We start from the raw sequence: 57671 nt of genomic DNA, 5'->3' as shown, positions 1-57671 counted from the left end.
ATCCACTGGCTTGTTGCCAAAGAGTGGATCTTCAACGGTTAAATGACGCGCTTCAGTCGCTTCACCCAATACTGCAAACGGACAACGTTCACGCGCACAGATCGATTCAAACAGCGCTAGAGATTCTGGACGGATTGCCAGCACATAACGTTCTTGTGCTTCGTTCGACCAGATTTCCATTGGCGACATGCCTGGCTCAAGCGATGGAATCTTACGTAAATCCAGTACCGCACCGAGCTCATGATCGTTGACCAGTTCTGGCATTGCGTTTGAAATACCGCCCGCACCAACGTCATGCACCGATACGATTGGGTTTTCATCTTCCATGCGCCAGCAGGTATCAATTACTTCCTGGCAACGGCGTTCCATTTCCGGGTTTTCACGTTGTACAGAAGCGAAGTCCAGGCTCTCACCCATGGTACCGCTGTCTACAGAAGACGCTGCACCACCACCTAAACCGATCAGCATGGCTGGACCACCAAGCACGATCAGAAGATCACCCGGTTGAATTGCATCTTTTTCGACATGATCCGGACGGATGTTACCGTAACCACCGGCAATCATAATTGGCTTATGGAAGCCTTTGACTTCGCCATTGACGTTTTGTTCAAAGGTACGGAAGTAACCATTTAAGGCAGGACGACCGAATTCGTTGTTAAACGCCGCACCACCGAGTGGACCTTCAATCATGATTTGCAGCGGAGAGGCCATACGTGATGGTTTGCCGTAGTTATCTTCCCATGGCTGTTCAAAGCCTGGAATGTTCAGGTTCGATGTGGTGAAACCAGTTAAACCTGCTTTAGGCTTACCACCACGACCGGTTGCACCTTCATCACGGATTTCACCGCCTGAACCGGTTGCCGCACCAGCAAATGGAGCAATTGCGGTTGGGTGGTTATGGGTTTCCACCTTCATCAGGATGTGAGCCGCCTGGCTCTTGTATTTATAAACGTATTGACCGTTTTCTTCTTGCGTTGGGTAGAAACGCTGGGTATCAAAACCTACAATCACCGAGGCGTTGTCTTTATATGCTGACAATACATCGGTTGGTGATTCTTTATAGGTGTTCTTGATCATCTGGAACAAAGACAACGGCTGAACTTCGCCATCAATGGTCCATTCTGAACCGAAGATTTTATGACGGCAGTGCTCAGAGTTGGCTTGCGCGAACATCATCAGTTCGATGTCGTTCGGGTTACGGCCCAGTTTGGTGAAAGCTTCAGTCAGATAATCAATTTCATCTTCAGACAGTGCAAAACCAAATTCATTGTTGGCTTTAACCAGTGCTTCTTTGCCCTGACCCAGAATATCAATCGAGTTTAACGGTTTTGGTGCGGTTTCCACGAACAGTGCGGCTGCATCTGCAATGTCAGTAAACACGCTTTCGGTCATGCGGTCATGCAAGATCTGTAATGCTTCTTTAGAAAGCGCTTTTACACCTTTTAGGGTAAACAGCAATCCGCGCTCCATACGGTGCACCGGAATATTACAGTTGGCAAAAATATCCGTCGCTTTAGATGACCACGGCGAAATGGTACCGACACGTGGAGTCACTAAAATTTGGACTTCGTCACTGGCAGGCTGACGTAATTCAAAAGAAGTGCCATCATTTAACAGCTCTAAAGCTGATTGTTGCTGCTGCTCGTTGAGCGCTTGGTCAAACAGATAGATCCATTGGCTATCGAAAGATTGAACAGAACTAATTGACGATAAACGTGATAATAGTTGAGTTTTCTTAAAAGAAGAATGTGCAGGTGCACCGGCCACGATAAACATGCTGATTTTGGCTCCACGGGCAGATCTTTTGGACCTCGCCACAATGTGACTTGAAGAGAGCGCATATTCTACTGTGAAATGAGCCAATCAGCTAGAGAGGATTTGATAAATCTGACAGCGAAACGATCAGAGTTTTGATAAAAATCTGTTTATTTCCAGTCAAAAAAATTGAACCGGCCGCGCAGCTTATCATATTTTGTTTCATATCGAGTAAAACTGTATTGATAATTTTTTGCATCAGAAAAATTGTATTATTTTTCAACAGTTCTATACGCATGATGAAAGCTAGCACAAGATTGTCTGAATAGCCTGCTGCAGAACCAGAAATTAAATTTTTTGTACGAATTAATCATCCTGAAAGCTGAGTACCCATATCCACCCGAAGAGAGCGTTGCTGTCATCCGCTCAGGATCTCTTTGGTCTTTGCCTTTGTGAACCTTGAACCCTGAGACTTCACCCCCTCTTAGATGGGATTTTTACGTTCAATATTTCTACTATTTTTCGTCCTGTATTCTCTTGAGTTCAACTTGAGTTATTCACCTAAAAGAAAGAATGAAAATAAGGAAATCCAACCCTTATAATCTCATACCCCGAATATGTCACAAGAGTTTTTTCCATTATGTATTTCACTCCCTAATATCAGGGATAATTTAGTAGTTAATATATCGCCATTCTCAAGAAAAAAGCCATATATAAATATCCATCCTAAAATTATCTTTGCATCTATTTGATAAATGATTACTTACCTTTCATAAAAAACACTTATCAATAATATGAAGAAATAACATTTAAAATAAATTTCATCCAATTCATTCTACAAAAATTGGTTTAAAATATAAGCTTTGAGTAGCAAGTAAAAATCGAAAAAATATGAATTTTTAAGTTTTGTTACTTTTTTTAACATTTTAAATTAATGCAAACTTCAATAAGTTTTAATCCAATCTATAAATTACTGTAATTCCTAAAAAATATTCATATATTTGACCCTGCAAAATCATAGTTTTTATTTAAAAACCACCCCTATATCAGTAAAAAACCTTACTTCCCACTGACTTCATCAGTGAATTTGATGGTTTTATGTTAAGCTCTAGCTCAATTGCTGAGGCAAGGTCCATTTTTGGACTCACCTACGTACATCTTTTTATGCTGTGGATCAAATATCGGCTAGATATTTAAACACCAGATTTCTCATTTTCTGCAGCTTTATGCTCTGCCTGTTTTAGAGCCTTAGTCCGTCACCAAAAGATTTGTTTTTTAAAATAAAGGTGCCTCGCTTAAGGAGTAATTATGTTTCAATTCACTAGTACAACCACTGTACTATTGATGGTGCTTTTTTACGGCATTACCTTTGTACTGTCGTTACGTATTAAACAAAAAAATGAAAATGTCGATGGCTATATGGTCTCGAATGGTTCTATTGGCTTTGGTATGTCTGCGGCCAGCATGACCGCAACTTGGATTTGGGCAGCGTCATTCTATGCAGCTGCCTCTTCAGGTTATAAATACGGCGTTTCCGGTGCCTTGCACTACGGCCTCTGGGGCGCGCTGATGATTTTGTTTATTTATCCTTTTGGTAAGCGCTTTCGTGAGTTGGCACCCAATGCACATACGCTGGCAGAAATTATGCATGCCCGCCATGGCAACCAGAGCCAGATGATTTTAGCAGGTTCCAATATTGTGGGAAGTGTCATCAGTTTGATGGTGAATTTTACTGCAGCAGGTGCCTTGGTCGAAATTTTATCTCCCCTAAGTTTTGTACATGGCGTCTTGATCACCGGGATTGGTGTGCTGTCTTATACCCTCTGGTCTGGCTTCCGTTCCTCTGTATTTACCGATTTTGGCCAGCTGGTGGCGATGATCGTGGCGGCGGTGATCATTATCCCAACGCTGTTCTTCACTTTGGGCGGACCGTCCCTGTTTCAAACGGGTATTCACAACCTGCAGCCTGAACAGCTCGATTTCTTCTCTAAAACTGCATTTCTAGAACAAGGTGCGCCTTTCTTCGTCGCAGTCCTGGCGTATGCCATCGGTAACCAGACCATTGCCCAGCGTTTATTTGCGGTACGGGAAGACTTGATTAAACCCAGTTTTATTACGGCGACGATTGGTTATGCCGCGATTGTGATCGGGTTGGGTATGCTCGGCTTACTGGCCCTGTTTGCCGGAATTCAACCGATTGATGGCAACTTGAATAACCTGATTCCACAAATGGCAGCGACGTATCTCTCTCCATTTATGGTGGCCCTGTTATTTATCATGGTGATCGGTGCGCTGTCTTCAACGGCTGACTCGGATCTGTCTGCGTTATCTGCGATTGTGATGACTGACATTTATGGAAAACAGATTGCCAAAAACCAACCTAATCCCAAGAAAATGCTGTTTATTGGTCGTATAACCATGATTGTCGCCACCATGCTTGGGATCATTATCGCCACTTTAAAATTTGACATTTTATCAATGCTGATTTTTGTGGGTGCACTTTGGGGGTCTATTGTATTTCCGGTAATTGTCAGCCTGTATTGGGACAAAGTGAATTCTCGTGCCTTTAACTGGTCGGTCGGGCTCGCCTTCGTCAGCTTCCTGATTGTCCGTTTTGAATGGATTCCAATCCAGGGCTTGATTGCGCTTGGCTTTGAGCTACTTGCAACCCTGGGTATTGGTGTGGTGCTGGGTCTGATGACCTTTGGTTTCTTCGGCAAAAAAGTCGGTTTGGTGGTGGGTATCTTGGCCAGTATTGGCTTCATGCCATGGACCATCGGCTTCTTGCGTGAATACGGCACCTTATTAAGTTCACTGACTGCTTATGGCAGTAGTGCTCTGGTCTGTACTGTTCTGACCTTGGTCTACAGTAAAGAACGATTTGATTTTAAACAAATCAACAAGATGGTGATTGAATTTCACCAGCTATCTGAGAAAAGTAAATAAGGAGATTTCAGATGACTAGTCAATTATTGACCCTATATGTACTTTTTTGGCCGTTGATCGCAAGCCTGGTCTTGTTCACAATTTGCTTGAATGTCTATAAAGATGCACAACAAGCCAAGGAAACTGGTGAAGGGCTGGTGTAATTTTAACTCTTCATGAAAAAGCAGGCTCATTTGGCCTGTTTTTTTATGGCCGTTTCATATTGTTTGAATCACTTGTCTATATTGAGGAGCAAGATTTTTTCTGCTTTTCATTCCCATGACAATTCATGTCGCCTCACTCTAGTACTGGGCTTGGTTTTTTGGCATGATGCAAAGCAGTAAATAATTGAATAATGATAAATGACACAGATGCGTTGGTTAGAACTGCTTTCGACAGTTCGGATTGGTAGTAAAAAGCAAAGTACTGAACAGGCGCGTAGCCCGTTTCATAAAGATTATGACCGTATTATTTTCTCGCAGAGTTTCCGGCAGCTGAACCGCAAAACCCAGGTCCATCCGCTTACCCAACATGATGGTATTCATACCCGCCTGACCCATTCGCTGGAAGTGTCCTGTATTGGCCGTTCACTGGGGATGCTGGCAGCAGAAAAAATCAAGGATCAGCTGCCTCCGTGGATTACCCCGGCCGATGTCGGCGCGATTATTCAAGCCGCCTGTCTGGCGCATGATATTGGCAATCCGCCTTTTGGTCATGCCGGTGAATATGCCATTCGTGAATGGTTTGATGATGCCTCACATACCGACTTTTTAAAGGACCTAAGTCCGGAACAGGAAGCCGATGTACGCCAGTTTGAAGGTAATGCCCAAGGCCTGCGCCTGCTGACCAAAATTGACTATCATCCGCATGATGGTGGTATGCGTCTGACCTATGCCACCTTGGGTGCCTATTTAAAATATCCGTGGCTGTCGAAAACCATGGCCTCGCAGGGCAATCGTCCAGCCAGTCAGCGCGCCAAATTCGGCTGCTATCAGGCAGAAAAAGACATTCTGAAACAGATTGCCGAACAGCTCGGCCTGATTGAAATCGGACCTTATCGTTATTGCCGCCATCCGCTGACCTATTTACTCGAAGCCGCAGATGACATCTGCTATGCGCTGATTGATCTGGAAGATGGCATTATCCTGAACATGCTCAGCTATGATGAAGTCGAGCCGATTTTCCTGAACCTGATTGGCGATTATGGCATGCCGGAAGAACTGTCTTTGGACAGCACCACCTGGCAGCAGAAAATTGCCGCGCTACGTGGCCGGGTGATGAAACGTCTGGTCGATGAAGTCACCAGTGCCTTTGCCAAGCAGCATGACCAAATTCTTTCGGGCCAGCTGAAAGGGACCTTACTGCAATATTGCTCGGCCGATATTGAAATTGGCATTAACCGGGCCAAAGAACTGGCGCGTGATAAAATTTTTGAACATCCGCAAAAAGCCGGTCTGGAAATTATTGCCCATCAGAGCCTGCAAAGTATTCTGGATGCCTTTATTCCGCTGACCACACCGCATAAAACCTTAAGCTTTAAAGAGCAGCGGCTGATGGCGATTTTGCAGCGTTCCGGTGCCCATTTTGGTCCAGATCACTATGACAATATCATGCAGGTGCTGGATATTATCTCAAAATTCTCGGATCATCAGGCGTATAACCTGGCGCAGGAATTACAAGGCAATAAAGCCGGATTCTTTTAAGTACAGCCTGCCGTTTTGGGAGAACCTCCAAAACTGCTTTATACTTTTGCGCGTGCTGACATTGCTTGTGCAACACCCCGGCCCATCGGCTGTATATCGCAGAGCATCACAGAAAAGTGGATGACTTCAAGATGCAGACGACAGGCTCGGAACTGAAAAATTTAACCGAATAGAAGTGAATAAACTGAATGATTGGATGTCTGATTGGTGAGGTGTTTGCCCTCGAAGCCCCTACGGTCTTATTAAATGTCAATGGTGTGGGCTATGAAGTCGATACACCGCTGTCTACATTTTGCCAATTACAAAAAGGCCAGAAAGTCACCTTATGGACCCATTTAGCAGTCCGTGAAGATGCTCAACTGCTATATGGTTTTCTTGATGCGCAGGAAAAAACCATTTTCCGCACCCTGCTCAAGGTCAACGGTGTTGGTCCAAAAATGGCACTCGGCATTCTATCGACTTTAAGCGTCGACATGCTGATTCACACGGTTGAACATGAAGATATTAACACCCTGGTCAAAGTACCGGGTGTCGGCAAAAAAACCGCTGAACGACTGATGATTGAACTGCGCGACCGCTTTAAAGCGATGGCTGCCGGCAATACACCAAGCAACACCAGCAGCGCACAAATCCAGTTTATGGGGAACTCTGCCGTGGCCGAAGCCGAAGCTGCGTTACAGTCACTGGGTTACAAACCACAGGAAGCACAAAAACTGGTGAATGCTGCCAAAGGCGACTTCACCGAAGCCAGCGACATTATCCGGGCAGCATTAAAGTCGATGAACAAATAGAAAACTCTATCTTGCCTCAAGGCCAGCATGACATACGCGAAAATGTCATTCGCAACTGTTTGGGGCAGGAAGTATTTGCACAAAAATCTTTCTGCGATATAGTCGAAACGAATCATCTTTTGACGAGTTTTGCGAATGACGATGGTTTTGCTTACTTTTGCCGAATGAGAAATATATTTCGCAAGGTAAGGCCAACCGCAGGTTATTCCCGAAATTTAATTTTCTTGGAACATCCGTCAAAAAGCGCTTTTGACGTCTGCCCCATTAAACTGTATTTACCTGAAGTTTACATAATATATGCAAGACCGTCTTATCAGTGGTTCTGAAAAACCCGAAGATCAAATTGATCGCGCCATCCGCCCCACCTCCCTCGATGACTACATCGGTCAACCGGTGGTGCGTGAACAAATGGAAATCTTTATTGGTGCAGCGCGCGGCCGCGGCGAAGCCCTCGATCATACCCTGATTTTCGGCCCACCGGGCTTAGGTAAAACCACCCTAGCCAATATCATTGCCCGTGAAATGGGCGGCAACCTGAAATCGACTTCGGGGCCTGTGCTTGAACGTGCCGGTGACTTGGCAGCCATGCTGACCAACCTTGAAGAAGGCGATGTACTGTTTATTGATGAAATTCATCGCCTGTCACCAGTGATTGAAGAAATCCTCTATCCGGCGATGGAAGATTACCAGCTGGACATCATGATTGGTGAAGGCCCGGCAGCGCGTTCGATCAAACTGGACTTGCCGGCATTTACTCTGGTCGCCGCCACCACGCGGGCCGGTCTGCTCACTTCGCCGCTGCGTGACCGTTTCGGGATTGTGCAGCGTTTAGAATTCTACTCGGTGGAAGATCTGACCCATATCGTAAAACGTTCTGCCAGTTTAATGGATGTCCCGATGACCGAAGAAGGCGCGGCAGAAATTGCCCGCCGTTCCCGCGGCACACCGCGTATTGCCAACCGCTTGTTGCGCCGGGTACGTGACTATGCCCAGGTCAAAGGCACCGGCGAAGTCACCCATGCAATGGCCCAGCGCGCTTTGGATATGCTCAATGTCGATAAAGATGGCCTAGACACCCTGGATCGTCGCTATCTGTCGATGTTACTGGAACGTTTTGATGGCGGACCTGCCGGGGTTGAAGCACTGGCCGCAGCCATGGCAGAAGATTCAGGCACCTTGGAAGATGTGATTGAGCCTTATCTGATTCAGCAAGGTTATGTGATGCGTACTGCACGTGGCCGGATTGCCACCAATATGGCTTATTTGCAGTTTGGCATGACCCCGCCGGAACCGAAATAACAGCAATGCCTGACCTTCATTGCTTATGAGATGATGAAGGTCTTTGATAAATAACAACTTGAATACATACTCGAACAACAATAATGATGACCGAACAACAACTAATTCAACACCTTCAGCGGCATTTTGATGAGCTGATAGAGCAATTGCAGCCAATCCGGCCCCTACCTTATAGCAAACCATTCCAGTTTTTCAGTGAATCTGAACTGAACTATCTGAACCAGCTTTTGCAAGGCAATCTCAGTCCCTGACTGAGCTTCGACTTTAAAAATGAACGCGGCAAAATCATTGATGCAGATCGAGCCGGCATTGAACAGATCGACCTGCATCGGCATGGGCACTGGTCCATTGATGCCATCCATTTTGATCAGCTATGTGTCATCCACTGGATTAGCCTGTATTTTTCTGAAGAACTTAACCCCTTTATTGAAACCTATACCCAACCACCCGCTTCAGTAAAACCGAAACAGAAGCTTGCCCTGATTCTGACATTAGTGGCTGTGCTGGGCGGAATTGGCTGTTATCTGCTGCAAGACGCTGTAGGGATTGTCTTATCTGTGGCTGCGTTCTTTCTTAGTCTGATCTGGTATGGCTTACTTTAGCTACGGCAATATTTTGCCAATAAGCAGCCTCAGCAGTTTGAGCGAACTTTCGTGATCAGCAGCTATTTCACCTTGCATCTACGCGATTATGCGGTGGAGCGGCTGTACCTCAGTCATCCGGACAGTGCCTAAAACCGCGCTATCAAAATTGCCAATAGTCAAGCACAGGCGGTATGGCAAAAAAAAGCATAAATCACGTGCCAATTCACCTAATTCAACCTGTACCGAACGATAAATATCCAATCTTGGCTCTACATTCTTTATACCTTTGCCACTGGATTTGACACCTTGTGCCATAGGAGCAAAAAGTCATTATGCTAAACTGCAAAGCCAACCCAGTCGGGCATTTGACAGAACCTCAGACAACTTCAATCCAGTTCTGTACGGCCCTTCCAGACCAAAACTGAAAATTGTAATGGAACAGTATCATGGCGAATAAATTTGAATTTCAAATTCGTATCTATATGGAAGACACCGATGCAGGCGGGATTGTATACCATGCCAATCATATTCGTTTCATGGAGCGCACCCGGACCGAATGGCTGCGTGCTTCCGGCGTCGATCATTATTGGCATCAAAACGACTATAACTTTGTCGTGCATAAAATTAATGTCAAATATATGCGTCCAATCTTAATGGATGATCTGATTACTGTTACAGCAAGTGTTGTTTCGTGTAAAGCAACGTCATTTGTATTGCAACAAAATATTTATCGTGGTGAAATCATGCTTGCTTCTGGTGAGGTGGAATTGGCATGTTTAAGTTCTGAAATGCGTCCACGTCGCCTTCCGGATGAAATTCGTGGCCTGATTCTAAAAGAGCTAGGACAGGACCAAGACTAAAAACTTATGGCACTACGTAACTATGGCAACACAATTAGAATCATCTCTACAAGTCTCTGATCTTATTTTGCAGGCAAGCCCTGTGGTACAACTGGTCATGTTGGTGCTGTTACTGGCCTCCTTGTATAGTTGGTATCTGATCGCCAAGTTACATCTCAGTTATAAAAAAGCCCAGGCTGATGATGATCATTTCCAGAAAATCTTCTGGTCTGGTGCTGAATTAAATACGCTATATAACAACGCCCAACTCAATTCCAAACGCACCGGCCTGGAAGATATTTTCTATCAGGGTCTGGGTGAATTTCTCAAATTGAAAAAACGTCATGCCCCGACTGCACAAAGTCTAGAAGGTACCGAACGTATTTTACGTGTCGGTTTAAGCCGTGACCAAGGCCAACTGGAACAAGGCTTAGGCGCGCTGGCCAGCATTGGCTCTGTGGCACCGTATATTGGTTTATTTGGAACCGTGTGGGGCATTATGAATGCCTTTATTGGCCTGGCCGATGTCGATCAGGTAACACTGGCTACCGTTGCACCGGGGATTGCCGAAGCGCTGATTGCCACCGCAATTGGTTTATTTGCCGCAATTCCAGCTGTACTGGCCTTTAACCATTACACCGCCAAAGGTGAAAGCCTCTATTCAGACCGTGCCTTGTTTGCTGAAGAGATGGTGGCCTTATTACAACGTCAGTCTTTGGGTTCAGCACGGGAACATGACTAATGGCCATTCAACGTTCCGGACGCTTCGAGCGTATTAAAAAACCCTTAAAAAGTGATATGAACGTGGTGCCTTACATCGACGTGATGTTGGTGCTGCTGGTCATTTTTATGGTCACTGCCCCAATGATTACCAGCGGCATCAATGTCGATTTGCCGCAGGCCAATGGCAATCCGATTGAATCCAAAGATGCGCCAGCCAGGGTCACTTTAGACAAAGATGGTCATTATTATCTTGAATACAAACAATATAAGGCAGAGCCACTGACTTTAGCTCAGCTCACCGAAATTTTAACAAAAGCACAAACGACTGCTTCTGCTGAAAATAAAAAATTAAATGTGGTGATTCGTGGACACAATACGCGTCCCTATGGCGATGTCATTGCATTAATGGCAAGCTTGCAAGAGGCGGGGCTTGAACAAGTTGGCTTACTCACCGAATCTGTACAATAAGCTATGAAAGATTTTAAAAAGCCACCTTTTAAGCACAATGCACTCGCTCTGGGATTTACCATTGGCGTGCATGTCATTGCCGTGGTGGGTTTACTTTATCTGGGCATGAGCCAGCCACCGGAACCACCCAAACAGATTCGGACCGTGCTGATTAAACCGGAAGATTTACCCCCAGTTACTCGTGAAGAAACCGAGTTTACTGAAACTGCACATAAAAATGTGGCAGCCGAGATTCAGCAAACCGCGACTCCGGTTGAAGATGCCCCGGTGATTCCGGTCGCACCGCCAGCTGCGCCTCAACCAGAACCGGCCAAAGCACAACCAAGCAATACTGCCGCACAGCAACAGGCCGAACAGCAAAAACGCCTGGAAGCACGTGCGCAGGCGGAAGCAGAAAAATTACAGGCACAACAGGCCCAGCGCGCCAAGGCAGAAGCTGAACGTAAAGCCCAAGCCGCTGAAAAAGCCAAGGCCACTGCACAGGCCAAAGCCGAGGCAGAAGCCAAACGCCGCAGCGAAGCTGAAGCCCTGCGTAAGGCAGAAGCAGCAGAAAAAGCCAAACTTGATGCACGTCGTAAGGCGGAAGCGGAAGCCAAACGTAAAGCCGAAGCGGCAGATAAGGCCAAGGCGGATGCGGCAGCCAAGGCGAAGGCAGATGCAGAGGCGAAACGCAAAGCCGATGCTGAAGCCAAACGCAAAGCCGAGGCTGCGAATAAGGCCAAAGCAGAAGCAGCAGCCAAAGCCAAGGCTGAAGCGGAGGCCAAACGCAAAGCCGAAGCAGCTGAAAAAGCCAAAGCCGATGCAGCTGCGAAAGCAAAAGCGGATGCAGAGGCCAAAGCCCGCGCTGAAGCAGAAGCCAAAGCTTCGGCGGCCAAACAGGCGGCTGAAGAAGCGGCACAAAAGAAAGCTGAAGCCAAACGGATTGCCTCTACAGCCAAACGCGATTTTGAAAACAAGATCCGTCGCGCCTGGGATATTCCGGTCGGCTCTTCTGGCAAAACTGCCACGGCACGGGTTACGCTGACCGACAGCGGTTCGGTAGCCTCGGTGATTGTGAACTCCAGTGATCCGGACATGAAAGCCAGTGTCGAGGCCGCGGTACGTGCCGCTGCACCCTATCCAATGCCTTCGGACCCGGATGCACGCCGTGAAGCACGCAGTTTCACCTCAAGCTTTACTGCCAAATAAGCTGACTCGCCATCCTGTCAAAAGCCGGGATGGCCTGTTATTTTTCAGTTACACTGCACAACAAGCGACAAAATTTTATTCACTTTTCACAGTGTTATAACAGTTTGGTCATAATTCTCTGCTTTAAATCTCAAATAAGCATGGCATTATGTAGAACAATCACATCAACAAGAATTATGTTTTGAGTAAATAGCGAATGATGGAAATGAAGCCTAAACATCTACTTTACTTGGCAATTTTTACCGCTTTGGGTCCAATAATGGTCTCTCAAACCCATGCCCAGCTACATCTGGAAATTGCCAAAGCACCTGCAGAAGCCCCGAAAATTGCCATCATTCCGTTTAGTAATGATCAAAGCATTTACCCGATTGTTGAAAATGACCTGAACCGTTCCGGCAAATTCACCAGCTCATCAAAAAACTTGCCGGCAAGTGCAGCAAATAATAGTCCTAATGCCGCTGCCTGGCAGGCCGCCGGTGTACCTTATGTGGTGACTGGTACCAGCAAGCCAACCGCAGATGGTGGCTTTGAAATTCACTATCAGCTGTATGATGTGCAAAAGCAGCAGTATTTATTAAACGAATTACTGACTGTACCGGCTTCACGTACCCGTCAGGCTGCGCACATGATCAGTGACACCATCTATGAAGCACTGACCGGTATTAAAGGCGATTTCAGTGGTCGTATTGCCTATGTCTTGCGGAATCCGGCCACTCCGGAGCAGCGCTATACCCTGCAAATTGCCGACACCGATGGTGAACAGCCAAGAACCATTCTGACTTCACGCGATCCAATCTTGTCGCCGGCCTGGACGCCAGATGCCAAGAAAATTGCCTACGTGTCCTTTGAAACCAAACGCCCTGCGATTTATGTTCAGGATTTATCTACCGGTTCACGTGAAAAACTGGCCAGCTTCCGTGGCTTAAATGGCGCACCAAGCTTCTCTCCAGATGGTTCACGCATGCTGTTTACTGCTTCAATGCACGGCAATCCGGAAATTTACGAGATGGATCTGGGCACGCGTCAACTCAAGCGCATGACCAATGACAGCGCCATTGATACAGAAGCACGCTACGCACCCGATGGTAAATCGTTTATTTTTACTTCAGATCGTGGCGGCTCAGTGCAAATCTATCGCTATGACCTGAACACGGGCAGCAGCAAACGTCTGACCTTCCGCGGCGCATTTAATGCGCGTGGTACTTTAAGTGCCGATGGTAAAAAACTGGCGCTGGTTCATCGTCCAAGTGGCAGCAATTATAAAGTTGCGATTCAGGACATTAATACCGGCATTACCAATATTCTCACCCCAACCAGCCTGGATGAATCTCCAAGCTTCTCACCAAATGGACAGATGGTGGTCTATGCAACCCGTGAAGGTGCGCGTGGCCTGCTGTCCATTATGTCTTTAGATGGTCGTTTCCGTATGAATTTGCCAAGTGAACAAGGTGAAGTGCGTGAACCGGCTTGGGCACCAAAATAAGAGCAACTGAACAACCAAGTTTCATGGAGATGAAAATGAACGCAGTAAAATTATTTGTATTGCCTGTACTGGCCTCAGCGCTGGTGATGACTGGCTGTGCCAACCGTAAGCCCGCAACCGATGTTCAAGCAGGACAAACACCGACCTCTTCAACCACGGTCAATACACAAGGCTTAAGTGATGATGCAGCCTTGAATGCACAAAACCTGGCCGGTGCATCTGCCAAAGGTGTAACTGAAGCCAATAAAGCATTCTTGGCAAAACGTGTGGTGCACTTTGACTATGACAGCAGCGAACTGTCGAATGAAGACCTACAAACCCTACAGGCACATGCACAATTCCTGATGGCCAATGCCAACTCGAAAGTCGCGCTTACAGGTCATACCGATGAACGTGGTACCCGTGAATACAACATGGCCCTTGGTGAGCGTCGTGCCAAAGCGGTTGAAAGCTTCCTGGTCACCACGGGCGTGAATCCGGGTCAATTAGAACCGGTCAGCTATGGTAAAGAAATGCCGGTTAACCCAGGTCATGATGAAAGTGCGTGGAAAGAAAACCGCCGTGTTGAAATCAACTACGAAGCGGTACCACCTTTACTGCGTTAAGATTGCATGATTGAGCAGAGTTGCTCAATATAAAAAAGCGCTCCATCGGGCGCTTTTTTAATACTCAAACACAAGAGCTGAGCCAAATTCTATTTAAGGTGCATCTGCCTGTGCATCTTCTTCATCTTTGGCGGGTTGCATCGACTCAATCATGTCGTGCTTGTTAAATTTCTTGTACTCTGGTTTTGCTTCATACCCCTTCCAGGCCTCTTTGACCTTGTCGGCGCTAATTTCATCTAAACTAATGCCTTCGCTTGGGGTTGGAGTCGCATCAAACTTTAACGTTGTCATATGTGTGCTCCTATATACTGGTTGATTCTGTTCCTTCACATCAACATAGCACTTTCTAGCAGACTTGCAAGGGCAAAATCACGTCAAATAGTTGAGTTTAATTTTTCTTTTAAGCTGTTCTCATCTAAAATATCGGACAAAGTTTTTTTGATCATGCCCGATCGATTCTTATTCGGAGTTTTCCTATTATGTCTTATCGCACCCTGTCCCAATTTCTACAACAACAAAGCGGAAATTTAACCCCTGAACTTGCACAGGTGATTGAGACCATTGCCAACACCTGCAAAACCATTGATCAGGCTTTACAAAAAGGCGCCTTGGCTGGGGTTCTGGGCAGTGCACAAAATGAGAACGTGCAAGGCGAAGAGCAAAAGAAACTCGATGTCATTTCCAATGATTACCTGATTGATGCCTTACAGAAACATCCTAATGTCGGCGGTTTAGCCTCAGAAGAACTGGATGAATTCACTCCGGCACAGGAAAATGGGCAATATTTAGTGCTGTTCGATCCGCTAGATGGTTCAAGCAACATCGACATCAATATGTGTGTCGGCACCATTTTCTCGATTCTTCCGGCAAAAAATGCCGTCACGCAAGCAGCTGATTTCATGCAGGCCGGTGTTGACCAGGTTGCTGCCGGTTATGTACTGTATGGCCCATCAACCATGATGGCCTTAACTGTCGGTGCAGGTGTAGTATTCTTTACTTTTGACCCGGAAGCTCAGGAATTCCTGCTGACTTCGGAAAATATCCAGGTGGCAGCCGATACCAAAGAATATGCGATTAATGCGTCTAACCAGCGTCATTGGGAAGCACCCGTTCAACGTTATATTGATGAACTGCTAGCCGGTAAAACCGGTCCGCGTGAAAAAGATTTTAACATGCGCTGGGTGGCCTGTATGGTAGGTGATATTCACCGTATTCTGTGCCGTAGCGGAATTTTCATGTACCCATACGACCTGAAAGACCCGAAAAAAGCTGGCCGTTTACGTTTAATGTATGAAGCCAACCCGATGAGTATGCTCATGGAACAAGCCGGCGGTGCTTCAACAACAGGCCGAGTGCGTATTCTGGAAATTGAACCGACCGATCTGCATCAACGTGTACCAGTGATCATTGGTTCTAAAAACGAAGTTGATCTTGTTACTGGCTACCACGCCTAATTTTCTCTGATTAACACCTGTGGGTCTGTACTCACAGGTGTGGATGTTCTCCATGCCTACCTTATTTCTCGAATCGAAAGATAATCCTAAAATTAAGCACTTACGCGGCTTGATTGAACAAAACAGCTACCGCAAAAAACAAGGTCAGACTGTGCTTGAAGGTTCGCACCTTTGTCTGGCATGGTTAGAACAAAACCGGAAAATTAACGCGATTTTCACCACCGAAAATGCCCTGAAACATCCTGATCTGAACGATATTCTGGACCAGTATCAGGGTACGGTATTTGTGATTGGCGAGTCTTTATATAAAGATTTAAGTACCTTGGGCACCACCCTTGCCTGTCTGGCCATTGTTGATTTGCCAAGTTCCAGTCAGGCGCTTGACTATCAGGCCGATACCTTAATCCTGGAAAATGTTCAGGACCCGGGTAATGTCGGTACCCTGCTACGCTCGGCTGCTGCAGCCGGCATCCAGCAAATTGTCTGCACCAAAGGCTCCGCCTCGTTATGGTCACCACGGGTATTACGTGCCGGGATGGGGGCGCATTTTTCTTTGCAGACCTTTGAAAATATCCAGCTCGAGGAGATTCTGGAACAGTTTAAAATTCCGGTCTATGTCACCAGTTCACATCGTTCCACCAGCCTGTATGCCAAAGACTTAAGCCAGCCATGCGTATGGATTCTGGGCAATGAGGGTCAAGGTGTGTCGGATTACGCATTGGCACATGCCGAAGCCGTTACCATTCCACAACCAGGCGGACAGGAATCTTTAAATGTCGCGATTGCCGGTTCAGTCTGTTTCTTTGAAATGGTACGTCAACGACTCTAATACGTTAATTTATATTAAATAGGCTGGCCCTATTAAAAAAATAGATTACACTAGAAAAATAATAACTTGTAATGTCAACCGAACCATTATTTTTAACGTTAATAGTGCCATGAAGTTAAAAATAATGGTGGGTATCCAATGACAGGATTTTCCATCTCTATGGATTTAGCACCCAAAAAGTCTCAACCTGAAAGTTTGAGTACTCTGAAGAGTACGGCTGAACAACGCCTGAAAACTTTTATGCACGAGGTCACCGGGCGAGCCTTAGTGATGATGGAAAGTGCCACTCAGGGACAGCATGACATCGCGATGGATCTGGTACAGGAAGCCTTTATTTCCCTGCACAAATCCTATGCCGATAAAAGCACAGATGAGTGGTATCCGCTGTTCTACACCATTTTAAATAACAAATTACAGGACTGGCGACGTAAAGAAGCCCGTCGTGCACAACCCTTTTCATTTTTCCGCAAAGTCAGCCTGGATGACGATGATGTCGAACAAAATGATCTGGTCGATGAACGTGCACTCAATCCTGCTGAGTTTTTGGACCAAGCCATGACTGCTGAAGAAATTCAGGAGGCAATCGCCAAACTTCCGGTGCGTCAGCAACAAGCGTTTATGCTGCGGGCCTGGGAAGGGTTCGATACTCAGACCACTGCCCAGATTATGAATTGTTCTGAAGGCAGTGTAAAAACCCATTATCATCGTGCTATTCAGGCTTTACGCCAGACTCTGGCACATATGAATCCATATCTGGGAGGATCATCAGAATGAAACAAGATGATTTCTTAAAACAAGTGACTTCCAAACTTGATGGACTCGCCCACCACCACAAAGACAAAGCTGTGGTGATGAATCATGTTCTGGATCAGATTCAGGATAAGCAGACATCACGCTATGACCTGTGGAAAATGTCCGGTTTTGCACTTGCGGCTGCCATTGCAGGATTCGTCATTTTACCAAATTCGGTAGAAATGACCGCGCAACCGCAAAATCAGGTGGTGGCTACGCCAAAACTTTCACCACAAATGATGGAAGATCTAGAAATGTTATTGGTGCTGGGTGAGGATAAAGTTCAACATGGCAGCTAAACGTTTAGCATTCGCCTTCTGTGCGCTGGGCTTTTTGCAAACCAGCTTTGCAGGCTTTGAGCGTTTCTGGATTTTCTCCAAAGATGCAGACACAAAAATTGTTGAAAGCTGGGAAACCCTCTCAGATGAAGAACAATTGGCCTTAATCAAGCGTTATCAGAATTTAAAAGAACTGCCGTCCGATAAAAGTGCTTCTTTGCAACAGCGTATGGACTGGTTTATTCAGCTACCCGATGCAGAAAAGCAGAAAATGCGTGAAACCTGGCAAAAAATGAGTACCCAGGAACGCAAGGAACTCGGCCAAAGAATGCAGAAGGCCACGCCTGAAGAACGCGTGCTGATTCGTGAAGAATATATCAATAAATATATCACGCCGACAGAATACTAAGCGATTAAGCCACACATCAACCCAGTGCTGGTCCATAAAAAAGCCTCTTATTAGAGGCTTTTTTACATTCACTGGATTTATGATTTATGATTTAAACTGACGGCGTACACGATATACCGCCATGCCCAATAAACCAAATAATCCAGCAAGCCCTAGACTTCCACCACCGCTTCCTTCAGTATTGCTGTTTTTCGCGGTATTGATCAGGCTGATGGTCGCCTCATTAGACAGCTCCTGTTCAGCATCAAATACCGTGTATTTCAGCTCATAATCAAACGGGCTATAGCTGTTACGCACCTGAATCTGCAGGTTTCCGCCATAACAAGTTTCACGCACATAATCCCCTGGACATGGACCACTCCGGTCTGCCGTGACCAGTACACTTGAAGGTACATTGGTTAAACGGATTGGCAATTCAAGTCCATTGCTATCGGTATAAAAGGCCGGTTTATTTTGTCCAGACAGCAGTGTATTGACAGGTCCATCGCCATCATCACTGTCATTTTCCAGCGGATTGACATTAATTTTCAAATCCGAACCGTATTCAATGGTGTAGCGGTCGGCTTTGGCAATCGGTTTGATGTTCATGAATTTTGCCTCAAGCAAACCACTCGACTGAACACTTGGATCCGTCACCGAAGTAATGGTGTAGGCACAATAGGCAGAATCAATATTCTGAGTCACCTGATCATCGACACGATAGAACAGAATCCGTTTCACATCAGCATCCCATTCGCATTTCAGGTTTGGATCATGCAGCAGTTTACTGCGGTCAAAGGCCGCATCTTCTAAACCACCGCCAATGCCATAGACTTCTGTACTGATATTAAAGTGTTCCGGTTTTAGTTCCAGCAACTGTGCCACGCTACCATCGGCATTTGGTTCATCATGCTTGAGGGCTAATGCAAATGGATCGATATAAATAGTCCGATACTTCTGTTTTTGCTTGGAAAATTTAAGTAAATTTTCATAGTTTTGCAGATCTGCCTGATGTTGGGCCAACAGCTCTTTATTTTTCTCAGGTGCCTGAACCAGCGCTTTTAAATGGTCAATCTCCTGCTGATAGCTGTCAAACAAGGTCACATGCGACACGTTTTTCAGATTGACAATATCTGCTGCGGTCATACGCATGAGTTCAACCGAACCAATTTCACAACTGTTTTTCTGTTCCGGATCTAAAATCAGGGTGCCATCGGTCACACGCTGTAAACCACGCTGATCTGACACTTCACAGCCAAATCCTTCGACATTAACCAGATCCGCATCATTGCCCAGATTTTTTGGATAATATAACGGCAGGAATAAGTTGTAGGCTGAAGCTGACTGCATTGGATAGAGCACATCACTTAACTGCTTGCCACTCAAATTCACCGAGCTCATTGAGTTTTCTTCTGTGCTCGCGAGCGTTTCCGGCAAGTCACACACACCCTGCTCTACACTTTGTGCATTCGGGAAAATTAGCGCATTTCGTGATGAGCTGATATTCGGCTGCCGCTCGGTTAAACTGCCATTGTTCAGTGCATAACGGCATGATTTTCCCGTATTAAATGCCAGGACATTAAATCTTAACACTTTGATGCCTGAATCATCATAATAGAAGGTGCTGACGGCCTCATTTTCGACAATGGTATTGTTATTTAAACTGAAGACCGATTGCGTACTGAGGCGGTGTTCCGGGCCATTGGCCAGGTTAAAAATATGCCCCTGCGTTAAGTTCGCTTTATTTTTGGCCACCGTAGTATTGGTTAAAGTCAGACGCGGCTTGCCACAAAAATCAAAGCTACTCAGGCTGTTGCTGTTGCCATTTTGAATGACACTGCTTTGCTGAATGGTGATATTGGCCTGGGTATCTGCTAGATTTGCCGTACAGTCCATCGCCAGCACACTGCCGACACTGGCGCTGTTCCCCTGAATCAGGCTATTCACCACCGTAATTGGCTGTTCCTGATTATGGGCAGCAATATACAGTGCACCACCCCGCGCTGCCTGCGAATCCAGAATTGCGGTATTGGTCAAGGTCAACGGTCCGGCAACCAGTAAAGCCCCGCCCAGCCCATCGCTATAGCCATTTTTAAGGGTCAGATCGTCAAACATGACATTGGCCTGACTGTCGAGCGTATTAACAATACGATGCAGCCCCTGGCCGTTAATAATGGTCTGATGCGGTATCAGCGCCGGATAACGGTGGGTAATAGGATCTTTCTTGCTGTAATCAAGCGGTGTTGCGCCCATAATCCGCACATTGGACTGCGGGCGTAATTCAGCATTTAACTTGTATTCACCCGCTTGCAGACGGATATAATCCACTGCAATATAGTTGGTATTGCCGACACTACAGCCCCCAAAGGCTTTGTTCTGTTTGGCCGCCACCAAGGCTTCACGTAGCGAACATTTATCCGGGTTTTCACCATTTTCATCGGCAAATGTGGTGACATAAATAGTACGGTCTTCTGCGGCCATTAATGACATGGCACTGACAATCATGACTCCCAAGAGTGCTTTTTTATAATTTTTCATTCCCTTTCCCTGTTTTTATTTTTTACGGCGCCAAGCTGCCAATAACATCAACATGAGCACGCCATAGCCAGCCACTGCTCCGCCAGATGTTTTAATTTTGTCACTATCCATGTGGTTTTCAGGTGCCTGAATCACTTGTACACGAATTTCTACATACGGTTTGGTGGTATTAAAACGTGTACTGGTGGTCACCAGTTTAATTTTAAAAACATCTGCGCCATGCCAAGCAGAATCCGGGGTATAAATAATCTTGCCCTGCTCATCAATTGTCAGTTGGCCTTTGGAACTGGTCTGGGTCTGCTCAATCTGCACACAGCCGGCTTGCCAGGCTTTCCCGGTCGGATTGCTGCTAAACAGGCTATCACAGAACTCGGCTGGTACCAGATCACTATCACCAATTAAATCGCTGACCGACATTTCGGCAATTTCACCGGCCAGAATATCCCGACCAATGAGACCTGAGGCATCAGGTACGGTAATTTCAATTGCACCACGGTCACACAAGGTATTATCCGAAGCTCGGTTCACCCCGCGCTGATCTGCCGAGGCACAAGTAACCTGCTCAGTGGTGCCCACTTGTGCATAGCCTTTGTTGACGATTGGAGAGTCAGCCAGGGTCTGGTAATTCAGTAAAATACGTGGGCGAATATAGCCCAGGAACTGTTCTTCTTTAACCTGATACGGGCAGAATAATGCGTCCTCATCTTCACTCAGCACCTTACAGGCGCCTTCCAGGATATTCCCGCTAAAAATATGGCTACCCTGCCAGATCTGGTTCGGGTAATTGGTATCACCCAGTCCACATTCTTCAGAGACCAGATTGTTTTGCAGCACGCTTTGATCGGCTGCCTCTTTGCTACAGTTAGCAGACTGCGCCGTCACAGGATGTGGATTGGCCAGCAGAATACTGTTGGCAATATAGCCTTTTCCTGCCGGGGCTTCTAAACGTACCCCTGCGCTATTGCCCATTAAAGTGACGTTATTGACCCCGATATTGTCTCTCAGGTTCAGCACATAGCCTTCATTGCGGTTAAAGGTCGTACTGCTGATGGTATTGGCAGCGGCCAGCAGCTTGAGATTTTCGACATCTTCTGTAGGTAACTGGGTGTAGAGGTTGGCAGATGCCAGATCGCTGGTTTTGTTGTCGCTAAACACCGCTGCATAAATCCGGAAGCTTGGCAGTCGGCTATAGATGGCGCCACCCTCGGTGGCATGGTTGTGCTGGATTAAACTGTTTTTAATTTCAATAAAGGCTGGCGCGATATTCTCTCCCTCTTCAGCCAGATTATAGATGGCGCCGCCCTGGTTGGCTCGACCCTGACTCAGCTTGACATAATCCAGCACCAGGTATTCATGGTTCAGAATCAGACCGCCCTGATTGGGACGGCAACTGTCGCTGCCACAGCCTTGCAGGCTGACTTCGCTCAGGTTGACCTGAATACGTTTATCATCGCTGCTTTCAATATGAAAAATACGTTCATTACCAGCCATTTCGATAATGGCATTGTTCAGGCCTTTGATATTGTTTTCTTTCAAGCCGGTGTCATAGGTGGTTTTAATGCTTAAGGGTTGGGTGATTTTTAACTGCTGATTGAGTTTATAAACGGCGTGTTTTTCTAACAGAATGACATTGGAGGAATTTTCGCCACCGCAGCCATTATGACCTTCTTCCGGCAACCCCAAATTAATATACTCGACTGCTTCGCGCAGTGAGCATTCTTTATCATTGGCTTGAATATCTTCAGTGATAGTGACAACAATATTGCTACTATAAGCATGTCCCGCAATAAACAGCATACCAATGCCGATGCTCCGCTTGAGCATAAGCTTACTCCTTAACCTATTTATTCATTTTTATTTTTAAGTTGCAGCTTCCTTGCAACTAAGACTTATTTTGAGTGTAATTTGTCATAGCTAGAGTAATTACTCAAGTTTTTTTGTATTTTACCGATATTCGTCAATTAATGCGTAGATCTGGCGCAAATTCGCGCCGCTCAGTTTGGTTTTTTCGCCTTTTAGCAGCTGAATCAGTTGTTGCAGGCTTTGTAACAGCATTGAAGTCTGCTGCGGACCATGTAACAGCAAGTAGTCAATAATCTGCTGATCAATCTGAATACCTTTACGTTGCAGCACCGAAGTTACCAAAGCCTGACGGTCGGCAAACAGGCTGCCGGTCGGCACTTTCACACTCACAGCCTGAGTTAAACGGGACTGTAAATCGGGCAATTCCAGTTTCAGTTCAATCGGGGCAAAACGTGATGAAAACACCAATTGCCCGCCCATTTCATTGCTGTAATTGATTAAATGAAATACCGCGCGCTGCCAATGCGGCACGCCGCTAATCGCTTCAATATCATCCAGACAGACCAGATCAAAATGATCTAAAGAGGTAATGGCTTCGGTCGGGGCATCCAGAAGTTCCAGCAAAGAGACTTTAATCGCGGATTTGCCAATTTCCTGATAAGAATCGCAAATCGCCGAAAGCAGATGGCTCTTGCCGGTACCGGCACCGCCATAAACATAAAAACGGTTGACCAGCCCCGCATGCAACTGTCGCACTGCGTCAATTACATGGCCCCAGCCCGGACCAGAAAAATCACTGATTCGGGCATCGAGTTGAGGTTCTATATCAAGCTGCAGTTGACGCATATACAGAATAGGCCTTCGTTAAACATCTTTAGGATCAAGAGGATTCATCTTACTCGATTTTTCAGTCTGTTGCAGTGGCTTTGTCTGATCTTTCTCAAGATCAATATCCACATCCACCTGATCAGTTTCTATGCTGATACTGCCCGTTTGCTGGTCATGATGAATGATAGCCGTCGACTGTCCATACCACTGACTGCGTTCATAGCAATCCCGGGCATGACGCAGCAAGACCACAATTACCGCGGCAACCGGCAAGGCAATTAACATCCCGAGGAAACCGGCCAGTTGCGCACCAGCCAGTACAGCAAATACCACTGCTACCGGTGACAGTCCAATTTTATCGCCCAGTAAAAACGGTTGCAGCACGTAGCCTTCTACCGCCTGACCAATCATAAACACCACCAGCACCAAGAACAGTTGCATCCAGTCGATACCGAACTGCAATAAGGTGGCAATGACCGCAGCAATAATCCCGACCGCAAAACCTAAATATGGGATGATACTGGCCAGACCTGCCACCATCCCGATAATCAGGCCAACGTCCAGACCAATCAGTTGCAGACCGGTGGCATAGACCACACCTAGGAGGATCATCACCAGGAACTGACCTTTGACAAACGCGCCTAATACGTTATGGCATTCATTCACAATATGCAGGGTGCTGCGCTCATACGGACGTGGAATTAAACGGCGCAGACTGTCCAGCATACGGTCCCAGTCGAGCAGAAAATAGAAGGCAATAATTGGAATTAAAACAATGGTCCCGCCAATCTGGATAAAGTTCAGACCGGACTGCGCCACCCGTAAAATCATGGCCTGAATGCTGTCGGCGCTGTAATTGGTCTGCACATAGTCCATGATAATGGTTGACATATGCGTGGTATCAATTTCCATCTCATCGACATTAAAGGTTTCAGAAATCCAAGGCAAAAAGGTGGTATTGATCCAGTTAATTCCGACCGGAATACTGTCGCGGGCAATCATCAGCTGTTTCCAGACCAGCGGAATGATGTACCAGACTGCCACGGTCAGTAGAATCCCGATTCCGACAAAAACGATGCTGATGGATAACCAGCGCGGCACCCCAACCCGATATAAAGTATCAACCAGTGGACTGAACAGATAAGCCACAAGAAAGGCGACAATAAATGGAATAACGACCGGCTTGAGTAAATATAAAATCCAAAAAATTAAAGCTATCCCGGCAAGGATAAAAATGCGACGTAAAGTACGATCTGCCATAGAATCTCGCCTTTTTGCAGTGTAATCGTTATATAAAGTAAAATATTTTAATAAAGATAGCATTTTAGCGCATAAATAACATAAGAGTTTCGTATATTCGGGTTATAATCCCCCGCGCGAATGCGGAGACTTCATTATGAGCAACTCAACTTCTAACCCTACCCCTGGTTTAAGCTATAAAGATGCTGGTGTCGACATCGAAGCCGGTGACGCGTTAGTCGATCGAATTAAATCTGTTGCGAAACGCACCACTCGTCCTGAAGTGATGGGCGGATTAGGCGGCTTTGGCGCACTTTGTAAAATTCCTAAAGGTTATGAAGAACCTGTTCTCGTATCAGGCACAGACGGTGTTGGTACAAAATTACGTTTAGCCCTTAATTTAAACCGTCATGACACCATTGGTCAGGATTTGGTGGCCATGTGTGTGAACGACCTGCTGGTTTGTGGCGCAGAACCACTGTTCTTCCTCGACTACTATGCAACGGGTCACTTAAACGTTGATGTTGCAGCCAATGTAGTTACCGGGATCGGTCAAGGTTGTGAGCTTGCGGGCTGTGCACTGGTTGGCGGTGAAACTGCTGAAATGCCAGGCATGTATGAAGGCGAAGATTATGACCTTGCAGGTTTCTGCGTAGGCGTGGTTGAGCAAAGCAAAATTATTGATGGCTCTAAAGTCAAAGCGGGTGATGTTCTGATTGGTGTTGCGTCTTCAGGTGCACACTCAAACGGCTATTCTCTGCTTCGTAAAATTCTAGACGTGAAAAACGTTGACCTGACTCAAATCGTAGATGGCCGTCCGCTGGCAGATGCAGCGATGGAGCCAACCCGTATTTATGTCAAACCTATTCTTGAATTACTTAAATCTGTTGATGTTCACGCAATGGCGCACATCACCGGTGGCGGTTTACCTGGTAACTTACCACGCGTTCTGCCAAATGGTGCGCAAGCGGTAATTAACGAATCCTCTTGGGAATGGCCAGAACTGTTCAAACTGCTGCAAAAAGAAGGCGGTGTTGAACAATTCGAAATGTACCGTACCTTTAACTGTGGCGTTGGTATGGTATTGGCAGTGGATGCAGCGGATGCTGACAAAACTGTTGAATTGCTGAACCAGTTGGGCGAAAAAGCTTGGGCAATGGGTCACATTGTTGACAATGCAGAATCTGTTGAAGGTGCTGACGAAAAAATCCGTGTGATTTTTGCGTAATTGTCTATGTTGAAAATTGCTGTACTTGTTTCAGGCAGTGGATCGAACTTACAGGCCCTGATTGATGCCCGTCTTTCGGGACAAATTGTCGGGGTCATTTCCAACAAACCTGAAGCCTATGCGCTGGAACGTGCCCAAAAAGCCGGTATTGCCACTGCGGTAATTGAACACAAGCAATACCCAGACCGTGAAAGTTTTGATGATGTGATGCATCAACAGCTTTTAGACTGGGAGGTTGATCTGGTGGTGCTGGCAGGCTTTATGCGCATTTTAAGCGCCAAGTTTGTTAAAGCCTGGGAAGGGAAAATGCTGAACATTCACCCTTCTCTGCTGCCGCATTACAAAGGCATGCATACTCATCAACGGGTGTTAAACACGGGTGATGTCTATCATGGCTGTACGGTACATTATGTGACTGCCGAGCTGGATGCCGGTCAGGCGCTGGCCCAAGGGGTACTTACTGTATCGCATCAGGACAGCGTGGAAAGCTTGGCCAATCGTGTGCATGTGCTGGAACATCTGATTTATCCGCAAGTGGTGGAATGGATTTGTAGTGGTACGCTGCAGCACACACCAAACGCGGTGCTGTATCGTGGTCAGGTGTTAGCGCAACCGCTACAGTTCTGTCAGCGCTAAAATAAAAAGTAATATCTATAAAAAAACGCATCCTCGGATGCGTTTTTTTATGACCTGATTTTTCCCAAAAGTAATCTTAAGGTGCCTGATCCTTTAATAAGGATTTAATCATCTGTGCCACTTGCTCAGGCTGTTCCAGTGGGAACATATGACCGCCCGGCGCAACATGAAAAGGAATCCCGAATTTCTTCTCAATTTGCTGTGGAAACTTGCGGGCCAGAAACGGACCTTTCTCGGCCACCACCAGTTGTGCCGGCACCTTCAGCTTGGCCTGTGGCAACCACCATAAAGATGGATTGGTACGGAAAATCTGTACTTCATCCATTTTAGGAATGGTCAGCGTCACCCCACCACGTACAAGATCTTCTGTCAGTGCATGGTCGATATAAGCCTGAAAACAGTCCGGATCAAAATCTTGATAAAAGCCTTTGGGTCTGAGCAGCTCGGCCGCCTGCTGACGTGACTCCCAATGATCACGGCGGCGTTTAGACAATCCCGCCGGTGACATTTTATCGAGCGCTTTCAGCTTCAACAGTTTCGCTACATGCATCACTAAGGCTTCTTTACCCATGATCATTGGCGGATCCAGCATGATCAGCTGGGAAAACAGTTCCGGGCGTTGCTGCGCGGCCTGAAAGCTCAGCACCGAACCAAGTGAATGACCCAGTGCAATCACCTTGCGGCCTTGTGCCTGCCGCACAATACTGTCAATCACCTGCTGGGTCAGACTGTTCCAGTGATTATCGATTGGATAACGTTTATCTGGCCCGAGCAAAGGCACATCAATCACGTCATAATCATCTTGCAGATGCTGAAATAGTTTTTGATAGACCCGTGACGGTACGCCATTGGCGTGAGCAAAATGGATTAATGGTTTCATTGTAATTTGGTACTTTGTTCAGATTGAATCTGCTGCGATACAGCGCTGGCCATCCCCTGACCTACCGCAGTGCCCATACGACCCAGCATCGAATCTAGCGGATTATATTCAATGGTATAGTTGACGGTTTTGTCGACTTTTAATTCACGTTTTAAAGTATTCATACTGCCCAGACGGTCAATAATCCCCAGTTTCAACGCCTGATCGCCGGTCCAGAATAAGCCGGAGAACAAGGTCGGATCATTGGCTTTTAACTTGTTGCCACGGCCCTGTTTGACTGCAGTAATGAAATGCGCATGCACATTATCTAGTACACCCTGAACATGGGCTTTTTGCGCTGGATCCACCGGTTGTGTCATCGACAGCAATGCCTTATTTTCACCGGAGGTCATGGTGCGATCTTCAACACCCAGCTTTTGCATTAAGCCACTGACGCCATAATTCGGCATAATCACTCCAATCGAACCAACTAGACTAGATGGATTGGCAATAATTTCATCGGCGGCTGAAGCAATATAATAAGCCCCTGAAGCACCGGTATCGCCAATCACCGCATACAGTTTTTTATCCTGATGCTGCTGTTTTAAATACTGGATTTCCTGCCAGATTTCATCGGACTGAACCGGTGATCCGCCCGGTGAATTAATATTTAACACCACCGCCTTACTGCCGGTTGCTTCATAGGCTTTACGCAGTGATTTAATGGTATTTTCACTATTGACGCTCTGTTTATCGGCTGCGATGGTACCCACAATATCGACCACGGCAATATGCGAACTGCTGGTCACGGCCGTAGCGGAATTATTGCTACAGCCTTTACCCATAATCACCAGCAGAATAAAAATATAGGCAAAGGTCAGGAACTTAAAGAAAATTCCCCAGCGTCTGGCGCGGCGCTGTTCTTCAACAGAGGCTAAAACCGCTTTTTCCAGTAACTTCCATTCGTTTCCTGTCGGTTGTTGTGCTGTGGGTGGATGGCTATTCTTGATTTCATTTTCTGGTTTAGGCGGCCAATCGGACATAAAAACAATCCAAAACTCGAGTTAATTTTCCTCCATTATATACGCCGAAAAACTGATTGCTGTCTAAATTGAATGTTTTCCCCTATAATATTTTCATTTTTAACCTTTTCTTTAGATTTCACTATACTGAATGACTGATAAACTCGCCCCAACGACTATCTCTCGTTTACTTCATTTTGTCAGTCGACAGCCCCTCAGCCTTTCACGCTGGGCGGCCCGCATGTTGGCGGCATTTTTGAATGTCTTTCAGCTCAGCAAGACCTCTCAGGTCATTCGCCTCAATTTAAATATTGCCCTGCCGCATTTAGATGCGACCCAGCGTGAACAGCTGGCGCGTCAGGCCATTCGCAATGAACTCACCTCTTATTTTGAGTTTTTTAATATCTGGGGCGCAGAAAACTACAAGAATATTTCCCGCATTCATCAGGTGCATGGCGAACAGCTGTTACATGAGGCACTGGCTGCGCAAAAAGGCGTGGTACTGATTGTGCCGCATTTTGGCACCTGGGAAATCATGAATGCCTGGGTGGCGCAGCACACCGAAATGACCATCATGTATAAACCGGTGAAAAATCCATCGGCTGATGAGTTTGTCCGTAACGCTCGCAGCCGTGAACAGGCCAATCTGGTGCCGACCAATGACAGCGGTATTCGTCAGATTTTTAAGGCACTGAAACAAGGCGGAACCACGGTAATTCTGCCGGACCACACCCCGCATTTGGGGGGTGAAATGATTCACTATTTTGGTCTGCCACTTGAATCCAGCAACCTGAGCGCCAAGCTGATTCAAAAAACTAAAGCCGCTGCCCTGTTTCTGTATGCACTGCGCAATGAACAGCAAGGTTTTGATATTTTCATTGAAGCCATGGACGCACGGCTCTACGACTGTTCTGCCAATGAAGGCACCGCAATGATTCACCAGAAGATTGAACAGCTGATTGCCCAGCATCCGGAACATTATCACTGGAGTTATAAACGCTTTAAGGCACATCCAGCCTTAAGACGGATTTATGAGATTCCTACGGATGAAGCCTTGGCGTTAATTCAAAATACCAAAGCTAATTCCGCTTAATCACGCCGCAGCCAAACCCGCATATGCCGGTACGGTAGCACCTCATTCTCAGTGGGATAAAACTGGATGCTACCCTGCTGCGCGGTCTGCCATAAGGGAATTTTTAAGGCGTTCAGTCGGGCTTTTACCTGCGTGCTCGGATGGCCATAACGGTTATTCAGCCCCGCCGATGCAATTGCCAGTTTAGGCTCCAGCTGTTTTAAAAACTGGTAAGATGAACTGTGCCGGCTACCATGATGGCCAAGCACCAGCACATCCACTTTTAAATCCGGATAATCCTGTAATAACTGATATTCAGTCGGCCAGCCTGCATCACCCATCAATAAAAAGCGAGAATAAGGCTGAGCCTGTGCAAACTCGACCAGCAGCACACAGGAACTTTCATTTTTCTGCTGTTCTACAGGATTTAACTGCTCCGGTTTCGGAGAGAGTACCTGTATCTGGATGCCCGGCTGCCACTGCCATTGCTGTCCTTGCTGGCAATAGTCAAAATGGCTATGAGAATTTACTTCAAGCTGAGCATTGGCATAGACCTGTTGCACCTGTAACTGTGGCTTTAAGGTCTGATAAGCGCCGCTATGATCCTGATCCAGATGGGTCAACCATAAATAATCTAACTGCTGCACGCCTTTGACACTTAAAAAGGGCTGGATAATCTGCCGGCCGATACTCCATTTCTGTTCATCATAATGACCGCCCATATCAATCATCATGCTGTGTTCACGATAGCGTAAAAAGATTGCCTGCCCCTGCCCAACATCCAGCACAGTAAGTTCCACCTGCCGAGAAAACTGGTCCTGAAACAGCAAAGGCAATAAACACAGCGCTGACCAGACTTTAGGCACTAGACCTGCGGGAAGAAATAAAATCATCAGTCCCAGCACCAGACTCAGCAGCATCGGTGGACTCAGCGCAACCGGAATCAGTTGTGGTACAAACAGCAGATCCAGCAACTGCAAACAACCCAATAACAGACTTAGCGCCAAGTCATTGAGCTGAAACAGCAACTGGCTCAGCGGTTCCGCCAGATAAAAACTTAAACCGGCCAGAATATCCAGCGGTACAATCACCAGACCGATCCAGGGAATGGCCAATAGATTACTCAGCGGCGCAATCCAGGCAATCTGCTTGAAGAAGATGATCATCAGCGGAAACAGCGCAATAAAAATTTTCCATTGCGATTCAAATAACAGCCGGAAGCCCTGCCACAATTTCTGCATCAACGTCTGCTGCGGATGCACCGGTTGTTGCCGGAGGGTCTGGTAAATCCTTAACAGCACAAAGCAGGCGCCATAAGACAGCCAGAATGCCGCCGACAGCACACTCAACGGATCAAGCAGCAGCAATAACGAAGCACTACCAATCAGCAAAGACAGCGGCTGTATCGGCTGCTTTAGCAACAGGCAGGCGCCTGCCACCAGACAAATCAGTAAAGTCCTGAGCGCAGGAATTTCAAACCCAACATAGGCACAATATACAAATACACAGCCCATAAACGGCAGCAACAGCAGATAACTTCGGGGCAATTGCGCATATAATTCGGGCCAATAGCGAGTGACCAGGCGCTGCAGCACAAAACACAGCATGGCGGCAAAAATCAGCACATGCGGCCCGGAAATCGCCAGCAAATGACTCATCCCGAAACGCTGAAACTGCTGCTCGGTGGCTTCATCGAGTAAACTTTTATCGCCAGTCAGCAGTGCCAGTATTAAGCCGGGATGCTGCAATGCCTGCTGCTGGATAAAGTCACGAATCTGTAAACGCTGTGTTTCGATCCACAATTTAAATTGCGGCCAGAGTTGCTGATGCTGTCTTAAATGTGCCCCAAATCCCAGCCGATACAGTTCCGATTCAGTCAGTTCCACAATCGACTGGACCTGAAAGCCGCTCATGATATTTTGCTGGAGATACCACTGCTCTACATCAAACGCACCCGGAACGGCAAAACTGTGCGCCGGCAAGGTCTGCCCCTGTAAACGATAATAACGCCCCAGCTGTAGTTCCTGTTCAGCCGGCAGCAAGGCCAGCCATTGCACCGGCTGGCTATGCCGGTTCAGCACCTGAACCGGTTGCCGGAGCTGGCTGCTACCCAGCTGATTGATTTGCTGGACATAGACCACCACCTCTGCCGGCTGGCGGGTCAGTTCACGAAATATCAACCGCTCTTGCAACTGGTTTTGGGCAAAATTCAGCCCCAACAAAAATGTAATGACAAATGCCACACAGGTATTAATCAATTGGATGCTCAGATGGGACCAATGTAAAGCAGCTATTTGCTGTAAAAGCAGGATAATCAGTAACAGGCCTGACAACCAGAGCGGGAAATCCAGCATCGGCCATAGCGTTTTGCCCATACAGGCAATACCTACAATCCAGCCGGCACCCATGATTTTGAACATGTCGTTTTCTGTCTTATTTTTATTTTGAGCAAGCATAAAGCCCACCGGAGTGGGCTTCAAGGGTCATTGATCTGATAATCGGGTTTTAGTCGGGTACCCAGATGCCATCCTGCATATGCAAAATGGTATCGGCCGATTTGGCCAGCTCTTCATCATGGGTCACAATTAGCATGGCCATATTAAACTCACGGCGCAGCTCGCGTAACAGCTCAAAAATCTTGATGGCGGTTTTACGGTCCAGGTTCCCGGTCGGTTCATCAGCCAGCATGACTGCCGGCTTGGTGACAATGGCACGCGCCAAGGCCACACGCTGACGTTCACCACCCGACAGTTCACCCGGTTTATGGGTCAGTCGATGCGATAAGCCCACCCGATCCAGCAGATATTCGGCCTGCTGTTTCACTTCTTTAAAGTTACTTTCCTTACGCAGCATCAAGGGCATCGCCACATTTTCCAGCGCACTAAATTCAGGTAGCAAATGGTGGAACTGATAAACAAAGCCCAGATATTGGTTACGCAAATAACCACGCTCAGCTTCGCCTAAATTGTCAAAGCGCTGGCCATTTAAATAAACCTCGCCCTGACTTGGACGATCAAGCCCGCCAAGGACGTGCAGCAAGGTACTTTTACCTGAACCACTGGCGCCGACAATCGACACAAATTGTCCCTGTTCGATTTTTAAATCGAGGCCGCGCAGTACATCTACTGTGGTTTTGCCGTCAGTAAAATGTTTAGTGACCTGTTTGGCTTCTAGTACAGTTTTATTCATAACGAAGCGCCTCTGCAGGTTGAATTTTCGCCGCGCGTAACGCCGGATAAATTGTGGCCAGGAAACTTAAAATTAAAGACAGGCTGACAATGACCACGACATCTTGCCATCTTAAATGCGATGGTAAGTAGTTAATGAAATAGGCATCAAACAGATTCAAGCCCAAAACATTGTTCAGCCAGGCAATAAAACCACTGATGCTGGAGGCAAAAATAATTCCAAGAATCGCGCCGGAGACTGTCCCGATCACGCCAATCACGGTCCCTTGCACCATAAAGATTCGGGTAATCGTGCCCGGAGATGCACCTAAGGTCCGTAAAATTGCGATATCGGCTTTTTTGTCAGTCACCACCATCACCAGAGATGAGACAATATTAAAGGCTGCGACCAGAACGATTAAGAACAGTAACAGGCTGACCATGGCCTTTTCCATCTGAATCGCACTGAACAGGTTACCATGGGTATAGGTCCAGTCTGAAGCATAGAAATTGGCTGGCAGTTCACTCACAATGTCGTTGGCAACGGTAGGTGCGGCAAAAATATCGTCCAGCTTCATGCGTACGCCTTGTGCGCCATCCGGCAGACGTAACAGGGTCGAAGCATCATTCAGGGCGATATAGCCCATCATCGAATCAACTTCGGCACCAATGCTGAAAATCCCCACAATGGTAAAACGTTTAAAACGTGGCACCACACCAGCCGGTGATGGCGTTGCTTCAGGCAGTACCAGGGTAATACTGTCATTTAAACTGAGGCCCAAAGCATCGGTCATTTGCTTGCCCAGCACAATCCCAAACTCGCCTTTTTTCAGGTTATCAATGCTGCCTTCCACCATATGCTGATGAATAATCGAAACTTTCTTCTCATATTCCGGCTCGATACCAGTCACCATAATGCCGGAAACTTGACCGTGTGCGGTCAACATCCCCTGTAATTGGGTAAACGGTGCAGCACCTGTAACGTGCTCATGTTGCTCAACTTTTTTTGCAAGTTCAGGCCAATCTGTTAAAATCTGGGTAGATGAAACAGTCGCTTGCGGAATCATCCCCAAGACCCGGTTCTTCAATTCACGGTCAAATCCGTTCATCACAGATAACACTGTAATCAGAACAGCAACACCTAAAGTGAGACCGATCATTGAAACCAGAGCAATAAAAGAAATAAAGTGATTACTGCGCCGAGCGCGCGTATATCTCAACCCTATATATAGCGAGATTGGTTTAAACATACCATCTAGTCCGAGGTAATACATTATGGAAAATTTACAGCATCAAAACGCTCAAAATGAACGTCGCGTGATGTCACGTATCGATGCTGCGTTGAGAATCAACTATCAGCTTATTTCTGATCAAGTTGCTCTTAATGATCCTTACGATCCTAATTTTATGTTGCCGCGTTATTTTCTACTACTCGCTGAATTAGATCAATTTGATCATGCGCTTAACTACGAATTAGAACAATTATCTGAAAAAGATCAACAAATTGCTCGAATCTTATCCTTATTCAACCAAAAATTAAACCTGATTACCGGTTCTTTATACGATGCAATTGTACAAAGCATGTTACCTGTACCAGAACAGGTCAACTTTTCCGAAAGCGGTTTAAGCTTCTACAGCGAGCGTGAAATTGCCGATGGCAGCTATATTCACGTGACCTTAAGTCATCCGGAAAATTTCTTTCATATTGCTGCAACTGCCCAGGTGGTCTATAGCAATGCCGAAGATAATGGCCGCTATCGTACCGGGGCCTATTTTATTACTTTACACCCGCAAGACCGCAGCAAACTGGCCGAAGTCATCCAGCAGTGTCAATCTAAATAAGTTTCAGGATGTGCCTGTTTACGTGCCAACGCCCGGCTTGCACGTAAATCATGGAAGAAATATAAGAACAAGCCAAACAATAAGACCAAAGCTCCGATCAGCACTGTCAAGCTCAGGGCTTCCTGATTCAGAAATGCACCAATTAGCAGGGCCAGCATTGGGGTCATGACAGTGGTCAGTGACAATGTGGTCGCCTGAATATTCTGTACCAGCTTAAAATAACAGAACATGGCAATCAGTGAAGCCATCACCACCGTATACAGTAAAGAGAATAAAGCCTTGGTTTCCGGAATTTCAGTCGGTGCATAAGGCCAGATTATTGGCAACATCAAAATTGCCATCAAGGTTGAAATCAGGATTGAACCAGTGGCCTGTGCCACAGGTTCCACCTTGGCATTCACTTTTTTGACCCAGAAAATGGACATGGCATAAATCAGCACGCTCAGCAGCATCAGACCAATCCCGACCGGCTGTACATGCTGGTTTTCTCCGCCCAGACAGATAATACCCAGTCCCAGCACTGCAACCAGCATCCCGAACCATTGCAGTTTTTTCAGACGCTGCTGAAAGGCAAAACGCCCGATCAGGCCGGCAATAATCGGTGCCAGACCAAACATCAGTGCAATCATGCCTGAACTTAAATAGCTGGTGGCCAGATAGGTAAAAATCTGGGAACCAAACAGGCTGCAGGAACCCGCCACATAACTGTGCAGAGCAGTCTGATCAACCGGAAAACGCACTTTGAGTAGCAATAAAAAGACAAAGGCCAGCGGCAAGGCAATAAAAAAACGTAAAGCCAGCGCCCACAGCATATGCAGATCCGACACACTCCAGACAATCGCCAGCGGTGTCGAGGCCCAGATAAACACCAGCAGCATATAAGTCAGGGCAATATTATTTTTTGAAGGCATATAATTCAGCCGGTTTTACGTTTTTGTTTTTGAATGGTCTGATCCAGACTGCTGGAAAATTCACGTTTATCGCGCTCAGAAATTGGCGGTGGCCCACCGGTCTGCACGCCAGCGCCGCGTAGAGTATCCATAAAATCACGTAAATGCAGCCGCGCTTTAACATTGGCAGTGGTATAGATTTCACCACGTGGATGAATCGCAATACCGCCCTTTTCAATCACCTGCGCTGCCAGTGGAATATCTTGGGTCACCACAATATCGTTGGCCTGCATTCGCTCAACAATTTCCTGATCGGCCGCATCTGCCCCGCTCATGACCTGCAGGGATTTAATCCGCACCGATGGGGTAATGCCCACATTCTGATTGGCCACAAAAATTACTTCGAGCTGATAGCGGTCTGAAGCCCGGATAATCACATCTTTTAAAATTCTTGGTAAGGCATCGGCATCCACCCACAGCTTAAATGGCAGCACTTTCAATTCCGGCAATTTTGATGTCCCTAGTGTAGCAAAATTCACTCAACGCCGCGGCGGGAAATACAGGCTTTTTCACCAAGATGATGCTGGAGTAATAACACGCTGGATCAGCTGATTTTGCTTAAACTGCTTGAACTCATCTTTTGACTTTTCTCATCATTTCGGGCATTTTCAAAGGAGAAATCGGCGCCCCGACTTGAAAAATTTAAAACACCCTCGATTAAATAGATTAAGGCCACTCGACATTCTCTTAACGTGCTTATGAAAAATCAGAACAGACCAGACATTATTACCATTGAAGATCAAAGTTTTGGCAGCCATGTAGAGCATTGGACGCTGCTCACCGATCAGCCGAATGTTGATGTTCCCAAATGGTTAGGTCAGGCACTGGATGCACCCATCATGCCAATGGGGCTATGCGCACAAGAATGTGATATGGATGACAGCACCTGGCTGATTCAGGGTCCGGTCAAACAGCCGATTCAACTGGCGCAGGTCATTGCCGTAGAGGCCAATCAGCCGAAAGCGGTTAAAACGGCCTTTCCATGTTTTGAAAGCCCGTATAAAACCCCGGTGACCATTGAACGGATTATTAGCTGCCCTTCCAATACCCAGGCGGTTTTGGGATTAAATCTGGGTGAAAACACCACGGTCTATGCCTTTGACAGTCTGTATAGCGTCAATCACCACCAGTACCAAAAAGACCAGACTTATATCGCGCATCTGAATGGTTGGGCTTACGAGCTGGAAGCCGTGGCAGAAGATGAGCAACTGATTGTTGATGATCCGGCCTCGATTAAACATCACCGTGCCTTAAATGATATTCTGGCGGCCAATAATGGTGTTGCCCCGGCCAATTTGCAGGAACAGATTGACGCCTGGGAGCCAAAATCTGAAGAAGATAAAGCCCCGGTGACCGTGAATTTCTCCAAAATGGTGGCCTATTTATATGGTGAAGTCTTAGGACAGGAAGATGAAGCCTGGTTCCAGGGCAATGTGGTCGGTAAAACCCAAACACAGTTTATGAATCAGGATTACACCCTGTATGATGTCTGCCTGATTCATGAAGACAACCAGCCAGCCACTTTAATCCGTATTGCGACCAAAGAACCGAAATTTGCTGATTTTGAAATTGGCCAGTTCATTCGCGGCAATATCTGGATTCAGGTCAGCATTTATGCGAAAAAACAATAATTTATATTTAAAGAAAGATCAGCTTCAATATGAGCTTTCAGCTTGAAGCAGGTCTTTTTTTATCTTTTGAATTTATTTGATTATATTTTATCGGCTTTGTTGCACAAAGATTTCATAACTATATGATTTTAAAAGTTTTGATTATTTTTTGATCCAAAATTAAATTTATTTAAATCAGATGCTTACATATTTATGCAACAAAGCCTATTTTATCCACAGTTTTATTCTAAATAGCACTATTTTAAATTCAAAAACCACTTATTTGTCCACAGTTTTAAATTTTAAAGCTTATTATTTAATCTCTATTGATTTTCATAGACTTAGATTAAGTCTGTTTAAAAATTGAATATTGAATTAAACCAGTCAACAGAATGAAGAAATGATGTTCTGATTTTAAATCGGCTGAAAAGTTTATTAAGGAAAATGTATTTAGTACTTTATTTAACCAATTTTTTATGTTAATAATATGTGACAAATCGAAAGTATCAACGATAAATAGATCACTGGATATAATATCTATGAAAATCGTGCAAGAAGAAAACTTACAATCTGTTGAACATCAAATGGGTCAGCGTTATCGTCTGGATAAAATGTCCTGCCTGTTTTTTGTTCTGGGCATGATGATTTCTGCCTACCTGCTGCATCAATTTATTTTTTAATCCGTATTCCATATCCCATAAAAAAGCCCATCCTGATGATGGGCTTTTTCGTATACGCTGGATTAGCCGTTGCGTTTGGCAAAGTCATCCATAAAGTTAACCAGTGCCTGAACACCTTCAAGTGGCACGGCATTATAAATGCTGGCACGCATACCACCAACTGAACGGTGACCAGCCAGATTCAATAGATGATTGGCTTCCGCTTCTTGCAGGAACTGTTTTTCCAGATCGGCATTGGCCAGCGTAAATGGTACGTTCATGATCGAACGGTTGGCTTCAACAATCGGGTTGGCGTAGAAATCGCTTGAATCGATATAACCATAAAGCAGTTTGGCTTTTTCAAGGTTGGTCTGATGCATGGCATCAACCCCACCATTTTCCAGTAACCATTCAAAAACCAGACCGGATAAATACCAGGCATAGGTCGATGGCGTATTCACCATTGAACCATTTTTTGCCTGATCTGAATATTTCAGGATGCTTGGAATTTCCGGCTTGGCCTGATCCAGTAAATCTTCACGGATAATCACCAGGGTTAAACCTGCCGGGCCAATATTTTTCTGTGCACCCGCATAAATTAAACCAAACTTGCTAACATCTAGCGGTGCAGACAGAATGCTAGATGAATAGTCACACACCAACGGCTTGTTGGTTTCAGGAATGCTGGCAAATTGCAGACCACCAATGGTTTCATTGTCGGCATAATGCACATAAGCTGCATCTGCAGATAAATCCCACTCGCTTTGCGCGCTAATCGCATGTTTACCATCAATCTGAATACCTGCGTTCACGACATGAATATCGCCATAACGCTGTGCTTCTTTTAATGCTTTTTCAGACCAGATACCGGTATGGATATAATCGGCCTTGTCATTTTTACCGAGCAGGTTTAATGGAATTGCCGAGAATTGTAAGGATGCCCCACCCTGCAAGAACAGTACTTTATAGTTCTCAGGAATGTTCATGAGTTTGCGTAAATCGGCTTCTGCTTTTTCTGCAACCGCAACATAATCTTTGCTACGATGGCTCATTTCCATGATCGAAAGGCCTTTGCCGTGCCAGTCCAGCATTTCTGCTTGGGCTTTTTCTAATACGGCAGTGGGTAATGCAGCAGGGCCAGCACAGAAGTTGTACGCGCGCATGATTTTTCCTTGTCAAGGTGAAACACAATAAAATAGGCATTTAACCACATCTTGCTCAGGCTTGCACAAAATTATTTCAATCTTGCCACGCAGATACAGTCGAAAAATCAATATAGATTCACAAGATAATTTTAACTTTTCCAGCAGATTGGAAGCCTATTCATCTCTATATCTGGCCCAATGTGGATGACCTTTTTCTCTTGATTAAATGTAATTTGCGCTGATCTTAAGCATATATGCAGTAATACGCAGCGATCTGGTAAAGCTTAGTAAAATGTAGTGATTAAGAGTGCACTCACTCACCAAATACCTGAATATTCAAGTTGCGGATTTTACTGCTACCGCCCGGCTGTTCAAAGCTGACGTCATATTGCACCAGATTTTTTGGATACGCATATTCATAGCTAATCTTGTACTGCCCCGGCTGATTGCTACCGGTTTCAATACTTTTGGTCATCAGGGTACGCGACTTATACTCGTCTTTTGGAATCACCTTGGCAAAGCGTTTCATGACTTTCTGGTTGTCCTGAAAATGGCTTTTGAGTTCTGGCTCGAGATGATTCAGAAACTGCTCGAACTCGCCATCACGTAAATTGTCATAGGCCGCCTGTGCCACCTGTTCCTGCTGCGGACTCGGATTTGCAATGGCGTCCATGGCTTTTTGACCCAGCTGATCACATCCGGCCAAAGCCAGAACACTCAAGCCTATCCATAATTTAAGCTGCATATCGGGTTATTCCTGTACGGTACTGTGTAAAAAAGGACGCCGAAGCGTCCTTTTCATGAGAAGAAAAATTATTCTTCAGTCGGTTTTTCATCCTGCTCAGCAGCTGCTGCATCGGTCTCTACCGTATCTAAAGCTGTATTTTCATCAGCTAAATCTTCAGAAAATTCATCTTCTTCCACGGCTTCAATCGCTTCTACACCCACCAAGGTTTCATTTTCACCTAAACGGATTAAACGTACACCTTGCGCATTACGACCAGTTTCTGCCACTTCCGAAGCACGGGTACGTACCAGCGTACCGCCATCCGAAATCAGCATCAATTCTTTCGAAGCATCAATGGCCACCGCGCCGACCAGTTCACCGTTACGTTCAGAGGTCTTGATTGCAATTACACCCTTACCGCCACGTTTTTTGGTCGGGAAGTCATCGACCGGAGTACGTTTACCATAACCATTGGCGGATGCACACAGCACTTCACCGGTTTCTGGCACCACGACCAGCGACACAATCCGGCTAACAAAATTGCTATCGGTTGCATCATCTTCGCTATCGGCTGTATCGTCTTCGGCCTCTTCCGCTTGAGCTGCACCAATGGTGACACGCATACCACGCACACCTTTGGCTGAACGGCCCATGGCACGAACATCAGTTTCAGCAAAACGGATTGCCTTACCTTCATTCGAGAACAGCATGATCTGCTGCTCGCCATCGGTAATCGCCACGCCAATCAGGGTGTCTTCTTCGTTCAGTTCAATGGCACGTAAACCGTTAGAACGCACATTGCTGAATTGCTCCAGCTCGACACGTTTAACCGTACCAGACGCTGTTGCCATAAACACATAGAAGTTTTTGCGCAGATTTTCAGCCTGCTCGGCAAATTCTGCAACAATTTCATCATCCAGGTCTGTGGCTGACAGCTCTAGGCCCAGCTGCTTTAACTGAACACGCAAGGCATCCGACAGATCATCACCATCTGCCAGTTCTGCAAATGCGGCTTCAAGTTCGGCATAATAGCTAGCAATTACTTGATTTTGCTGTAATTGTACTGAGTTGGCTTTCACAAAACTACGGAAATCGGCCAGACGCTCTTTGAATTTCTTCGGTGCATCAATTACTGGCAGAATCGCGGTAATGGTTTCATTGGCATCTAATGGCAACAGGTTGACAATTGGACGGCCTTTCGAACCACGTGAAGCTTGTGGCACTTCAAATACTTTCAGGCGATAGACCTTACCGACATCGGTAAAGCACAGTACGGTCGCGTGGTTCGAGGTGACAATCAGATGCTGGATATAATCATCTTCTTTCATGCTTGTGGCAGACTTACCACGACCACCACGGCGCTGAGCCTGATAATCGGACAATGGCTGAGTCTTGGCATAACCGGATTGTGAAACGGTTAACACCACCTGCTCTTCAGGAATTAAATCTTCACGCGAGAAGTCGATGCGGGATTCAACAATTTCAGTGCGACGTGCATCGCCATATTGCTGCAATACCAGCGCCAGCTCTTCACGAATCACCGCCATCAATAAATTAAAGTCATTTAAAATAGCAGTGTATTCAGCGATTTGCGCCAGAATTTCAGAATATTCTGCATGTAACTTGTCTTGTTCCAGACCGGTTAAGCGGTGTAAACGCAGTTCCAGAATCGCACCGACCTGCGCTGGAGAAAGACGATAAACATCTCCATCTAAACCAAATGGACGGCTTAAATCTTCACCTTCAATTTCATCCGGGCGAATAGACACGGAACCGGCTTTTTCCAGCAATGCCACCACACCACCAGCGGCCCATTCGCCAGCCTGTAAACGCTCACGCGCTTCGGCCGGGTTGGCAGAAGTTTTAATGGTTTCGATGATGGCATCAATATTCGCCAAAGCAACGGTCAGACCTTCCAAGATATGACCGCGTTCACGTGCTTTGCGCAGTTCATACATGGTACGGCGAGTCACCACTTCCTGGCGGTGACGGATAAACGCAGCAATGATGTCTTTCAGGTTCATCAGTTTTGGCTGGCCGTTGTCGAGGCAGACCATGTTGATACTGAACGAGTTTTCCAGCTGCGTGTTCAGGAACAGGTTATTGACGATGACTTCGGCGTTCTCACCACGTTTCAAGTCAATCGCAATGCGCATACCGTCTTTATCGGACTCGTCACGTAACTCCGAGATTCCTTCCAGTTTTTTCTCTTTAACCAGTTCAGCAATACGCTCAATGGTTTTGGCTTTGTTAACCTGATACGGAATTTCAGTAAAGACAATGGTGGTACGACCAGATTTCTGGTCTTCTTCAAAATGATATTTACCACGGATATGCAAACGGCCTTTACCGGTACGGTAAGCATCGACAATGCCCGATTTACCGTAAATGATGCCGCCTGTCGGGAAGTCTGGACCACTGATGTGTTCCATCAGGCCTTCAATGCTGATATTCGGATTATCGGCATAGGCCAGGCAGGCATTAATCACTTCGGTAAGGTTATGCGGTGCCATATTGGTCGCCATACCGACGGCAATACCGGCAGAACCATTCACCAGCAGGTTTGGAATACGGGTTGGCAGAACGTCAGGAATACGCTCCGAGCCATCGTAGTTATCGACCCAATCTACGGTATCTTTTTCCAGATCGGCCAGGAGTTCATGGGCCAACTTGGTCATACGTACTTCGGTATAACGCATTGCGGCCGCACTATCGCCATCAATCGAACCGAAGTTACCCTGACCATCCACCAGTTGATAACGCAGACTGAAGTCTTGCGCCATACGAACGATGGTTTCATAGACTGCAAAATCGCCGTGTGGATGGTATTTACCGATCACATCACCCACAACACGGGCAGACTTTTTGTAGGCTTTGTTGTAGTCATTGCCCAATTCGTGCATTGCATAAAGCACACGACGATGAACAGGTTTTAAACCATCTCGTACATCTGGTAATGCCCGTGACACAATCACGCTCATTGCATAATCGAGATATGAATGCTTGAGTTCATCCTCAATGGCAATCGGTCTAATTTCCGATACGCTCATGCATACTCCTTGTTATACAAGCAGATTTCTGCCCGCATTTTATATCGTAAATTTGGCAAAAAATTTAACTCAAAACTTGAGTTAAAAAACGAAAATTTAGCTGGGAATTATAGCATAAATAGTCCTATTTTTGTGTCATCCTGTTCATCTTAATCTTGTTAATTTTCTAATGTTTAATGATTAAATTTTAACTCATTTTCAAAAAACCGAATTTGTAGAACTTGATTCACTTTTTATCAGAATAATCCAGCCCCGGATTTTGCATTTCCCATTAAAAAAAGCACGTCAATCTGCCCCAGATTGACGTGCTTGATCCCAGCAAAGCGATGTTTTAATTGGGCTGGTTGAGTACTTTCCGGTAAGTCATGACCGCAACCACCAGCAAAATAGGCAATAGCATCTCTACGCCTTCTTCAATGGTCATAATAATGACCTCGGTATGCTGCATCAGCTTGATATTAAAGTCTTCATTTAAAGTCGAGCTGGTACGGTCCAACAGCTTGCTCAAACCACCACACAATACCGTCAAGGCAATAAACAGGTAGGCAATATTCGGATTCGACTTAAATTGACGAACAGCCTGCACAAAAATCTTGGCCAGATTGAAAAATACGAAAATAATCGCCAACAGCAAGATAAAACCTAACAGCTTGTCCATAAAGGGAATTTCTGCACTGCGATAAAAATTGGTTTTAATAAAGCTGTCATCGAACAGACGTTTATGAAAATCCATTTCCCTTAAGCCCAACAGCGCAGCGCCCAAAGCAGTAAAAATACGTGTCTTTAACTTCAGCTCCGTATTCAGCACACACAGTACAGCCAGCAAATACCAGAGCCAGGCACTAAAGCTCTCAAACGGTCCCGACTCGCTAAACAGGAATTGAGTCACTTGAACAGGTGCAAATAAGGCGGTATGAACACAGACACCAATATAAATGCCGATCAGCAGAAAACTGATGAATAAGATGTGAGCAGTTTTGGACAGGGACATTACAACGCGGGACAAAAAATGAAAGGCGAATTCTATCACTTTTCATTCAAATGAAACACAAATCTTTTATAAGGCACAGTCATCCTTATTTTCAGGCCTAAAAAACGCCCCTGAACAAAACAGCAAAGTAAAAACTTTTACTGCTTGCGCAAGAGCGTCTTTTTAACCGAAGTTCAGGAATTAGATTTTAGAAACCAATTCTGGAACTACAGTGTTCAAGTCACCTACTAACCAGTAGTCAGCTACTGCATTAATTGGTGCTTCTTCATCTTTGTTGATCGCAACGATCACTTTAGAATCTTTCATACCGGCCAAGTGCTGGATCGCACCTGAGATACCCACAGCGATGTACAGATCAGGGGCAACGATTTTACCTGTTTGACCAACCTGCATATCGTTTGGAACGAAGCCCGCATCAACCGCTGCACGAGATGCACCTTGTGCTGCACCTAGCTTGTCTGCCAGTGGATCAAGTACTTTGTGATAGTTCTCACCTGAACCTACACCACGACCACCTGATACTACAATACGTGCAGCTGTTAATTCAGGACGTTCAGATTTCACGATTTCTTCGTTCACAAACTTAGAAATACCTGCATCGCCTGTAGATGCCGCAGCTTCAACCGCAGCTGAACCACCTTCCGCAGCAACCGCATCAAATGCTGTACCACGTACAGTACCAACAACAATTGCTTCTGAAGATTCAACAGTTGCAATCGCGTTACCGGCATAAATTGGACGCTTGAATGTATTTGGACTATCTACTGCAATAATGTCAGTAATCATGCTGACATCCAGCAATGCTGCAGCGCGAGGTAAAATGTTTTTACCTGTCGTTGTAGATGCTGCAAGGATATGGCTATAGCCTTTACCCAATTCAGCAACCAGTTTTGCGACATTTTCAGCCAGCTGATTTGCATAGGCAGCATCATCAGCCAGTAATACTTTGCTCACGCCCGCAACTTTAGCTGCCTGATCAGCAACTGCTTGCGCGCCAGAACCAGCAACCAATACAGTGATATCACCACCGATTTTTTGAGCTGCAGCCACAACGTTTAACGTTGCACCATTTAGTGCTTTGTTGTCGTGCTCAGCGATAACTAAAATACTCATGATTTATATCCTTCTGTATTAGATCACTTTCGCTTCATTTTTTAATTTTTCAACAAGCTCATCTACAGACTTCACTTGTACGCCCGCTTTACGTTCAGCTGGTGACTCAACTTTTACAGTTTTCAGTTTAGTCCCGGCTGATACACCGTAATCTGCAGGAGACTTGGTATCCAGCGGTTTTTTACGCGCTTTCATAATGTTTGGAAGTGCCGCATAACGTGGCTCATTCAAACGCAAGTCAGTCGTGATGATTGCTGGCAGTGATAATTCAACAGTTTGTAAACCGCCATCGATTTCACGTGTCACTTGTACTTTGTCGCCGTCTACTTTCACTTCAGAAGCGAATGTACCTTGACCTGCGCCCAGTAAAGCACCCAACATCTGACCCACCTGGTTTGAGTCATCATCGATTGCCTGTTTACCTAAAAGGATCAGTTGTGGCTGCTCTTGCTCAACAACACCTTTTAAAATTTTAGCCACTTCAAGTGCGCCAATTTCATCTGCAGTTTCAACTAAAATACCGCGGTCAGCACCAAGCGCCATAGCAGAACGGATTTGTTCCTGCGCTTCTTTAGGACCGATAGAAACAACAACGATTTCTGAAACTGTTCCTTTTTCTTTTAGACGAACCGCTTCTTCCACGGCGATTTCACAGAATGGGTTAATTGACATTTTAACGTTAGTAAGGTCAACCCCACTATTGTCCGGTTTAACGCGAACTTTAACGTTGGCATCAACCACACGTTTTACAGCAACAAGAGCCTTCATGTAATCCTCGGCTGTTTTAGTAAATGTAAAAGATGAGAAAAGTTAAGATAACTCTTCACTTAAATTTTTGTAGGTGTCTTATCTTGCAATGGGTTTGGCATTTCGGTCAAGTCACAATTGCCCAAGAAGCTGTAAAAATGCGTAAAAATAGCTGAACGTTGCGTTCATACTTTTTTCATCCAGCTTAACCCAGCTATATTTCAGCCAGATTAAGCCATATTTTAACCATTGATTTATATTATCTTTTTATCTTATTTATCACATCAGTTGTTCTGATTAACCAGCCAGCACAATAAAATGAATTATTATTCATTTTTTACCATAGCAGACCGAAACCTGGCTATTTTGATGTCATTTAGGATAGCAGTTTGTATCCCCTGCCAGACTTTGGTCTAAGATGACCATCGGTTCATTTCTGTTTTTGTAACAATTCTCTTTTTCACGCTCTCCATATAAAAAAGCATGTCGACCTAGGACATGCTTTTTCTAAATTTCACAGCTTAATTGACCATTAACCAGCTGGCCGCCAGCGCCAGTAAACCGCCAGATGTACCATCAATCCACTTCTGTTTACGTTCATCCAGCTGGGTTTTCTGGGTGATTTTGGCAAAGATCAGACTTAACGCGCAGTACACAATAAAAATTAGCCCAATAAAAATGCAGGACAATAACAAGCCTTGAGTAACGGTATTTCCAGTTTTATCAATAAACTGCGGCAAAATCGCAAAGTAAATCAGCATGCCTTTCGGATTCAACAGTGCCGTAAAAAATCCTTTGCGCACCGGATGACTGCTGCTGCGACTTTCAATCGCCAGCTTTTTCTTGCTCAATACCGACTTGAATAAACCCACCGCCAAATACAGCAAATATGCGATACCTAACCAGCGAATCGCTTCAAATAATAGCGGAAAGGACACAATAATCGCGGCAATTCCCAACGCCACCAGAATCGAATGCACTAGATAACCACAACATACACCGACTGTGGCCATCATGCCTGCTTTTGCATCTTTACCCATCACTTGCGACAAAATGAATAATATATCCGGCCCCGGCGTAAAAATCAGCGGCAACACAGTCAATGCAAAAAGTACCCATACAGACATTTCCTTTTACCCGTCTTACTTGAGAAAGTGAAAATTAGTATCTGCGAAACGCTATAAAATAGGATTTCAAATATTCTATAATCTAAATAATTTTTCAAATTATCTTCTAATTTATGAAGCAATATCCAAAGTCTGTTCGAATAAATCTGGATCGCATCGACAAAAATATCATTCGAGCTTTACAGAACAATGGCCGCATTCAGAATAACGATTTGGCCCGTGAAATTGGCCTGTCGCCGTCCTCCTGCTTAAGACGGGTGAAAATTTTAGAAGAAGCCAGAGTAATCCAGAATTACACTACGGTGGTGGACCCGCATAAGATTGGGTTTCAACTGATTTTATTTTCCCGGATCTGGCTGGTCGGGCAGGATGCCGAAACTATTGATACCTTCATTGAGGCGATGAAAGAATTACCGCAGGTGATGGAGTGCTATATTATTTTGGGGGAATGCGATGCGATGCTGAAAGTGGTGGTGCCCGATTTAGAAAGTTATCGTAAATTTCAGTCCACCCATTTAACCAAAAAAAATGGCATCACCAGTGTCAAAACCGATTTGCCAAGTCAAATTATTAAACAGAGTTTTCAGCTGCCGCTGGAAGATTTATAAGCCTAGTTGGCGATTTTGAAGATTGTTAAGTTGCAGCACGCAAGATAACCTTCTCTTGCTATGCTGCACGCAGTACTTATATTTAAGCCTGCTGACCATCCAAAAAGTCGCGGTGCACGTGGCTTAAATCAATCAGGTCATATTCAGCCAGATTAAACACTTTCCAGACCTGCATAAAATCTTCAGTTGCATCGACGGTTTGGGTCAATTGCTGGCTTTCCTGCCACTGACGATCGGAAATCCATAAATAGCCTTGACCTGTTTCCGTATGAACCGCCTGCACCTTACCTTGTGCGTTAATGCCTTGAATCACGGCCTGTTCAGGTAAAATGGCCTGCATAGCTGGCAGGTTAATTTCCACAAAGTGTTTCACCTGTCTTAAACCATAACCGGCAAAAATTTCTTTTTGCGCCGGACTCAGCTGTTCATATTTTTGTTGAATATCCGAAATCATATCTATGCCTTTACATTTTTCCCAAATCATCAATCAGGTTGGGTCCTTGGAATTTTTGTGCTCGTTCTGAATATTACTCGAGTCAAAAATTAACCCTCTTTATACGCCATCTCCACCTTTATTTTTATTCTACAATGGTGGCACATGCTCATGCCTGACACCTCTATTCTAGTCTTTCACCCGTGAATTGAAAGTCCTTTTCACCTACCTCAATTCAGCCCTGCTCTTTGCGCTGCGCCCTTGGATGAGCCTGATCATAAACCTGCGCCAAATGATCAAAATCGACATGAGTATAAATTTGCGTGGTGGTCAAATTACTGTGCCCCAACATCTCCTGCACCGCACGCAAATCACGGCTATTGGATAACATGTGGCTGGCAAAACAATGTCGCAATAAGTGCGGATGCAAATCGACATTGACACCAGCACGCTGGGCCTGCAACTTGACCCGGTTTTCAATTTGCCGCGCACCGAGTGGCTGACCTTTTTCCGTAATAAACAGCTGCGTATCCGGGACAAAATCACCCTGCCACAGCGGATAAATCTGTAGCCAGCGCATCACACTGTCTTTGGCTTTAGAACCAAACGGTACCACCCGGGTTTTATTGCCCTTACCGGTAATCCGCAATAACTGCCGGTTAAAATCCAGATCTTTAATTCTTAAGCCCTGTACTTCCGCCAGGCGCAATCCACTGGAATACAGCAGCTCTAAAATCGCTTTATCACGGACCCAGAGCTGTTTTTGCCGCTCTGACTCCGGCTCTGGCTGATCTAAAATCTGCTGTACCGTTTCAATATCGACCATGCCCGGCAAAGGACGTGGCTGACGTTTTAACTGAAAATCATCAGCCGGATTAAACGCCAAATACCCCCCCTGTTCAGCCCATTTCATAAACTGGCGAATAGAAGACAACATGCGCTGCAAACTGCTGGAACTCAGCTGCTGCGCTTCGACCTTATACGCCAGAAACTCACGTAAGTCAGCGGTTTCCACATCGGCCAGCGGCATGTTTTTCTGCTGACAAAAATGAAGGAAATCACCAACATCACGTGCATAAGCATGCAAAGTATGTGCCGACTGATGCTGGATTTCGCGTTGTTTCAGCCACATCTCCAGTAACTGTTCAGCACTTAACTTCATCACACCATCCTATGTTCTGGTAAAAAATTGTCTTTTAAAAAGTAGCTTTGCAAAAATAGTCGTGTAAAAAACGGTTGATCTCCCCGGCGACACGTTCAGCCTGCGAGGATGCAAACCAGTGATCAGCATCGGGCATAATCACCAATCGGGCATTCGGCAACTGCCGGGCCAGAAACTCACCAACGGCAACCGGACTCAATTCATCCTGATCGGCCCAAAGCAATAACACCGGCAGATCAATACTGGCCAATTGTTCCGGATGATAATAGGTCTGATCTTCCACAAACCACTGCGGCAGCTTGGCCCATTGCAGGGGTTCAATCTCACGCCAGTCTTTGGCCTGAAACGGAGTTAAATCCAGTCCGCCCGAAGTAGCCATTAACACCAAGGCCCGAAGTCTATTCGGCTGCTGCAATGCAGCGGCTATGGCCAACACTCCGCCCATCGACTGGGCAATCAGAATGCTGTCCTCTTCAATCTGACTGATAACCCGCGTTTTCAGATCGGCCAGACTCTGAATGCTGGCATCGGCTTCTACCCCATCAAAACCGGGATAAGCAATTACGGTTTTCCGGGCCGATGCTGGCAACCGGGCCATTAACGGCTGCCAGAATTGCTGACTACCTGAGGCACCCGGCAGAAAAACAAGTTTATGCATCATCATGGCTCTGCAGGCAAAACTCAAATCATCCTAACATAAAAAAGCACCGTGAATAGAACGGTGCTTTTGTATAGGAAATGGTCAGATTAGCCCTGGAAATAACGTAAATCCAGACGGCCTTCATAGACATTGGTAGTTGGACCGGTCATCCAGACCACATCACCTTCTTTCCATTCGATCTGTAACTTGCCACCCGCCAGTTCAATTTCAACTTTGCTGGCCAGTAAGCCACGGCGCATGCCTGAAACTGCTGCTGCACACGCGCCCGTACCGCAGGCCAGCGTTTCACCGACACCACGTTCAAACACACGTAAACGGGCATGCTGTTCATCCAGAATTTGCATAAAACCGGCGTTCACGCGCTGCGGGAAACGCTCATGCGATTCAATTTGTGGACCTAAACGTGCGACATCAGCCGTCAGAATATCCTGCACAATGGTCACAGCATGTGGATTACCCATATTGACCACATCAATGCTCAGCTTCTCTTCATTGGCCAGCATCAGGTCATATAAGTTATCCGGTTCATCGGCAATAAACGGAATTTCTTGCGGCAGGAATTTCGGCTGCCCCATATTTACCCGCACCCAGCCATTTTGACCCAGTTCCGGCTCAACAATCCCGGCTTTGGTTTGCACCTTGATTTTGGTTTTGCTGGTCAGCTGGCGCTCATGCACAAAACGCGCAAAACAGCGTACGCCATTACCACACTGCTCGACTTCTGAGCCATCGGCATTAAAAATACGGTATTTAAAATCGGCATTCGGAACATCAGGTGGCTCAACCACCAGCAACTGGTCAAACCCGACACCAAAGTGACGGTCGGCCAGACGCTGAATGGTCAGACTATCGAAATAGGCGCGCTGGCTGATTAAATCAACCACCATAAAGTCATTGCCCAGACCATGCATCTTGGTAAATTCTAAAAACATCCTGATTTACTCCTTAAGGCAATAAACGCTCACGTTCCCAGAGTGATTCAATGGTTTCACGTTCACGAATCAGATGTGCCTGATCACCATCGACCATCACTTCTGCAGCACGGCCACGGCTGTTGTAGTTGGAGCTCATCACAAAACCATAAGCGCCGGCACCCAGCACTGCCAGTACATCGTTTTCCTGAATGGCAAGATCACGCTCTTTACCAAGGAAATCACCTGTTTCACAGATGGCACCGACCACATCCCACTGTTGGGTTTCGACATCGGTACGTGGCGTCACCGGCTGAATGTCCATCCACGCTTCATATAAAGCAGGACGAATCAGGTCATTCATTGCCGCATCAATAATTGCGAAATTACGGTGATTGGTCGGTTTGAGTAAATCGACTTTGGTCAGCAGCACACCGGCATTGGCGGAAATACTCCGGCCCGGTTCCATATACACTTTCAGGCCCAGTTTTTCTAAAGCCGGGCGCAGTGCATTGGCATATTCTTCAACCGATGGCGGAGTTTCATCTTTATAGGTCACGCCCAAGCCACCACCAATATCAATGTGTTTGAGTGTGATGCCCATCTGTTTCAGCTGCTCGATCATCAGCATGACCCGATCCAGCGCATCAACAAAAGGCTGGGTTTCGGTCAGTTGTGAACCGATATGACAGTCAATCCCGACAATGTCCAGATTAGGTAACGATGCTGCATATTGATAGGTATCAAATACACTATCTGATGGAATACCGAATTTGTTTTCTTTTAAACCGGTTGAAATATAAGGATGGGTTTTGGCATCGACATCCGGATTCACACGTAAAGAAATTGGCGCTTTAACCTTCAGTTCAGCCGCCACTTTCTGAATCCGATCCAGCTCTGCATAGGATTCAACGTTAAAGCAGGCAATGCCCACTTCCAGTGCTTTTTTAATGTCAGCTTCGGTTTTGCCTAAACCTGAGAATACAATTTTCGAAGCATCGCCACCGGCTTTCAACACGCGCGCCAGCTCGCCGCCGGTCACGATATCAAAACCCGCACCGAGCTTGGCCAATACATTCAGCACCGCAATATTGGAGTTTGACTTGACCGCAAAACAGATTTGATGGTCGATAAAGCCAAAAGCACGATCCATATCTAAATAATGCTTTTCAAAGGTTGCTTTTGAATAAACATAAAGTGGTGTGCCAAATTGCTGCGCCAGCTGTTGTAAAGAACATTGTTCGGCGTGCAAAACCCCATTGATGCGGGTGAAACTCATGAATGTATCCTTTCTATGAACGTTAAGGTGTCGTCGTGGAATTCGAAGCTACAGGTGCAGCAAACTGTTGCTGTACCGGTGCAGGTGTCGGCTCTTCAGGATGTTGCTCTGAATCGACATTGGGATATAACAGATATTTGGCACGTTTGTCGTAATTTGGATCACTCGGCAACTGTAAAGCTCCCGATTGACCACAACCGACCAGTACAAAACTGGCTGTCAATAAACTGATGCAGCAAATGACAGAACGCATCTGACCACCTATTTAAAATTTTCCATGAAGTATAACGCGATCACTGCTGTGACCAAAGTGTTAAACGCTAGAGATTAGCCTGTGCTATAAAAAAACGCCAGTTGGACACTGACGTTTTTTGTTGTGCAATGGCTTATTTCTGTTTTGGCTTATAGAAACCGAAATAGCCAATCAGCAGAATCACAAACCAGATCGGACTGATCATTAAGGCTTGCAAGGTATCTGACTCCAGAGACAGCACATAGATCATACTAATAAAGAAGATGATCACCATCCAGCAGGTGAACAGGCCACCCGGCAATTTAAAAGTCGACTGGGCATGCAGTTCCGGACGGGTTTTGTAATAGACAATATAGCTCCAGATAATAATCAGCCAGACGCAAATAAACAGAATGGTCGAAAGCGTGGTCGCCAACGTAAAGGCTTTCACGGTATCGGGTACAAAGTATTGTAACGCCGCACCCAACAGCAGACACACCGCCGAGAAATACAACGCATTGGCTGGTACTGCACGTTTATTTAAACGGCCAAAAGCTTTAGGACCCTGCTGCTCACGTGACAGACCAAACAGCATCCGGCTGGTCGAGAATACGCCACTGTTCATCGACGACATCACCGAAGACAGCACCACCAGGTTCATGATAATCGCCGCGGCCGCAATACCCGCCTGACTGAACAGGTTGACAAACGGCGAGATATTCGGATCAATCTGGTTCCATGGCGTTACCGACATCACAATTAATAAGGCCAATACATAGAAAATGATGATACGTACCGGAATCGAGTTCACCGCTTTCGGCAGGTTTTTCTCCGGATCTTTGGTTTCAGCCGCTGTGGTACCGACCAGTTCTACCCCAACAAAGGCGAAAATCGCAATCTGGAAACCGGCCAAGAAGCCCATAGTACCTGTCGGGAACAAGCCGCCATGACTCCAGATATGCGTAAAGGATGCGACTGCGCCGGCATCTGAGGTAAAGCCGGTAAAAATCATCCATAAACCGACTGCAATCAGCACAATAATGGCAATAATTTTAATCAGTGCAAACCAGAACTCCATTTCACCAAACAGCTTCACGGTCACCAGGTTCAAGCCCATAATGAAGACAATAGCTGCAATACTGATCATCACCCCTTCTTCAGGCGTAAACGGCATCCCGCCATTAAAGAATTGCAGGTAATAAATAATCGCCGACAGGTCTGCAATGCCGATGGTGATCCAGCACAGCCAGTAGGTCCAGCCGACGAAATAGCCGGCCCACGGGCCAATCAGGTCGGTGCTGAAATCAATAAAGGATTTATATTGCAGATTGGACAGCAACAGTTCGCCCAACGCCCGCATCACGCAGAACACCATAAAACCAATAATCATATAAATAATCAGGATCGATGGCCCGGCCAGGCTGATGGTTTTGCCTGAGCCCATGAACAATCCTGTTCCAATCGCGCCACCAATGGCAATCAGCTGTAAATGCCGGTTAGATAAGCTTCGCTGCAGATCGCCTTTTTCTTGTGACGAATTTGTATTTTGATACGACATTATTGAATTCAACTTCAGTGTTAACCACGACAAACTAACGTAAAAGAAATCAGAAAACAAAAAGAAATGCCGCTTCATCTATATTTTCTGCGGAATAATTAAATTTAATTTATTTTTCTTATAACAAAAAGTTATCAATTTATCCAAAGGGAGGATTGACAAGGTTTATATCAATTTTCTTGTCAAAACATAAATTCTGTGTAACAAATAAAAATGCAGCACGCAACTATATCTCTTGCTCAGGATGAGCATGGCATATCAATTGCTTATATAGAAAACAAAATATCTATTTTGAGACATAAGAAGAAACAATGATGCAAGATTTACAAACACTCATGGAAACCCTTAGTGGCTGGGTCTGGGGCCCATATATGCTGGTGCTGATTGTCGGTACCGGGATATTCCTGACCTTCCGCCTGCTGTTCTGGCAATTCCGGATGCTGCCGTTGGCCTTTAAACAGGTTTTTGGCAAACACCCGGACAAACATTCCGGCGATATTTCCCAATTCGCCTCCCTCATGACCGCACTTTCTGCCACCATTGGTACCGGTAATATTGCCGGTGTGGCCACAGCCTGCGTACTCGGTGGTCCGGGCGCCGTATTCTGGATGTGGATGACTGCCCTGTTCGGGATGGCGACCAAATATGGTGAAGGTGTTTTGGCGGTCAAATACCGGGTAAAAAACGAGAAAGGTGAAATGTCCGGTGGTCCAATGTATTACATTGAACGTGGCCTGAAATGGAAATGGCTGGCGCTGATTTTCGCCTTTTTCGGTGCAGTGGCCTCCTTCGGGATTGGTAGCTCGGTGCAATCCAACACGGTAGCACTGGCCGTTGAAAATGGCTTTGGCCTGGAAACCTGGATTACCGGCATCATCATTACCGTATTTTCAGCCCTGGTAATTCTGGGCGGGATTAAATCCATCGCCAAAGCCTCTTCGGTTATTGTGCCGATTATGGCGGTTGGTTATATGGCCGGTGGTTTGGTCATCATCCTGAATAACCTTGAACTGGTGGTGCCAGCACTCAAAATGATTGTCACCTATGCCTTTACCGGTGAAGCTGCCGCAGGTGGTGCGATTGGTGCCGCGATCCGTTATGGTGTTGCGCGCGGGGTCTTCTCCAATGAAGCCGGTATGGGTTCTGCGCCAATTGCTGCCGCTGCGGCCAAAACCGACCATCCGGCACGTCAGGGTCTGGTTTCAATGACTGGTACCTTTATTGACACCATTATTGTCTGTTCAATTACCGGTATTGTGCTGGTCATGGGCTTTATTATGGCCGGCCAGTCTTTTGGTGATCAGAACGGTGCAGTACTGACCATTAGCGTATTCGACAAACTGCTGCCGGGAATCGGGGGCTGGGTGGTGACTTTCGGGGTGATCTTCTTTGCCTATTCGACTATTTTAGGCTGGAGCTATTACGGTGAAAAATGTGCGACCTATCTGCTTGGTGAGAAATTTGTACTGCCGTATCGCCTGATTTACATTGCGTCGGTGTTTATTGGCTGTGTCGCAACTCTAGATCTGGTCTGGCTGTTTGCCGATACCTTTAATGGTTTAATGGCAGTACCGAACTTGATTGCCTTATTGCTGCTGTCGGGTGTAATTGCCAAAGAATCGAAAGATTTTATTGCACGACGCAAATCCGGCGAACTTTACTAAAGCGTTTAGACAAAACTACAAGATTAACCACCTGCGGGTGGTTTTTCTTTGCCGCTGTATCAACAATTTGAAAATCAGCATTTCCTCTGTATGCTGTGGGGCAAGATTTAAAAAACACATTCCAGACGTTTATTTATGGCAAAAGCAAAAAGTGTCTATCGCTGTGAACAATGCGGCGCAGATCATCCCAAATGGGCCGGTCAATGTTCAGACTGTGGTGAATGGAACTGTTTAACCGAAGTCAGTATTGCCCCTGCGGTGACCCATCGTGCCCAGCCACGCATGGGCGGCGGCTATGCCGGTCAGGCTTCAACTGTAACAACTTTAAACCAGATTTCAGTCTCTACCGAAACCCGCCTTGCCACCGGTATTGGCGAATTTGACCGGGTACTTGGTGGTGGTCTGGTCACTGGTTCAGTGGTGCTGATTGGTGGTGATCCCGGGATTGGGAAATCGACCATTTTGCTGCAAACCGCGACCCATATGGCCGCCAGCAACAGCGCAGCCTTATATGTCACCGGTGAAGAATCCTTATCGCAGGTGGCCTTACGCGCGCAGCGACTGGATTTACCGACCGATCAGCTCAAAGTGATGGCTGAAACCTGTGTGGAACGGATTTGTGAGGTGCTGGCCCAGCAACGTCCTGCGGTAGCAATTCTGGACTCTATCCAGACCTTATATACTGAAACCTTACAATCTGCACCGGGTGGCGTATCGCAAATCCGTGAATCGGCGGCGCTCCTGACCCGTTTTGCCAAAAATAGTGGCACAGCATTGTTTATTGTCGGTCATGTGACCAAAGAAGGTGCATTGGCCGGGCCACGTGTGCTGGAACATATGGTGGACTGTGTGCTGTATTTTGAAGGTCAGTCCGATTCCCGCTACCGGATGATTCGTGCGGTCAAAAACCGTTTTGGCGCGGTCAATGAACTGGGCGTGTTTGGCATGACCGATAAAGGCTTGCGTGAAGTGGCCAATCCGTCAGCGATTTTCCTGAGCCGTTATGATGAAGCCATTCCCGGCTCAATTGTGATGATTAGCCGCGAAGGTACACGACCGCTGTTGGTGGAAGTACAGGCACTGGTCGATGATGCACATGGTCAGCCGCGCCGGGTTGCACTCGGCTTAGAACAAAACCGGCTGAATATGCTGCTGGCGGTGATGCATCGTCATGGTGGTGTGCAGACGTCCGGTCAGGATGTCTATGTCAATATTGTCGGCGGGCTGAAAATTACCGAAACCGGCTCCGATCTGGCGGTGCTGCTGGCCTGTGCTTCGAGTATTCGCGGCAAAGCCCTGCCCCAGCAACTGGCGGTGTTTGGTGAAGTCGGTTTATCCGGTGAAATCCGTCCGGTGCCGAATGGTCAGGAACGTCTAAAAGAAGCGATTAAACATGGCTTTAAATATATTATTTTGCCACGTGCCAATGCACCGCAAAAAGCGATTCCAGGGGTGCAGGTGATTGCGGTGGCCCGTTTGCATGAAGCCCTGAGCGAGGCCATGAGTTTAAGTGAAGAACTGCACTAGAGCCTTTGCCCTATTTTTTGAGCTTTTCATGTGAAAAAAGCTGAATTCTGTATTGAAATTCGGGACAAATGCCTGCATAAATACAGGGCGATAAATTTCTTTTTTAAATAGGAAAAATTGATGGAAGTTCGACAGCGTGGTTTGATGGCTGGTATTTTAACAGCTGCCCTCTTGGTTGCCCCTTTAGCAGCCGAAGCAAAACGTGCCGGTGGTGGTAAAAGCCATGGCATGAGCCGTTCAGCAACACCAACTCAATCTTACCAACAGCCTCGTCAAGCTACTCCTGCACAACAGCCTGCTACTGCGCCTGCGCAGCAAAAATCTGGTCCGGGTGTCGGTGGTATGGTCGCTGCGGGTGTTGCAGGTGCTGCGATTGGTGCAGTGGCTGCCAATGCCTTAGCAGATGATCAGCCAGCCAGCCAGGCACAGGCTCAACAGGAGGAAGAAGGAGGAATTCCAGGCTGGATCTGGATTCTCCTCGCTGCAGCAGTCGCCTTCTTCATTTTCCGCAAGATGGGCGCAAAAAAAAAATTAGCAGCCAATAACCCGTATGCGCCAAATAACGGTGCCAACAACGCACCGTTTGGTCAATCTGCTGCTGCACCACGTGCCGGTGGCGATAACACCAATATCTTTGGTCAGAACGTAGGTGGTTCAACCCCAACCAACAATGCGCCATTTGGTGCAGCACCGGTCAATAATGCTGCCTTTGGTACCGCGTACACCAACAGTGGTAACCAGTTACCAGATGGTACGGAGCCAGCAGCCTTTCTGCGTGTTGCACGTCAGCGTTTTAACCATATTCAGTCTATGAATACGGCCAGCAATATTGCTGAAATTCAGCGTTATTTAACCCCTGATCTGTACCAGTCGATGTATCAGGACATCATGGCCAATCAGGATCAGGATGTGGCTGAGTTTTCTAACCTAAATGCGATGGTGGTCGATTCTGCTACTGAAAATGGTCAGTATGTGGTGAGTGTGCGCTTTACCGGTACGGTGAGTGAAGATTTAAACAGCTTGCCACAGCCATTCACTGAAATCTGGCATTTTGTTAAGCCAGCAGGCTCTAGCCAGGACTGGTTGGTTGCGGGTATCCAGCAAGAACACTAATTAAACCTAAGATCAAAAACGGCGGCTTCGGCCGCTGTTTTTGTTTTTGCACCGCCTGCGGAATGT

At 46.2% G+C, this 57671-nt stretch carries 54 protein-coding genes (1 of these 54 running past the window's edge); 26 read left to right on the top strand and 28 right to left on the bottom strand.

Annotated features, from left to right (window positions below; translation table 11 throughout):
• Nucleotides 1-1776: the 5' portion of a phosphoribosylformylglycinamidine synthase gene (gene purL, locus VF685_RS02205; RefSeq protein WP_168381678.1), read on the bottom strand. The gene continues 2058 nt to the left of window position 1, outside the view; 1776 of the gene's 3834 nt are visible here — the first part of the coding sequence; the start codon lies at nt 1774-1776; the stop codon falls past the left edge of the window.
• Nucleotides 1777-3063: 1287 nt separating this feature from the next.
• On the opposite strand from purL, the gene VF685_RS02200 reads away from it, so the two are divergent.
• From VF685_RS02200 to ruvB, 5 genes are all read left to right on the top strand, one after another.
• The gene (locus tag VF685_RS02200; protein ID WP_005176615.1) at nt 3064-4701 is read left to right on the top strand and encodes a sodium:solute symporter family protein; all 1638 of its coding nucleotides are present in this window, start codon (nt 3064-3066) and stop codon (nt 4699-4701) included.
• 11 nt (nt 4702-4712) lie between these two features.
• Entirely contained in the window at nt 4713-4844 is a 132-nt protein-coding gene (locus VF685_RS02195; protein ID WP_005176614.1) for a putative transporter small subunit, read from the top strand.
• A gap of 198 nt (nt 4845-5042) precedes the next feature.
• A complete protein-coding gene (locus tag VF685_RS02190; RefSeq protein WP_005176613.1) occupies nt 5043-6383 on the top strand; it encodes a deoxyguanosinetriphosphate triphosphohydrolase in 1341 nt (446 codons plus the stop codon).
• 188 nt (nt 6384-6571) lie between these two features.
• A complete protein-coding gene (ruvA, locus tag VF685_RS02185; protein WP_005176612.1) occupies nt 6572-7174 on the top strand; it encodes a Holliday junction branch migration protein RuvA in 603 nt (200 codons plus the stop codon).
• 297 nt (nt 7175-7471) lie between these two features.
• Nucleotides 7472-8473, top strand: coding sequence for a Holliday junction branch migration DNA helicase RuvB (ruvB, locus tag VF685_RS02180; RefSeq protein ID WP_005176611.1), 1002 nt, complete (start codon nt 7472-7474; stop codon nt 8471-8473).
• Nucleotides 8474-8637: 164 nt separating this feature from the next.
• Here the strand turns inward: ruvB and VF685_RS02175 are convergent, their stop codons facing one another.
• Nucleotides 8638-8835: a hypothetical protein gene (locus VF685_RS02175; protein ID WP_160243422.1), complete on the bottom strand. Its 198-nt coding sequence runs from the start codon at nt 8833-8835 to the stop codon at nt 8638-8640.
• A gap of 668 nt (nt 8836-9503) precedes the next feature.
• On the opposite strand from VF685_RS02175, the gene ybgC reads away from it, so the two are divergent.
• From ybgC to pal, 6 genes are all read left to right on the top strand, one after another.
• The gene (gene ybgC / locus VF685_RS02170; RefSeq protein WP_005176609.1) at nt 9504-9917 is read left to right on the top strand and encodes a tol-pal system-associated acyl-CoA thioesterase; all 414 of its coding nucleotides are present in this window, start codon (nt 9504-9506) and stop codon (nt 9915-9917) included.
• A 22-nt stretch (nt 9918-9939) separates the two neighbouring features.
• Nucleotides 9940-10638, top strand: a complete 699-nt coding sequence (tolQ, locus tag VF685_RS02165) for a protein TolQ (protein WP_005176608.1) — start codon at nt 9940-9942, stop codon at nt 10636-10638.
• Complete coding sequence (gene tolR / locus VF685_RS02160) at nt 10638-11087, top strand: protein TolR (RefSeq protein WP_286384726.1); 450 nt, start codon at nt 10638-10640, stop codon at nt 11085-11087. The genes tolQ and tolR overlap by 1 nt, the downstream gene beginning before the upstream one ends.
• 3 nt (nt 11088-11090) lie before the next feature.
• Nucleotides 11091-12275 carry a cell envelope integrity protein TolA gene (tolA, locus tag VF685_RS02155; protein ID WP_286384727.1) on the top strand — a complete coding sequence of 395 codons (1185 nt, stop codon included), beginning with the start codon at nt 11091-11093 and terminating at the stop codon, nt 12273-12275.
• Between the two features lie 199 nt (nt 12276-12474).
• Nucleotides 12475-13758 carry a Tol-Pal system beta propeller repeat protein TolB gene (tolB, locus tag VF685_RS02150; RefSeq protein WP_373366853.1) on the top strand — a complete coding sequence of 428 codons (1284 nt, stop codon included), beginning with the start codon at nt 12475-12477 and terminating at the stop codon, nt 13756-13758.
• A 35-nt stretch (nt 13759-13793) separates the two neighbouring features.
• Nucleotides 13794-14363 (top strand): peptidoglycan-associated lipoprotein Pal, encoded by a 570-nt coding sequence (gene pal, locus VF685_RS02145; protein WP_005176597.1) that lies wholly within the window; start codon nt 13794-13796, stop codon nt 14361-14363.
• Nucleotides 14364-14456: 93 nt separating this feature from the next.
• Here pal and VF685_RS02140 read toward each other — a convergent pair whose 3' ends face one another.
• Nucleotides 14457-14654 carry an NF038105 family protein gene (locus VF685_RS02140; RefSeq protein ID WP_005176594.1) on the bottom strand — a complete coding sequence of 66 codons (198 nt, stop codon included), beginning with the start codon at nt 14652-14654 and terminating at the stop codon, nt 14457-14459.
• Nucleotides 14655-14842: 188 nt separating this feature from the next.
• Here VF685_RS02140 and VF685_RS02135 point away from each other — a divergent pair, with 188 nt between their 5' ends.
• The 5 genes from VF685_RS02135 to VF685_RS02115 all read left to right on the top strand — a co-directional run bounded on the left by VF685_RS02135 (nt 14843) and on the right by VF685_RS02115 (nt 18125).
• On the top strand, nt 14843-15817 hold the full coding sequence (locus VF685_RS02135; RefSeq protein ID WP_286384728.1) for a class 1 fructose-bisphosphatase: 975 nt from the start codon (nt 14843-14845) through the stop codon (nt 15815-15817).
• 52 nt (nt 15818-15869) lie between these two features.
• Complete coding sequence (locus tag VF685_RS02130; protein WP_168369657.1) at nt 15870-16646, top strand: TrmH family RNA methyltransferase; 777 nt, start codon at nt 15870-15872, stop codon at nt 16644-16646.
• Nucleotides 16647-16805: 159 nt separating this feature from the next.
• Nucleotides 16806-17420, top strand: a complete 615-nt coding sequence (locus tag VF685_RS02125; RefSeq protein ID WP_286384729.1) for an RNA polymerase sigma factor — start codon at nt 16806-16808, stop codon at nt 17418-17420.
• Nucleotides 17417-17737: a hypothetical protein gene (locus VF685_RS02120; protein WP_168369658.1), complete on the top strand. Its 321-nt coding sequence runs from the start codon at nt 17417-17419 to the stop codon at nt 17735-17737. The genes VF685_RS02125 and VF685_RS02120 overlap by 4 nt, the downstream gene beginning before the upstream one ends.
• Complete coding sequence (locus tag VF685_RS02115) at nt 17727-18125, top strand: DUF3106 domain-containing protein (protein ID WP_005176585.1); 399 nt, start codon at nt 17727-17729, stop codon at nt 18123-18125. Before VF685_RS02120 ends, VF685_RS02115 begins: the two co-directional genes overlap by 11 nt.
• A gap of 84 nt (nt 18126-18209) precedes the next feature.
• Here the strand turns inward: VF685_RS02115 and VF685_RS02110 are convergent, their stop codons facing one another.
• From VF685_RS02110 to cxpE, 4 genes are all read right to left on the bottom strand, one after another.
• Nucleotides 18210-20642 (bottom strand): CSLREA domain-containing protein, encoded by a 2433-nt coding sequence (locus tag VF685_RS02110; protein ID WP_286384730.1) that lies wholly within the window; start codon nt 20640-20642, stop codon nt 18210-18212.
• 15 nt (nt 20643-20657) lie between these two features.
• Nucleotides 20658-22466, bottom strand: coding sequence for a rhombotarget A (rbtA, locus tag VF685_RS02105; RefSeq protein WP_180047250.1), 1809 nt, complete (start codon nt 22464-22466; stop codon nt 20658-20660).
• 120 nt (nt 22467-22586) lie between these two features.
• A complete protein-coding gene (gene hda / locus VF685_RS02100) occupies nt 22587-23291 on the bottom strand; it encodes a DnaA regulatory inactivator Hda (protein WP_016660004.1) in 705 nt (234 codons plus the stop codon).
• 18 nt (nt 23292-23309) lie between these two features.
• The gene (cxpE, locus tag VF685_RS02095) at nt 23310-24533 is read right to left on the bottom strand and encodes a chloramphenicol efflux transporter CxpE (RefSeq protein ID WP_005176578.1); all 1224 of its coding nucleotides are present in this window, start codon (nt 24531-24533) and stop codon (nt 23310-23312) included.
• A 136-nt stretch (nt 24534-24669) separates the two neighbouring features.
• On the opposite strand from cxpE, the gene purM reads away from it, so the two are divergent.
• Nucleotides 24670-25740, top strand: a complete 1071-nt coding sequence (purM, locus tag VF685_RS02090) for a phosphoribosylformylglycinamidine cyclo-ligase (protein ID WP_005176576.1) — start codon at nt 24670-24672, stop codon at nt 25738-25740.
• Between the two features lie 6 nt (nt 25741-25746).
• Complete coding sequence (gene purN / locus VF685_RS02085; protein WP_104500385.1) at nt 25747-26376, top strand: phosphoribosylglycinamide formyltransferase; 630 nt, start codon at nt 25747-25749, stop codon at nt 26374-26376.
• A 76-nt stretch (nt 26377-26452) separates the two neighbouring features.
• On the opposite strand, the gene VF685_RS02080 is transcribed toward purN, so the two are convergent.
• Nucleotides 26453-27256: an alpha/beta fold hydrolase gene (locus VF685_RS02080; RefSeq protein WP_160243427.1), complete on the bottom strand. Its 804-nt coding sequence runs from the start codon at nt 27254-27256 to the stop codon at nt 26453-26455.
• Entirely contained in the window at nt 27253-28278 is a 1026-nt protein-coding gene (gene sppA, locus VF685_RS02075; RefSeq protein ID WP_075168251.1) for a signal peptide peptidase SppA, read from the bottom strand. The genes VF685_RS02080 and sppA overlap by 4 nt, the downstream gene beginning before the upstream one ends.
• Before the next feature lie 130 nt (nt 28279-28408).
• Here sppA and VF685_RS02070 point away from each other — a divergent pair, with 130 nt between their 5' ends.
• On the top strand, nt 28409-29350 hold the full coding sequence (locus VF685_RS02070; RefSeq protein ID WP_160232538.1) for a lysophospholipid acyltransferase family protein: 942 nt from the start codon (nt 28409-28411) through the stop codon (nt 29348-29350).
• Here the strand turns inward: VF685_RS02070 and VF685_RS02065 are convergent.
• From VF685_RS02065 to VF685_RS02055, 3 genes are all read right to left on the bottom strand, one after another.
• On the bottom strand, nt 29347-31749 hold the full coding sequence (locus VF685_RS02065) for a DNA internalization-related competence protein ComEC/Rec2 (RefSeq protein ID WP_440203540.1): 2403 nt from the start codon (nt 31747-31749) through the stop codon (nt 29347-29349). The two genes, VF685_RS02070 and VF685_RS02065, sit on opposite strands and share 4 nt — an antisense overlap.
• A gap of 85 nt (nt 31750-31834) precedes the next feature.
• Nucleotides 31835-32518 carry a lipoprotein-releasing ABC transporter ATP-binding protein LolD gene (gene lolD / locus VF685_RS02060; RefSeq protein WP_005176563.1) on the bottom strand — a complete coding sequence of 228 codons (684 nt, stop codon included), beginning with the start codon at nt 32516-32518 and terminating at the stop codon, nt 31835-31837.
• Nucleotides 32511-33746: a lipoprotein-releasing ABC transporter permease subunit gene (locus VF685_RS02055; protein ID WP_005176562.1), complete on the bottom strand. Its 1236-nt coding sequence runs from the start codon at nt 33744-33746 to the stop codon at nt 32511-32513. The genes lolD and VF685_RS02055 overlap by 8 nt, the downstream gene beginning before the upstream one ends.
• Before the next feature lie 25 nt (nt 33747-33771).
• Here VF685_RS02055 and VF685_RS02050 point away from each other — a divergent pair, with 25 nt between their 5' ends.
• On the top strand, nt 33772-34338 hold the full coding sequence (locus VF685_RS02050; RefSeq protein WP_005176561.1) for a PilZ domain-containing protein: 567 nt from the start codon (nt 33772-33774) through the stop codon (nt 34336-34338).
• On the opposite strand, the gene VF685_RS02045 is transcribed toward VF685_RS02050, so the two are convergent.
• Both VF685_RS02045 and VF685_RS02040 read right to left on the bottom strand, forming a co-directional pair.
• On the bottom strand, nt 34326-35249 hold the full coding sequence (locus VF685_RS02045) for a DMT family transporter (protein ID WP_104471252.1): 924 nt from the start codon (nt 35247-35249) through the stop codon (nt 34326-34328). The genes VF685_RS02050 and VF685_RS02045 overlap by 13 nt on opposite strands.
• Nucleotides 35250-35254: 5 nt before the next feature.
• Nucleotides 35255-35722 carry a YaiI/YqxD family protein gene (locus tag VF685_RS02040; protein WP_005176559.1) on the bottom strand — a complete coding sequence of 156 codons (468 nt, stop codon included), beginning with the start codon at nt 35720-35722 and terminating at the stop codon, nt 35255-35257.
• A gap of 264 nt (nt 35723-35986) precedes the next feature.
• Here VF685_RS02040 and VF685_RS02035 point away from each other — a divergent pair, with 264 nt between their 5' ends.
• Both VF685_RS02035 and VF685_RS02030 read left to right on the top strand, forming a co-directional pair.
• Nucleotides 35987-36919 carry a hypothetical protein gene (locus VF685_RS02035; RefSeq protein ID WP_152342229.1) on the top strand — a complete coding sequence of 311 codons (933 nt, stop codon included), beginning with the start codon at nt 35987-35989 and terminating at the stop codon, nt 36917-36919.
• 518 nt (nt 36920-37437) lie between these two features.
• Nucleotides 37438-37578, top strand: a complete 141-nt coding sequence (locus VF685_RS02030) for a hypothetical protein (RefSeq protein WP_005176552.1) — start codon at nt 37438-37440, stop codon at nt 37576-37578.
• Nucleotides 37579-37640: 62 nt separating this feature from the next.
• Here the strand turns inward: VF685_RS02030 and serC are convergent, their stop codons facing one another.
• The 7 genes from serC to VF685_RS01995 all read right to left on the bottom strand — a co-directional run bounded on the left by serC (nt 37641) and on the right by VF685_RS01995 (nt 46457).
• On the bottom strand, nt 37641-38720 hold the full coding sequence (serC, locus tag VF685_RS02025) for a 3-phosphoserine/phosphohydroxythreonine transaminase (RefSeq protein ID WP_440203539.1): 1080 nt from the start codon (nt 38718-38720) through the stop codon (nt 37641-37643).
• A gap of 295 nt (nt 38721-39015) precedes the next feature.
• Complete coding sequence (locus tag VF685_RS02020) at nt 39016-39447, bottom strand: DUF3887 domain-containing protein (RefSeq protein ID WP_440203538.1); 432 nt, start codon at nt 39445-39447, stop codon at nt 39016-39018.
• 68 nt (nt 39448-39515) lie between these two features.
• Nucleotides 39516-42479 (bottom strand): DNA gyrase subunit A, encoded by a 2964-nt coding sequence (gyrA, locus tag VF685_RS02015; RefSeq protein WP_286384738.1) that lies wholly within the window; start codon nt 42477-42479, stop codon nt 39516-39518.
• A gap of 331 nt (nt 42480-42810) precedes the next feature.
• The gene (locus VF685_RS02010; protein ID WP_168383523.1) at nt 42811-43470 is read right to left on the bottom strand and encodes a hypothetical protein; all 660 of its coding nucleotides are present in this window, start codon (nt 43468-43470) and stop codon (nt 42811-42813) included.
• Between the two features lie 180 nt (nt 43471-43650).
• The gene (locus VF685_RS02005) at nt 43651-44583 is read right to left on the bottom strand and encodes an FAD-binding protein (protein WP_005176532.1); all 933 of its coding nucleotides are present in this window, start codon (nt 44581-44583) and stop codon (nt 43651-43653) included.
• 18 nt (nt 44584-44601) lie between these two features.
• Nucleotides 44602-45351: an electron transfer flavoprotein subunit beta/FixA family protein gene (locus VF685_RS02000; protein WP_005176529.1), complete on the bottom strand. Its 750-nt coding sequence runs from the start codon at nt 45349-45351 to the stop codon at nt 44602-44604.
• A 500-nt stretch (nt 45352-45851) separates the two neighbouring features.
• The gene (locus VF685_RS01995) at nt 45852-46457 is read right to left on the bottom strand and encodes a LysE family translocator (RefSeq protein WP_286384740.1); all 606 of its coding nucleotides are present in this window, start codon (nt 46455-46457) and stop codon (nt 45852-45854) included.
• Between the two features lie 113 nt (nt 46458-46570).
• Here VF685_RS01995 and VF685_RS01990 point away from each other — a divergent pair, with 113 nt between their 5' ends.
• Nucleotides 46571-47065: an Lrp/AsnC family transcriptional regulator gene (locus tag VF685_RS01990; RefSeq protein ID WP_168406947.1), complete on the top strand. Its 495-nt coding sequence runs from the start codon at nt 46571-46573 to the stop codon at nt 47063-47065.
• An 82-nt stretch (nt 47066-47147) separates the two neighbouring features.
• Here the strand turns inward: VF685_RS01990 and VF685_RS01985 are convergent, their stop codons facing one another.
• From VF685_RS01985 to VF685_RS01955, 7 genes are all read right to left on the bottom strand, one after another.
• Nucleotides 47148-47519, bottom strand: coding sequence for a hypothetical protein (locus VF685_RS01985; RefSeq protein ID WP_034597425.1), 372 nt, complete (start codon nt 47517-47519; stop codon nt 47148-47150).
• A 214-nt stretch (nt 47520-47733) separates the two neighbouring features.
• Entirely contained in the window at nt 47734-48660 is a 927-nt protein-coding gene (locus tag VF685_RS01980) for a tyrosine recombinase XerC (protein WP_286384741.1), read from the bottom strand.
• 34 nt (nt 48661-48694) lie between these two features.
• Nucleotides 48695-49318, bottom strand: a complete 624-nt coding sequence (locus VF685_RS01975) for an alpha/beta fold hydrolase (protein WP_164844958.1) — start codon at nt 49316-49318, stop codon at nt 48695-48697.
• A gap of 89 nt (nt 49319-49407) precedes the next feature.
• Nucleotides 49408-50253 (bottom strand): diaminopimelate epimerase, encoded by an 846-nt coding sequence (gene dapF, locus VF685_RS01970; RefSeq protein WP_180083998.1) that lies wholly within the window; start codon nt 50251-50253, stop codon nt 49408-49410.
• Nucleotides 50254-50266: 13 nt separating this feature from the next.
• On the bottom strand, nt 50267-51511 hold the full coding sequence (gene lysA / locus VF685_RS01965) for a diaminopimelate decarboxylase (RefSeq protein WP_016659989.1): 1245 nt from the start codon (nt 51509-51511) through the stop codon (nt 50267-50269).
• Nucleotides 51512-51533: 22 nt separating this feature from the next.
• Entirely contained in the window at nt 51534-51764 is a 231-nt protein-coding gene (gene lptM / locus VF685_RS01960; protein WP_016659988.1) for an LPS translocon maturation chaperone LptM, read from the bottom strand.
• Nucleotides 51765-51897: 133 nt separating this feature from the next.
• Complete coding sequence (locus tag VF685_RS01955; RefSeq protein WP_016659987.1) at nt 51898-53301, bottom strand: amino acid permease; 1404 nt, start codon at nt 53299-53301, stop codon at nt 51898-51900.
• 314 nt (nt 53302-53615) lie between these two features.
• Between VF685_RS01955 and VF685_RS01950 the strand changes: the two genes are divergently transcribed.
• The 3 genes from VF685_RS01950 (at nt 53616) to VF685_RS01940 (ending at nt 57605) form a co-directional block, all read left to right on the top strand.
• Nucleotides 53616-54965, top strand: a complete 1350-nt coding sequence (locus VF685_RS01950) for an alanine/glycine:cation symporter family protein (protein ID WP_034597619.1) — start codon at nt 53616-53618, stop codon at nt 54963-54965.
• A 135-nt stretch (nt 54966-55100) separates the two neighbouring features.
• Nucleotides 55101-56492, top strand: a complete 1392-nt coding sequence (gene radA, locus VF685_RS01945) for a DNA repair protein RadA (RefSeq protein ID WP_016659986.1) — start codon at nt 55101-55103, stop codon at nt 56490-56492.
• A 120-nt stretch (nt 56493-56612) separates the two neighbouring features.
• Nucleotides 56613-57605 carry a Tim44 domain-containing protein gene (locus VF685_RS01940; protein ID WP_180191930.1) on the top strand — a complete coding sequence of 331 codons (993 nt, stop codon included), beginning with the start codon at nt 56613-56615 and terminating at the stop codon, nt 57603-57605.
• The last annotated feature ends 66 nt before the right edge of the window (nt 57606-57671 follow it).

This window comes from Acinetobacter sp. Brlt_5, assembly GCF_051949055.1.
GTDB classification, from domain to species: domain Bacteria; phylum Pseudomonadota; class Gammaproteobacteria; order Pseudomonadales; family Moraxellaceae; genus Acinetobacter; species Acinetobacter indicus.
Note: the sequence above shows the minus strand (reverse complement) of the source record. Positions and strands in the feature narration are given on the sequence as shown.

Coding starts and splice junctions, on each gene's coding strand:
- VF685_RS02120 (WP_168369658.1), top strand. CDS start 17,417: ATGAAACAAGATGATTTCTTAAAACAAGTGACTTCCAAACTTGATGGA.
- cxpE (WP_005176578.1), bottom strand. CDS start 24,533: ATGGCAGATCGTACTTTACGTCGCATTTTTATCCTTGCCGGGATAGCT.
- hda (WP_016660004.1), bottom strand. CDS start 23,291: ATGCGTCAACTGCAGCTTGATATAGAACCTCAACTCGATGCCCGAATC.
- ybgC (WP_005176609.1), top strand. CDS start 9,504: ATGGCGAATAAATTTGAATTTCAAATTCGTATCTATATGGAAGACACC.
- VF685_RS02080 (WP_160243427.1), bottom strand. CDS start 27,256: ATGAAACCATTAATCCATTTTGCTCACGCCAATGGCGTACCGTCACGG.
- VF685_RS02110 (WP_286384730.1), bottom strand. CDS start 20,642: ATGAAAAATTATAAAAAAGCACTCTTGGGAGTCATGATTGTCAGTGCC.
- VF685_RS02175 (WP_160243422.1), bottom strand. CDS start 8,835: ATGGATGGCATCAATGGACCAGTGCCCATGCCGATGCAGGTCGATCTG.
- radA (WP_016659986.1), top strand. CDS start 55,101: ATGGCAAAAGCAAAAAGTGTCTATCGCTGTGAACAATGCGGCGCAGAT.
- VF685_RS02010 (WP_168383523.1), bottom strand. CDS start 43,470: ATGTCCCTGTCCAAAACTGCTCACATCTTATTCATCAGTTTTCTGCTG.
- VF685_RS02050 (WP_005176561.1), top strand. CDS start 33,772: ATGGAAAATTTACAGCATCAAAACGCTCAAAATGAACGTCGCGTGATG.
- VF685_RS02130 (WP_168369657.1), top strand. CDS start 15,870: ATGCCTACCTTATTTCTCGAATCGAAAGATAATCCTAAAATTAAGCAC.
- VF685_RS02125 (WP_286384729.1), top strand. CDS start 16,806: ATGGATTTAGCACCCAAAAAGTCTCAACCTGAAAGTTTGAGTACTCTG.
- rbtA (WP_180047250.1), bottom strand. CDS start 22,466: ATGCTCAAGCGGAGCATCGGCATTGGTATGCTGTTTATTGCGGGACAT.
- VF685_RS02005 (WP_005176532.1), bottom strand. CDS start 44,583: ATGAGTATTTTAGTTATCGCTGAGCACGACAACAAAGCACTAAATGGT.
- VF685_RS02055 (WP_005176562.1), bottom strand. CDS start 33,746: ATGTTTAAACCAATCTCGCTATATATAGGGTTGAGATATACGCGCGCT.
- VF685_RS01995 (WP_286384740.1), bottom strand. CDS start 46,457: ATGTCTGTATGGGTACTTTTTGCATTGACTGTGTTGCCGCTGATTTTT.
- VF685_RS02200 (WP_005176615.1), top strand. CDS start 3,064: ATGTTTCAATTCACTAGTACAACCACTGTACTATTGATGGTGCTTTTT.
- lptM (WP_016659988.1), bottom strand. CDS start 51,764: ATGCGTTCTGTCATTTGCTGCATCAGTTTATTGACAGCCAGTTTTGTA.
- VF685_RS02045 (WP_104471252.1), bottom strand. CDS start 35,249: ATGCCTTCAAAAAATAATATTGCCCTGACTTATATGCTGCTGGTGTTT.
- tolA (WP_286384727.1), top strand. CDS start 11,091: ATGAAAGATTTTAAAAAGCCACCTTTTAAGCACAATGCACTCGCTCTG.
- tolQ (WP_005176608.1), top strand. CDS start 9,940: ATGGCAACACAATTAGAATCATCTCTACAAGTCTCTGATCTTATTTTG.
- VF685_RS02030 (WP_005176552.1), top strand. CDS start 37,438: ATGAAAATCGTGCAAGAAGAAAACTTACAATCTGTTGAACATCAAATG.
- VF685_RS01975 (WP_164844958.1), bottom strand. CDS start 49,318: ATGCATAAACTTGTTTTTCTGCCGGGTGCCTCAGGTAGTCAGCAATTC.
- tolR (WP_286384726.1), top strand. CDS start 10,638: ATGGCCATTCAACGTTCCGGACGCTTCGAGCGTATTAAAAAACCCTTA.
- VF685_RS02135 (WP_286384728.1), top strand. CDS start 14,843: ATGTCTTATCGCACCCTGTCCCAATTTCTACAACAACAAAGCGGAAAT.
- tolB (WP_373366853.1), top strand. CDS start 12,475: ATGGAAATGAAGCCTAAACATCTACTTTACTTGGCAATTTTTACCGCT.
- pal (WP_005176597.1), top strand. CDS start 13,794: ATGAACGCAGTAAAATTATTTGTATTGCCTGTACTGGCCTCAGCGCTG.
- VF685_RS02140 (WP_005176594.1), bottom strand. CDS start 14,654: ATGACAACGTTAAAGTTTGATGCGACTCCAACCCCAAGCGAAGGCATT.
- VF685_RS02070 (WP_160232538.1), top strand. CDS start 28,409: ATGACTGATAAACTCGCCCCAACGACTATCTCTCGTTTACTTCATTTT.
- VF685_RS02115 (WP_005176585.1), top strand. CDS start 17,727: ATGGCAGCTAAACGTTTAGCATTCGCCTTCTGTGCGCTGGGCTTTTTG.
- VF685_RS01990 (WP_168406947.1), top strand. CDS start 46,571: ATGAAGCAATATCCAAAGTCTGTTCGAATAAATCTGGATCGCATCGAC.
- ruvB (WP_005176611.1), top strand. CDS start 7,472: ATGCAAGACCGTCTTATCAGTGGTTCTGAAAAACCCGAAGATCAAATT.
- VF685_RS01985 (WP_034597425.1), bottom strand. CDS start 47,519: ATGATTTCGGATATTCAACAAAAATATGAACAGCTGAGTCCGGCGCAA.
- VF685_RS01940 (WP_180191930.1), top strand. CDS start 56,613: ATGGAAGTTCGACAGCGTGGTTTGATGGCTGGTATTTTAACAGCTGCC.
- VF685_RS02035 (WP_152342229.1), top strand. CDS start 35,987: ATGAAAAATCAGAACAGACCAGACATTATTACCATTGAAGATCAAAGT.
- lolD (WP_005176563.1), bottom strand. CDS start 32,518: ATGAATAAAACTGTACTAGAAGCCAAACAGGTCACTAAACATTTTACT.
- VF685_RS01955 (WP_016659987.1), bottom strand. CDS start 53,301: ATGTCGTATCAAAATACAAATTCGTCACAAGAAAAAGGCGATCTGCAG.
- VF685_RS01980 (WP_286384741.1), bottom strand. CDS start 48,660: ATGAAGTTAAGTGCTGAACAGTTACTGGAGATGTGGCTGAAACAACGC.
- serC (WP_440203539.1), bottom strand. CDS start 38,720: ATGCGCGCGTACAACTTCTGTGCTGGCCCTGCTGCATTACCCACTGCC.
- VF685_RS02195 (WP_005176614.1), top strand. CDS start 4,713: ATGACTAGTCAATTATTGACCCTATATGTACTTTTTTGGCCGTTGATC.
- VF685_RS02190 (WP_005176613.1), top strand. CDS start 5,043: ATGACACAGATGCGTTGGTTAGAACTGCTTTCGACAGTTCGGATTGGT.
- sppA (WP_075168251.1), bottom strand. CDS start 28,278: ATGTCCGATTGGCCGCCTAAACCAGAAAATGAAATCAAGAATAGCCAT.
- dapF (WP_180083998.1), bottom strand. CDS start 50,253: ATGTTTTTAGAATTTACCAAGATGCATGGTCTGGGCAATGACTTTATG.
- lysA (WP_016659989.1), bottom strand. CDS start 51,511: ATGAGTTTCACCCGCATCAATGGGGTTTTGCACGCCGAACAATGTTCT.
- VF685_RS01950 (WP_034597619.1), top strand. CDS start 53,616: ATGCAAGATTTACAAACACTCATGGAAACCCTTAGTGGCTGGGTCTGG.
- VF685_RS02065 (WP_440203540.1), bottom strand. CDS start 31,749: ATGTTCAAAATCATGGGTGCCGGCTGGATTGTAGGTATTGCCTGTATG.
- purN (WP_104500385.1), top strand. CDS start 25,747: ATGTTGAAAATTGCTGTACTTGTTTCAGGCAGTGGATCGAACTTACAG.
- ruvA (WP_005176612.1), top strand. CDS start 6,572: ATGATTGGATGTCTGATTGGTGAGGTGTTTGCCCTCGAAGCCCCTACG.
- VF685_RS02000 (WP_005176529.1), bottom strand. CDS start 45,351: ATGAAGGCTCTTGTTGCTGTAAAACGTGTGGTTGATGCCAACGTTAAA.
- gyrA (WP_286384738.1), bottom strand. CDS start 42,479: ATGAGCGTATCGGAAATTAGACCGATTGCCATTGAGGATGAACTCAAG.
- VF685_RS02020 (WP_440203538.1), bottom strand. CDS start 39,447: ATGCAGCTTAAATTATGGATAGGCTTGAGTGTTCTGGCTTTGGCCGGA.
- purM (WP_005176576.1), top strand. CDS start 24,670: ATGAGCAACTCAACTTCTAACCCTACCCCTGGTTTAAGCTATAAAGAT.